The sequence below is a fragment of the Acinetobacter sp. AS167 genome, assembly GCF_037152175.1.
Classification (GTDB): Bacteria; Pseudomonadota; Gammaproteobacteria; order Pseudomonadales; family Moraxellaceae; genus Acinetobacter.
In genome coordinates, this window is sequence record NZ_JBBCMP010000004.1 from 173,014 (window position 1) to 230,684 (window position 57,671).

A 57,671-nucleotide genomic window follows, 5' to 3' on the forward strand; every position below is an offset into this window, starting at 1 on the left:
ATGTTGCCCGTGTAGAACTAGGCTCAGATAACTATCAATTTGATTCTAAATTTAATGGTAAGCCTGCTGGCGGTGTAGCAATTAAACTGGCAACAGGTGCAAATGCACTTGATACAGCGGCTGCTGTAGAAAAACGTCTTACTGAGCTACGTAAAAACTACCCAGATGGTCTAAAAGATAAGCTTGCTTATGACACTACACCATTTATCAAGCTTTCAATTGAAAGTGTGGTACATACCTTAATTGAGGCAATCGTTCTTGTATTCTTCGTGATGTTCTTATTCTTACAGAACTGGCGTGCAACGATTATCCCAACAATGGCTGTTCCTGTGGTTGTACTGGGTACATTTGCAGTTATTAATATTTTTGGCTTCTCAATCAACACCTTAACTATGTTCGCCATGGTGCTCGCGATTGGTCTCTTGGTCGATGATGCAATTGTTGTAGTTGAGAACGTCGAACGTGTGATGCAAGAAGAACATACAGGTCCAGTTGAAGCCACTGAAAAGTCGATGAAACAAATTTCAGGTGCTTTGGTAGGTATTACCAGTGTATTGACTGCTGTATTTGTGCCAATGGCATTCTTCGGTGGTACTACAGGTGTAATTTACCGTCAGTTCTCGATCACGCTGGTTACAGCGATGGTTTTATCATTAATCGTTGCTTTAACCTTTACCCCTGCTCTTTGTGCGACATTGTTAAAACAGCATGATCCAAATAAAGAACCAAGCAATAACATTTTTGCGCGTTTCTTCCGTTGGTTTAACCGTAGCTTTGATAAAGTAGCTGAGAAATATCAAGGTGGTGTCAATCGTATGACCCATCATAAGATCTTCTCTGGTGTGATCTACGTTGCTGTGATTGTTGCCTTAGTCGGACTGTATAAAATGCTCCCCTCTTCTTTCCTACCAGAAGAAGACCAAGGTATGGTTATGACGCTTGTTCAATTACCACCAAGCGCCAGCCTTGAACGGACAGATAAAGTCATCACCACCATGACCAATTACTTCTTAAATGAGGAAAAAGCCAATGTAGATACTATCTTTACAGTTTCTGGCTTCTCATTTACTGGTGTCGGGCAAAATGCTGGTTTAGCATTTATGAAACTGAAAGACTGGAGTGAACGTACAACACCTGAATCACAAATTGGTGCCATTATTCAACGTGGTATGGCACTAAATATGATTGTCAAAGATGCATCGTACATCATGCCATTGCAATTACCAGCAATGCCAGAATTAGGTGTTTCATCAGGTTTTGATATTCAGTTAAAAGATGCAAGTGGTCAAGGTCACGAGAAGCTAGTTGCTGCACGTAATGCTGTTTTAGGCATGGCTGCACAAGACAAACGTCTTGCTGGTGTTCGTCCAAATGGACAAGAAGATACACCTCAATATCAAATCAACGTTGACCAAGCGCAAGCGGGTGCAATGGGGGTTAGTATTGCGGATATTAATTCGACCATGAGCATGGCTTGGGGTGGTTCTTATATCAATGACTTCGTAGACCGTGGTCGTGTGAAAAAAGTCTATGTTCAAGGCGAATCAAGTGCTCGCATGATGCCTGAAGACTTAAACAAATGGTATGTACGTAATAATAGCGGCACTATGGTTCCATTCTCTGCATTTGCAACAGGCCAATGGACTTATGGTTCACCTCGTTTAGAACGTTATAACGGTGTAGCTTCTGCAAACATTCAAGGTACACCAGCACCGGGCGTAAGTTCGGGAGATGCCATGATGGCTATGGAAGAAATTATTGGTAAGTTACCATCTATGGGCTTAACAGGTTTCGACTATGAGTGGACTGGTCTATCTTTAGAGGAACGTGAATCTGGTAGCCAAACTGTTCCGCTTTTGATTCTTTCTCTGCTTATTGTATTCCTTTGCCTTTCAGCTTTATATGAAAGTTGGTCAATCCCTGTTTCAGTATTATTAGTAGTACCTTTAGGTGTTATTGGTGCATTTACTTTAACGTGGTTGGGAATGGTCATCAAAGGTGATCCTAACTTATCATTTAACATCTATTTCCAAGTCGCGATCGTTGCAGTCATCGGTTTGTCTGCAAAAAATGCGATTTTGATTGTAGAGTTTGCAAAAGAGTTGCAAGAACAAGGCGAAGAATTGTTTGAAGCGACATTGCATGCTGCAAAAATGCGTTTACGTCCAATTATCATGACGACTTTAGCGTTCGGTTTCGGTGTATTGCCACTTGCTTTATCAAGCGGTGCAGGTGCCGGTAGCCAACACTCAGTTGGTTATGGTGTATTGGGTGGTGTAATTAGCTCAACACTTTTAGGTATCTTCTTTATTCCTGTGTTCTTCGTATGGATTCGTAGTATCTTTAAGTACAAACCTAAAAATCAAAATATTCAGGAGCATAAATCGTGATGCAGAAAGTATGGTCTATTTCAGGTCGTAGCATTGCGGTATCTGCACTTGCGCTTGCTTTGACAGCTTGTCAAAGCATGCGTGGCCCAGAACCCGTAGCTCAAGCAAACATACCAACAGGTTATATTCAAAATAACACTGGTACATCTATTGCTGAACAAGGTTATAAAGAGTTTTTTGCAGATCAACGCTTACTTCAAGTAATTGATCTTGCTTTAGCCAATAACCGTGATTTACGTACAGCAACATTGAACATTCAACGTGCTCAACAAGCTTATCAAATCACTGAAAACAATCAGTTACCAACGATTGGTGCAAGTGGTGGTCTTTTACGTCAAGATCAAGGTGTTGGTGCTCAAACACGTTATAATGTTGGTCTCGGTGTAACTGCTTATGAGTTAGACTTCTGGGGCCGTGTAAAAAGTTTAAAAGACAATGCTCTTGATACTTATTTATCGACCGCGAGTGCCCGTGATGCAACGCAAATCAGCTTAATTGGTCAAGTTGCTCAAGCTTGGTTAAATTATTCATTTGCCAATGCGCAACTTAAACTTGCTGACCAAACATTAAAAGCTCAACTTGATTCTTATAACCTCAACAAAAAACGTTTTGATGTTGGGATCGACAGTGAAGTTCCTGTTCGTCAGGCTCAAATTTCTGTTGAAACCGCACGTAATGATGTTGCCAATTATAAGACTCAAATTGCCCAAGCTCAGAACTTATTGAATCTACTTGTTGGACAATCAGTTCCTGACAATTTATTGCCTACACAACGTGTGACGCGTATTACCTCGAATGCTGTGTTTGCATCAGGATTACCAAGTGATTTGCTCAACAATCGCCCAGACGTAAAAGCAGCTGAATATCAGCTTTCTGCTGCTGGCGCGAATATTGGTGCTGCGAAAGCACGCTTGTTCCCAACAATCAGTTTGACGGGTTCTGCGGGTTATGCATCTACTGATTTAAGTGATTTATTTAAATCAGGTGCATTCGTTTGGTCTTTAGGCCCTAGTCTTGATATTCCTTTATGGGATTGGGGTACACGTAGAGCAAATATTAAAATTTCAGAAACAGATCAACAAATTGCATTATCTGACTATGAAAAATCAATTCAATCTGCTTTCCGTGAAGTTAATGATGCATTAGCGACTCGCCAAAATATTGGTGATCGTCTTTCTGCTCAAAAACGTTTAGTTGATGCGACCAATACAACGTATAAACTTTCAAATGCTCGCTTCCGTGCAGGTATTGATAGTTTCTTATCTGTATTAGATGCACAACGTACCTCTTACTCTGCTGAACAAGGTTTATTGCTATTAGAGCAAGCGAACTTAAACAATCAGGTAGAAGTCTATAAAACACTGGGTGGTGGTTTAAAAGCCAACACTGCGGATCAAATTGCACAACCGGCCTCTTCATCTGAATTGAAATATCATTCAAAAGATAAAAAAGTCAGTTAATATCAATTTGATAATCTAAGCTCACTTCGGTGGGCTTTTTTTATTGCTTTTTAGTGGATAATTTCCTATGTTTAAAGTAAGACATCATCAATGAATATTTAAAATGAAACTCAGTAATTTAGAAACTATTCCAGCCCATGTAATAAAGCAACAGCTTGATGTCGTTTATGGAAGCACAGTCCGCAGCAAACATGTCGGACGTGACTTTATGGCTGGTCTAAAAAATATTGTCGGTGGTGAACTCAAAGGCTATACCGAATTATTAGAAGAATCGCGTCAAGAAGCCATGAATCGTATGATTGAAAAAGCACGTGGTTTAGGTGCCAATGCAATTGTCGGTATCCGTTTTTCTACCTCTAATATTGCGCAAGGTGCTTCAGAACTTTTTGTCTATGGTACTGCAGTCATTGTTGAACCGACCACGACACAACTTCCTGATCCATTTTCAAAATAGGCGAAACAGATGGATGGTTTAATTTTTAAAATTGGGCTCACACTGGTTCTGTTTTTTATTGGCTGGGGGTTTGGACGTTTTATCGAACAAAAGCATTTAAAAGAATTGGCAGACAATGAACAACGGCTTGCTCATATTCGGATTGATACCAATAAGTTCCAAGTCTCTGAAAAGCATGGACAACTCATCAGTAGTAATGTGGTCATTTCACATGATTATTTTAAATATATTATCGCGCAAATTCAGAACTTCTTTGGTGGTCGTTTAACCACCTATGAGAGTGTCGTCGATCGCGCACGTCGAGAAGCAATTGTTAGATTAAAACAGGAAGCTGAAAATATTGGAGCAACGCATATTATGGGCTTACGTTTAAGTACCACTGAACTCGGTATGCAAGGTGGAATGGTTGAAGTCTTTGCCTATGGAACAGCAACTTAATCTCACTCCTCTTTTTTAAATAATCATCATGATTTTTTCATCAGAATACATAATCGCTGTTGGACTGTCTGGTTTTGTATTCTGGTGATGTAAAGATCTGGGAATATCTAAACCATAACAAAAATGAAAAAATCTTAACTTCATGAACAGGTTAGACATCATGAAAGCTTTAGCACTTAAAATTAAGTATTGGATTACTGTCTATGCTTCCATTCACAATAAATGCAGAATTGATTGTATTGGCTTCGCCACAAAGTCAAGATAAGTACTATGCAGAAAAAATCGATGATATCTTTGATTTCCACGTCGATTATGCAAAGAAAATTATTCAAAATGGTGACAATGTGATGATCTTAACCGATCAACAACTTTACCCTGATTATGTTAACGCACTCGGTAAACAGCATGTCACTATTGCGCCTATGCAAGATATTTGGATGCGTGATTTTAGTAGTGCCAATCCCAATCAACCTGTTCTTTTTCGTTATACCGCAGCAGGACAAGGTGGAACCAAAAAGGCTCAAGCCATCTCTGATGATGTTCAATCAGACTTTAAAGCCTATAGTCAAAAGGCTGGCTTAAAATTTACCCAGACCCAACTGCTCAATGATGGTGGTAATTGGGTTGAAGATGGCTATGGCAATGCTGTGTTAAGCACCAAGTTCTTAGCTGACAATCATTTAACCGAAACCCAAGCAAGAGCACAGCTGATCCGTTTGACAGGTGCTAAACATATTGCATTTATTGAAGCGGATGAACAAGGTGGCTTAGAACATGCGGATGGCGTGGTGAGCTTTATAGATCAGAATACGTTAGTGATTAACACTTATCCTGAAGATCCCGAATACGCCAAACAGTTAAAAATTGATTTAAAACGCGGTATTCCAAATATCAAAATTCATGAAATCACCACACCTTATGATGGCAGTGAGATCTATGATGAAAAATTTGGTTCAGCTTGTGGTTTATATACCAATATGCTGGTTACGCCTGAGCGTATTTATTTTCCGCAATTTGGTATTAAACAAGATGCACTGGCATTACAGCAAATTCGTCGTCTAACCAAACGAACAGTCATCCCAATTCACTCTGCACAGGTGTGCCATATGGGGGGTGGAGTGCGCTGTATGTCATGGCAATTAAGAGGCAAAAATGCTGAATTATTATTAAACTACTTCAATAAAATACATTAAGCATTCGATTTTTACCCTTTCAAATATCCTGTTATTCTAAAAGCATTCATCTTTTAGCTCACTGCTATTTTTTCGCTAACGAGAAGATGGATGTTGAATAATCAGCATTACGCTGCAATGACTTAATTTTATTGATACTCTTGTACTGTACTGCCTATCGGTACTGATATTCATCTTTAAAACTTTTAGGAAATTGATATTTTTTCCTATCAAATTTTAAAACAAACCGTTGTTGCGATGAGTGATGATTAACTTCTTGGCAATCCTCGTTTATCACTTGCGTCTGGTAGCGTTTAATTTTGCTATTGACCAAAATATCCGTATATTTCTTGGTTTGGGTTGACTGCATGACTAAGGTAGAAGCGCGTTCTTCAATATCTGCATTACAATGCATATCTACTTCTGCCCGATTACGTGTCACAATCAAACTGTCCAGAATTTGTTGTTTATTTTTAAGGTCATATAAATTTAAAAGTTGCATAGAAAAAGGAAAGGGCTGTGAGTGACCTGAGTAATTTAATCTTAGACCCAAAGCTCTATTTGAATCAGTGACTTTATAATTTGCAGTATCCAGCTCAATAGAATTTAAGCTAATTGCGTCCGAAACCATGCGTTCAGCAACAGCATAGTGATAAATCACCTTTAAATTTTTTGGATTAAACTTAAATAAGTCTAAAGCATAATCCCTTTCTTCTGCATTTCCTTTTACAGGAATCCATTGGGCATAGGCCATGATCATATTTGAATTATCGACCGGATCGAGTTTACAGTCGATTAAAGACTGTTCAACCTTTACAATTTTAGCCTGCTTCAATATTTGTGCGACAACTTGAGTATCATCACAAATATTTGCATAAACCGCACTGATCAATATGAATTGTAGACTGATGATTTTAAATATTATTTTCATTAGGTTTAACATGGATTTTGTGCTTATAGATAGAGACGGAACATATTAAGAAAAAGCGCTTATACAATGTATAAACGCCATCAATACACATAAAATTTATGAATTTTCAATCACTTTACTTTCATTTTGCGAATCATTTTATAAAGTGTCGATGGTGATAGACGAGAAACCAACACACCCAATTTCTCTTTACGCCCACCCACGACAATATATTCTTGACCTTTTAATAAAGCAGAAACTGTTTTCTGCGCAAAATCATCAGCTTCTAATCCATTTTCAATGGCTTCATCCTGATGTGCCTGTGCTTTTCCTGCACCATTTAAGGCATTGAAAGATACATTGGTTTTTACAAAACCAGGGAAAATAACAGAAACATTAACACCATCTTGTGCCACTTCTGCGCGTAAACTGTTTGCCCACATATGAATCGCTGCTTTTGCTGCAGAGTAAGATGCCCGATATTGCGTCCCCAATAAGCCCGCAACGCTAGAAATATACGCAATTCGCCCAGATTTTTGAGCTAAAAAGGTTGGTAAAACCAATTTGGTCAAAAACACTTGAGAGAAGTAATCAATTTCCATAATCGCACGTTCAGTTTGCATTGTGGTATCAGCAATCAGTGCCCTTTGGCTTAAACCCGCATTGTTGATCAACCAATCAATACGCCCTTTCTCATCTAAGACTTGTTCATATGCATGGCGTACTTGTGCTTCATCGGTAATATCCATTGCCACAGAAATATGATGATCTGGGTTAAGAAGACTTATACGAACTTTTTCAAGTTCTTCTAAACGTCTTGCACTTAAAACCACTTGTGCACCTTGTAAAGCACATTCAGCAGCCAAGGCTTTACCAATCCCTGAAGATGCGCCTGTAATCCAAACCACCTTTCCTTCTAAGCTTTCCATTTTATTATGCTCTTGAATATGGTGAATAAATATTAGACCACGTGACCCACCAAATCAATCAAGTGATTTGCTTTTAAAAACTAACCTTCAACTAAAAACTTTTTAAAATGTTCTGCATAATGTTGCGCCTTTTCTACATTGCGAGGATTGTATTCATCGCCAACTTTTTCTAAGCGTTTATAGCCAGTACTGGTGATCATATTAATCACACCATTTAAGGTTTTATCGACCACAAAGTTAAATTTTAACAAAGTCTTAGGGTCACGGATAAATTCTGATACACCGAGGTCAATAATTTTAACCAAATTTTTTAGTGTCACAGGCAAAGCACTGGTATCCCCTTGAATGACCTTTTGAATATTGCTGGTCGCTTCTTGCCCTAAGCTACGGTCTAATTGGTAATACATCACCACTTCAGTTGCATCTGAATCTTCAAACTTTTTAAGAATATGGTTTGCCACAGGCTTTAGACGATCATTACTAAAAAAGGAAATTGACCACGGCATATATTTTTTTAATGCCCCTTCAATCTGATCAAAAATCTGTTCAGCTTCTTTGAGCTTTTTCTTCCCTGTTGCATCTAGTGCATCATTTTTACGTTGTTCATCAAGTAAGGTTCCAAAAACCTGATCCAGCACTTGGCATGACATTTCCGTAAAGACATTACCTAATTGTTTTGCTAGATCTCTTTTTTCACCATGATTCAAACTTTGGGTAATGCTTTTTAACTCTTGGTACGTTTGCTGTTTAATCAATAAATCGATTTTATACTGCATTGTTATGTGTCCTTTTGTTGTTTTGTCCTATTCAATTTTGATCTTAGCAAAACTTGAAATATCTTGCATTGTCTTTAACCACTGCTATTTGTTGAATATCAATCACAAATACTCTCAACAAATCAAATATCTAAAACACGCATTTGTAAATATGACTCAGTTAAAACCCCACAATATCCAACATTTGTCATATTTAAGATCGATAAAAACCACAAATGCATCTTGTATTCTCATGTTTTGATTGCTGCATTCAATTCAAGATAAATATGCCATAACAGGAATCAACATTCCTAATGAATATTTGCTACAATGAATGCAATTTTTTACTTACTTTTGATCTGTTTTTACTATGACTGATTCAGCGCAAAATATTGCTACAACCTACGATCCTACCGAGATCGAGAAAAAATGGTACAAGACTTGGGAAGAGAAAGGTTATTTCCAACCGTCTCGTAAAGGCGATTCATTCTGTATCATGATTCCGCCACCGAACGTCACAGGTAGCTTGCACATGGGTCATGGTTTTAACAATGCCATCATGGATGCCTTGACACGTTACAACCGAATGTCAGGCAAAAATACTTTATGGCAACCGGGTACTGACCATGCGGGTATTGCAACTCAAATGGTGGTTGAGCGTCAATTGGCAGCTCAAGATATTAGTCGTCATGACTTAGGCCGTGAAAAGTTCATCGACAAAATTTGGGAATGGAAAGAACAATCTGGCGGTACAATTACCCGTCAAATTCGTCGTCTTGGCTCATCTGTAGATTGGTCACGTGAACGTTTCACCATGGATGATGGCCTGTCAAATGCTGTTAAGGAAGTATTTGTAAAACTGCATGAACAAGGTTTGATTTACCGTGGCAAACGCTTGGTAAACTGGGATCCTAAACTACAAACTGCACTTTCAGACCTAGAAGTTGAATCAGATAAAGAAGAACAAGGTTCATTGTGGCACTTCAAATACTTCTTTGAAGATAAGTCTCTACGTACTCAAGACGGTCACGATTATTTAGTGGTTGCAACAACCCGTCCAGAAACATTACTGGGTGATACTGCGGTTGCAGTTGCTCCAGATGACGAACGCTATGCACATCTTGTTGGTAAAAATATTATCTTACCAATTACGGGTCGTGCGGTTGCAATTGTTAAAGATGAATATGTTGATAAAGAATTCGGTACAGGCTGTGTAAAAATCACCCCTGCACATGACTTCAATGACTATGAAGTGGGCAAACGTTGTGAACTCGCAATCATCAACATTTTCAACAAAAATGCCGAAGTTTTAGCTGATTTTGAGTTTATCGCAAAAGCTGGCGAAGCGATTTCTAAAACCATCCCAGCACCAGCTGACTATATTGGTTTAGAGCGCTTTGCTGCACGCAAAAAATTGGTTGCACAAGCTGAAGCTGAAGGTTGGTTAGACCAAATTCAACCGTATACGCTGAAACCACCACGTGGTGACCGTTCAGGTGTGATCATTGAACCATTATTGACCGACCAATGGTATGTTAAAATTGCGCCTCTTGCAGAGCCTGCAATCAAAGCAGTAAAAGACGGCGATATCAAATTTGTGCCTGAACAATACAGCAATATGTATATGGCTTGGATGAACAACATTCAAGACTGGTGTATTTCTCGTCAATTGTGGTGGGGTCACCGTATCCCAGCTTGGTACGATGCAGAAGGCAACATTTATGTTGGTCGTTCTGAAGAAGAAGTTCGTGAAAAAAATAATATCGCTGCTGATATTGAATTAAACCAAGATGAAGATGTACTGGATACATGGTTCTCTTCAGGTCTTTGGACATTCTCTACACTGGGTTGGACCGGAGATGAAGCAAAAGATAAAGAAAACTATTTCTTAAATACATTCCATCCAACGGATGTATTGGTTACTGGTTTTGACATCATTTTCTTCTGGGTTGCCCGAATGATCATGATGACCATGCACTTCATGAAAAATGAAGATGGTACACCGCAAGTTCCATTTAAAACTGTGTATGTACATGGTTTGGTTCGTGACGGTGAAGGTCAAAAAATGTCTAAATCTAAAGGGAACGTACTCGACCCATTAGATTTGATTGATGGTGTAGATCTTGAAACCTTAGTACAAAAACGTACCACTGGTTTAATGAACCCTAAAGATGCACCAAAAATTGAGAAATCTACACGTAAAGAATTCCCTGAAGGTATTCAAGCTTACGGTACAGATGCGGTTCGTTTTACTTTCTGTGCACTTGCCAATACTGGACGTGACATTAAGTTCGATATGAAACGTGTTGAAGGCTATCGTAACTTTGCCAACAAAATCTGGAACGCAACCCGTTTCGTGATGATGAACTGTGAACAACAGCCAATTGGTCAGGAAATCCGTCAAGATCTTTGGGAACTTCCTGAACAATGGATTGTCAGCCGTTTACAAAAAGCGGAAGCTGCCGTTCAACAAGCGTTTGCAACCTACCGTTTAGATTTAGCTGCTCAAGCAATTTATGAGTTCATCTGGAATGAATACTGTGACTGGTATGTAGAACTGACCAAACCAGTACTAAATGATGAAAAAGTATCGACTGAGCGTAAAGCAGAAGTTCGTCGTGTCCTTCTTTCTGTAATGGAAGCGTCTTTACGTCTTGCACATCCAATCATGCCATTCTTAACTGAAGAAATTTGGCAGACCCTGGCACCAATGATTGGTATTGATGGTGAAACCATCATGCTTGCGCCGTACCCTGTTCCTAACCCTGAACGTGTCAATGAACAGGCTGAAGCAGATATGCTTGGGTTACAAGGCTTGATTGGTGCTGTACGTAATATTCGTGGTGAAATGGGCTTAGGTAATGCACGTTTATTGCCTGTATTGCTTCAAAACGCGACTGATGCTGAAAAAGCACAGATTGCACGTATTGAACCATTGTTTAAAGCATTGGCTAAAGTTGAAAGCATTACCTTCTTAACCGAAGCTGAGCAACCACCATTATCTTCATCTTCTGTTGTTGGTCATGTGTCTGTATTTGTACCAATGAAAGGCTTGATTGATCCAAAAGCAGAACTTGCTCGCTTGCAAAAAGACTTAGACAAGGTTCAAAAACAGCATGACCAAATTGCTTCTAAACTTGCAAATGAAGGCTTTGTGGCTAAAGCACCTGCTGCGGTTGTTGAAGGTGAAAAGGTTAAACTTGCTGAATTTGTAGATCAGTTAGCTAAGATTAAAGCCAATATGGAGCAGATTGCGGCGCTTTAAGCTAAGCTTGCAATTTTGCCTCTAAAGAAGGAAGCTTAATTATGCTTCCTTCTTTTTTTGAGTAAAATAATGAATATTATAGAAGAATTTAAAGAATATCTATTAAAGCAAAATTTAGAAATCAAAGAACCTGCAACCTTGATTGAGGTCGAACAATTTGAACAACAATATAAGCTCAAGCTTCCGCAAATTTTGAAAGCGTATTTTACACTTTGTAATGGTTCAGGTGAGATGAATTGTAATAATGAAGGATTTTCATTTTTTACTTTAGCTGAATTTAGACCTGTAAAAGATTTAAAAGGGATTGAAAACTTTCCTCATGCAAATTGCTTTGTATTCTCTGAGTTCTTACTCTGGATTACCGCGTATGCAGTAAAACTAGACGAATATGGCAATGAATTAGGCATTTATGAAATCTGTAATACGCATAATAAGGTTTGTAATAGTTTTGAAGAGTTTATTTTACTCATAATGAAAGATGATTTAGAAATACTTGATCGATGATGTTTTTCCGTACAGCATTCAACAATTTCATATCCATTTAACTTAAAGATTAGTTATCAAAATAAAGCGAATTGATACACTCTAATTTTTCAAAAATTACCCTCACCCTAGCCCTCTCCCACAGGGAGAGGGGACTTCCATTACTAATTTTATCGTTATTTGATACACAATAGGTTTCTCTCCTTTCAACAGAGAATTAAAGAGAAATGACTTAAAATATTTGCATAAACTCCACAACCTCAATCTTCCCAAAAATGTGGCAGAGACACTCTTTGAGAGTTTAATAATTATTCGATACACAATGAAGCTCCCTCTCCTTTCAGCAGCGGGTTAAAGAGAAGTAACTAAAAATGTGTGCATAAATTCCACAACCTCAATCTTCCCTAAAATGTGGAAGAAACACTCTTTGAGAATTGAATAGTTATTCGATACACAAAGAGGTTCCCTCTCTTTTCAGGAGAGGGTTAGGGAGAGGTGTCTTTCAACCCAATACAGATATTCCACAAATCCGCCAATACCACCTCACTGCGATTCAATACATCATCATTCCAATAACGAATAACTTTAAGCCCCAAAGCCTCTAAAAACTGAGTTCTTCCATTATCATAAGCTACGCCCACATCTGTATTATGTTGCCCACCATCCAACTCAACCACTAAGCTCAATTCATGACAGAAAAAATCGACGATATAAGGCTCAATCACATGCTGACGACGAAACTTTAAATTCATAAATCGTTGAGCTCGTAAAAGTTGCCACATAAGATGTTCCGCATTTGTGGCATCGTGTCACATAGATTTAGCGTATTTTAATAATTTGGGGTTTAGCTTCATTTTATTTTCCCTCACCCTAACCCTCTCCCACGGGGAGAGGGGACTTCCATTACTAATTTTATCGTTATTTGATACACGATAGGTTTCTCCCTCCTTTCAACAGAGGATTAAAGAGAGGCGACTAAAAATATTTGCATAAATTCCACCACCTCAATATTCCCCCAAAATGTGGAAGGAATACTCTTTGAGAATTGAATAGTTATTTGATACACAAAGAGGTTCCCTCTTCTTTCAGGAGAGGGTTAAGCAGAGGTCTGCTCTTTCAATATCTCTCCAGTAATGCATAACACTAAAACCACTATTCCTTAAGCTGATGCAAAGCTGTCCCCTCTACAGGATTTCTTTTCCAATAATAAGGTTGGAAAAATCGAAGCAACAAACGCCACGGTGTCATCCAGACAATACGCGCATTGCTCTTCTTATTCTTACTGATGCGTTGTGCCAAATAACCACACACTTGCTCAGGTGGGTCAATCACAAACATAAATAACCATTTCATTTTATGCCAGTTTTTAACTTCACCTTGTTGCCAAGAAGAAATCAATAAATCTGTTGCCACCATTCCGGGGCTGAGCGTTCCAATCAAAATATTACTATTTTTGGTTTCTTTATTTAAAGCATGATTTAGATAAGCAACTGCTCGTTTACTGGTTGCATAAGGCGTCATCCCCGCACTCCATTCACCACGACTACCCCAACCTTCCATATTAAAAATTTGCCCAAAACCTTGCTGCATCATTCCTTTTAAAGCCACTTGCGAACCCAACATCGAACCAAGCACATTAGTTTTGATTACACTTTTCAAGTCTGAGCTAGCAATCTCGGTAAATGCCCTTGCTGCATTACAGGTACCGGCATTGTTAATCCAAACATAGACCTGACCAAACCTTAAAACTGTTTCTTTCCATAAATTGTGTAAATCTTCATATTGAGCCACATCACAGGTCACCCCATAAATTCGATTTGGGGCATAGCGTTGCGCAAAATCTGCAACAACTTGATTTAACTGCGCTGCATTTCGTGCCGAAATCATCACAGACCAACCTAACTTTAAAAAAGCTTCTGCCAAAGCAAAACCAATTCCACGTGTGCCCCCTGTAATCACGACAGATAAAGCTTGATCAGAATTTGATGTGTTCAAAATATTCCCCCATTGTAGTGATGAAGATGAATCAGTATAAGACAGCAAACTGGCACATATAGAACACACGACTATATCTCCAATTTAGGACATTGAGCATCAAAAAATCAATTTTTAAGATAGAATCTTCAACATTCAAAATGATTGAATGATTCAAATTCTATGAAAAAGAAAATTTTATTATCCATCACCCTTATTTTTCTCATGGGATGTCATGAGAAAGCCGGCACTGAAACTAAACTAACCAAACAAGAAACTCCACAATAAGCATATACCAAAGTAGAATCCATTGAGATTCCTGCTCAGCCAGAGCCAGACCATCTCGTCAATAACCCAACACCACTCCCTCAAGGTTTTTCAGTTGATACGACACATCTTAAAAAGCCATTACTTATCGATTTTGATGGAGATGGAAAACGAGATGCTTTCCAAGTCTTAAAAAATCCCAATAAAAAGGGCATGAAATATCTGTTTGAATTTCGTATTTCGGACAGTGATAAAGTTTATTATTATCAAAATAATGAAGAAGTTGATGATTTAGATATTTTTGCTAAGTTCGAAGTCGCGCCTAAAACAAATATCTATGTCGATGAAGAATATCGCTTTGGAGAAAATGGCGATATTATTGCTAACGAACAGATTGACCCTAAACATTATTTAAAGTTTAAAGGGGATGGTGTTTCAGCCAATGTACTCGAAGAAACCTGTGCTGCATCTGCTTTCTTCTTAACAGATGACAAAATGAAACGGATTTATCTGTGTTAAATCTATTTTTCACCCGCAAAAATTGCATTTGCACCAATCACTTTAGAAATCTTTACTTGGCCTTGCTTTAATAAAGCATAGATTTTTGCTTTAAGTGTTTCACTGGTAAAAGTCCCATTTAAATTCAGCAAAATGGGTTCATCACTTAATGAACCTTTACCGTGATATTCTTGATTAATATCGTTGGTAGTTGCTTGATTGACCACCACAAAATGCCCCGCAATACCAGCCGCTTGACAACAAGCTAAACTTTGTGGTGACCAATCCCCTACTTTCATCTCAGGTGTTAAAGCATAGCCTTTGCTTGCTAATATTTTCTGCTGCTGTACTGTTGCCATGGGAAAATTCAGTATTCTTTGCTGACCTTTCCAGTTTACCGCTAATCGACTCGATAAACATGATGTTCGAAAAGAACCTGCACTACCTGACTCTGCACTGTCATTAGAATCATCACATTGAGAAATAACTTGAAAAGTTGCTTCTCCACACTGTAACAGTTTCGACTTATAGATTTTATATTGATTGGACTGCGCACTCACTGATTCAGCAAATAGACAGAGGCCAAAGAATGCTATTAAATACACTAAAAAATTGGAATATGTTTTAGACACCATCATTTTTATACACGTCATTAATTGTTTAATCGCAAATTGATTTTATCTTAAACATTTATTTTCAACTCAATAAAAGACCAACCATTTGAAATTTATAATAATATAACTAAGATATCCCCAAGATGTTGATTAAGCCAGAAGATGAATACAAAAGCTTGATAAAATACATATTTTAAAATACAGATAATTCAATCACAAAAAAATCGATATGATGATGAAAAATATAATAATATTCAACAGTAGTGTTCTATCACTATTTTTGGGCTCGCTTAATTATGCAGCGACTCCGCAAGTACTTGAGAAAACGGCCATACAAATTTTTTAAAATGCAAAGTTTCAAAAAACCAATCAATGGAACGGTCAAAAATTTCAAAGAAACCATTTCGAATACAGAAATCAAGCTTGCAGTGTGGGTGTATGCAAAAATTGGTCATTAAGTTATTTTTTAATTTTAACTCAATCATTTATCGGTTTGTTTTTAGATTCAAATTAGACAGGCTGGGTCTAAGGTGAAACACGATAAATAAAAATCAATAATTATCAGTATCTTAAAAAAAAACCAGAATATCTTATTGCATCAAGTTAGTGCATAAATTCCAATATAGTGCATGCTTTTGCTTTATATCGAGTCTTAATAATATTTTGAAATTGTTGATCTATTTTTTCATACAGCCAAACACTTCACGGATTCAAATCGTTGGTTATACTTGAACCAATTTGTGACAGATAGCACCAAAAAGAATCGTATATGCAAAACGTTGATCTACTCTTTCTCTTGCTTGGCGCAGTGCTTGTACTCGCTATGCATGCAGGCTTTGCTTTTTTAGAGCTGGGAACAGTTCGCCATAAAAATCAAGTCAATGCACTCAGTAAAATTATTACTGACTTTTCAATCTCAGCAATCGCCTACTTCTTTGTTGGTTATTACATTGCCTATGGCCAACATTTTTTTCATACAGGTACTACGCTTTCAACTGAGCATGGCTACAATTTGATGCGTTGTTTTTTTCTTTTGACCTTTGCTGCAGCAATCCCCGCCATTGTTTCTGGTGGCATTGCAGAACGTGCCAAAATGCGTTCTCAAGCCATTGCGACCCTGTTTATTGTGGCGCTGGTTTATCCTTTTTTTGAAGGGATCGCATGGAATGGTAATCTCGGCTTACAAAAGTGGTTAGCGGATACGTTTGGTGCTAGCTTCCATGATTTTGCCGGTTCTGTTGTGGTACATGCGATGGGTGGCTGGATTGCACTTGCAGCAGTGTTACTACTTGGTGCACGTCATGGGCGCTATAAAAAAGATGGTCGCGTTAGTGCACATCCCCCCTCTTCTATTCCTTTCTTAGCACTCGGTTCTTGGATCTTAATTGTTGGTTGGTTTGGCTTTAATGTCATGAGTGCTCAACGCTTAGATGCAATCTCAGGTTTAGTCGCTATGAACTCACTCATGGCAATGGTAGGCGGCACACTTTCTGCAAATTTCTTTGGAAAAGAAGATCCGGGGTTTTTACATAATGGCCCCTTAGCAGGCTTGGTGGCAATCTGTGCAGGTTCTGATGTGGTTCATCCAATTGGCGCTTTATTTATTGGTATCTGTGCCGGTTTTCTGTTTGTTAAACTGTTTACCTATACACAAAATAAACTCAAAGTTGATGATGTACTCGGTGTTTGGCCATTACATGGGGTTTGTGGTGCATTTGGTGGTATTGCTGTGGGTCTATTTGGTCAGCAGTGGTTGGGAGGGATCGGGGGAGTATCTTTGATGTCTCAGATAATAGGTACGCTACTTGCCATTTTACTGGCTTTAGCTGGTGGATTTGCTGTATATGGTATACTTAAAGCGACTATGGGTATTCGTTTAACACAAGAAGAAGAGTTTCGAGGTGCAGATTTATCAATTCATAAAATTTCTGCAAACTCTGAGGATGCAATGTTTTAATCGTTTATACCAGTAGGTTTTATTTTTTATAAATTTTGCGGCTGAAAAGCCGCTTTTTATAGCATCTAAATGACTATACAATAATTTAAAAATAAAATTTTTAAAATAAGCTTATTCATTCTCAAGAGCAGTTACTTACAAAAACCATCTTAAAATAATCGTTGATGTTTCTATTTATTAATAGATCAATTTATAAAATTCCAATTATATAATCATTAAGCTTAGTTTAAGTTTGTTTTTTTCTAATACACGCAGATTAAAATATTTAAATTGAGCAAAACAACACATGTCTTATTGCGACTCAAATAAATTTTTCCTAAGTAACAGTTTATTGTTAGGAATATTATTTTTAATATTGTTCTTTGTCTTTCCCGTGGGTGGCGCAATCGATATGTATTTTATCCAACCGTGGATAGATAGTACTGGTCATTTTCCACTCAAGAACAATTGGTTTCTTATTGAAGTTAATCACAAGTTGCTTAAACATATTATCATTGCCTTCTATATTACAGTATTCATTTCATGGATTGCTTCTTTTAAAGTTGCGAAATTAAAATCGTATCAATGGCAATTGGGCTATTTGTTCATTGTCAGTGTTTTATCCACAGCAGTAATTGGCATTTTCAAATCCCACTCAGCTCATGCCTGCCCTTGGTCTATGACTGAGCAAACCGCTCTAGGCTATGTTTGGGATTTTTCTGCAAGCCACGGAGGCTGCTTTCCTGGTGGGCATGCCAGCACAGGTTTTTCATTGCTTACAGGTTTTTTTGTATTTAGACGATCAAATTCTAAAATTGCTTATCTTTTCCTAGCCCTAGGTTTAACACTTGGCTTGATTACGGGGTGGGGGCAAATGATGCGTGGTGCGCATTTCCTTAGCCATAACCTTTGGACAGGTTGGATTATTTTTACTTTTAACTTAATTGTGTATCGTATATTTTATAAAAAATTTACCAGATAACGACTCTAAAATTATAAATGATATATCGCACAAAATTATTTTATTATAAATGCATCTCTAAAAATACATCAGATATTTAAAAGCGAATTACTGTTACTCTGGTTTATTTGATCGCTCATCTATTTTTATTTCAATCTAAAATGCCAAATCAAGTGATACTTAGCTATATTCATCACTAAAAGAATTACATTTTTGTCATAATTTAAATATTAAATTATTAAACCAATCTTAATTTTTACAAATTATTATATTTTGTTTATACTTGTGCCAATTTAGTAATCTTATACGTGCAAAATATGAGTAATTTTTCTAAATTTCTCCGCAATTCGCTTAAAATTCAAGACCAGAATATTCAGTCTTATCAGTTAGGTGATGGCAAAGTGTGGCTTAAAAAAGCCTCTGAACGCCACTCGGCTTGGATTTATATCCCATTAAAATGGGTTGCACGTATACTCAATATTGAAGCACTAACCCCTATTCCAAATTATGGTGGAAGCAAATCGATTTATTGTGAAGTACATCGTCTGACAGAATTAAATTCACTTGGTATTCCAACACCACAAATTTTAGCTAATTGTTCACAAGGTCTATTGATTGAAGATGCTGCTGATCACGGTGAAGATGTCATGCAACTTGATCAAGCATTGGCAAAAATGGAAGGAAATACTGCTAAAAAGCTTGAATTTTATCGTGAAGCAATTTTTGCTATTCAAGCTGTACACCAAAAAGACAGTTATTTGAGTGAGGCGTTTGCACGAAATATTTTAGTGAATAAGGACAAAGCATTTACTTTTATTGATTTTGAAACTGATCCTGGGGAAGTCCTCGAATTAGAAACCTGTCAAATTCGAGATTGGTTATGCTTTATTTTCTCCACAGCATTCCGTTTTAATGATGACGAGCTTGCACAAGCGTGCGATATCCTGATTGCAGAAATTTATCCAAGTAAATCAAAATACAACGAGATTTGCCGTATAGGAAATAAACTCAATTGGGTTGCAAATTTCAATTTGGGTAAACTTGGCAGTGATGGTCGTAGAATGCAAAAATGTTTAGAATTTTTTCAGTATATGAAGAAAAATGAGCCCCTTCCGCTAATGTAGAAATGGGATCATTTATTTTTTAAGTATTTTACTTTTCTGTTTTGATATGGCACTGAATTGGGATTTTGACCAAAACACTGAGTCCGCCCAATTCTTCACTACGTGATAAAGACAGTTCACCGCCTAAATGTTGAATGGCTTTATCCACGATCGACAATCCCAAACCACTCCCCACTTCCAAGTGATGATGTACACGATAAAAACGTTTTAAGACTTTGTCATACATATCAGGATCAATTCCAGAACCACTATCCTCAATTAAAACATAAGCAAAACCATGAATATCTTCAAATACTGAAATATTAATCATGCCTGAAACAGGTGTATATTTTATTGCGTTATCTATTAAATTAAAAATGATTGAATGAAGACTATGTTCTACACTTCTTAAAGTCACTATTTCATTACGTACAAAGCCAAGATCGATATCTTTTTCCATTGCAAGATTCATCAACTGTTCTACACAATTAAGTGCTACATCATTCAGCTTAAATTGAGTCACTTGAACTTCATGACTCAATGAGGAATCTTGCTTTGCCAAGGCAAGCAGTTGCGTTACTAGATGCTGCATCCGTGCTAAACCTTTACTTAAATTTTTCAGATTTTCCTCTTCAGGAAACTGGCTCATTAAAATTTTAGTTTGCAGATTCAAGGCAGTAATTGGTGTACGTAACTCATGTGCAGCATCTGCTACAAACTGTCGCTGTTCTTGCTGAGCAATAGAAATTCGCTCAAATAAATGATTCATTTCTTGAATTGTAGGCAATAATTCTTCTGGATAATGTTCATTTTGAATCGCAACCAATGAATTTGAATCACGTTTTGCGAGTTCAGATTTAAAGTCTTCAAGGGGCTTTAAACTACGGCGAATAATATAAACCAAACCGAGTAAGGCAAAAGGAATAATTAATAAATAGGGAAGAAACATACTTCCAGCCAGCTCTAAAGCCAAATGCTCTCTAACTTTTTCCTGTTGACTGATTTGAATTTGAAAATTAGTGGTAGGTAAGATATAGGTAATCCAAGTACCATGCGCTGTTTCTTGGCTATAAAAACCTGCTTTTTGCTTAGGTTCAACGATGACATGATGAGGCGTACTTTGGGTTTGACTTGGGTCAGCATATGCCCAAACATCAATAAATAAATCCTCTTCATGGTAACGTTTATGTATATCAAAATGACTTTGAATAGCACGTGGATTTAATTCCACTCGCTCTGCCAAATAGACCATTTGTGCATCTAAAATTTCATTAATCTCTTCTAAAGAAATTTTATAGGCTGAAAAAACCAACACGCAACCAAGTAAAATACTAAAAATAGATGTATAACGAATTAAACGTTTTCTTAAGGAAAATGCAGATTCCATGTTATTCCGCTTTTTGTGGTTGCCCCAAACGATAACCTAATCCACGAATTGTACGAATAATATCTTTACCCAATTTTGATCGGATATGATGTACATAGACTTCAATTGTATTACTGTTGATTTCACTATCAAAAGCATACAATTTATCCTCTAAATTAGATTTAGAAAATATTTTATTGGGATGGGTCATTAACGGAATGAGAATCGCCCATTCACGATTTGAAAGTTCCACTGTTTCACCTTTTAGAGTTGCAATATGCTGTTCAACATCTAAAACAATTTCACCATTTTTCAATAAATTTGATGCGTTTCCTATCACTTCTTTTGTTATATCACCTGTGCGACGTAATAAGGCATGGATACGAGCTACCAACTCATCAAACTCATAAGGCTTAATCAAATAATCATCCGCGCCTTGATTTAAACCTTCAACACGATTTTGTAATTGATCACGTGCTGAAATAATCAGTACAGGTAAACTTGAACGTTGACGAATTTGCTTTAAGACCTGCATCCCATCCATCATGGGCAAGCCTAAATCAAGTAAGACCAAATCAAATTGTTTCTCAGAAATAAGCTTGAGGCCATCTAAACCATTATTCACCCATTCCACATCAAAGCCCTGATATTTCAATAATGTTTTAGATGATTCTGCAATCATAAAATCATCTTCTATCATCAAAATTTTGGTCATGGTTTATATCCTTTCAATCAGCTTTGTACAGCACACTGGTGCAACATATTATTTTTTTGATCTATGACTTGAGTTTGGACATTTAACAAACTCAAAAGACTTGGAAATAAATTATCTTGACTCAATGTTGCCTGTTTTTGTTGATTTAAACAATTGATTTGTTTTGTTGCTACAGATTTCCAAGCATCTGAAAACCACATCACCATTGGTACATGGGTTTGTTGAGTAGGCGCAATCGCATAAGGTGCACCATGCAAATACATACCACGTTCACCTGTAGACTCACCATGGTCAGATAAATACCAAAAACCTGTGCGATAGTTTTGTTGCTGTTTTAAAGTTTCAATCATTTGATTTAGAATATGATCTGTATAGACAATCGAATTATCATAAGTATTAATCAATTCAGTCGATGAACAACCTTGTATCGCATTGGTTTCACAAGTCGGTTTGAATTTTTTGAATTCATTTGGTGCACGTTTATAATAAGCGGGTCCATGACTTCCCATTTGATGTAATACAATCAAATGCGCTTGCTTATCATCTTTTGGCAATTGACTTAAATATAGGTTTAAGCTATCGACTAAAATTCCATCTTGACATTCGCCATCTTTACACCATTTTTTCTCTAAATTTTGAGGAATTACAAACTTCTCAACGCGATCACAAGCACCTTTACATCCTGAATTATTATCAATCCACGTTACCTTGTAACCTGCGCGTTGCGCGATATCAAGCAGTCCCTCTCGATGACTTGCCAGTTGCTCATCATAGCTTTTACGAGGCATACCTGAAAACATACAAGGCACTGAAACTGCTGTTGCTGTACCACAAGAACTGACTTGAGAAAAATTAATTAGGCCCGTCTGCTTGGACAATTCAGGATTAGTGTTCTTTGCATAACCATTTAAAGAAAAACTCTCTGCACGTGCGGTTTCACCAACTACCAAAACCATCAATTTAGGTTTATGTTGTAAAGCAACATCGTCGACTAAATGTGCATCTTCACCATAACGAATCAAAGGTAGATTTTTTTTCGGTGCTTTTTTATGAAAATAAGAAAGTGTTGAAGCTACTGCATTTTGCGGAGAAATCATGCCTTTTAAATCACGATGCTCGCGAAAAATAGCAGCATAATCCACATAGAAAACAAATAATAATGCTGCAATTACAGCGAAAGAGCCCGCAATATTTATGCTTTTAAATAATAATATTTTGCCAATTTTTTCTGGTTTAATTTTTACCCAAAAAATAATGATGATGGGTAAAACAACAAATCCCAGTGTCCAAACCAAAAATTGCAAAGAAAGTAAGTCTGACACTTCACTAGGATCTGTTTGTACCATATTTTGAATTTGATCAGGCGAAATGACTACACCCAATGAGTTGACAAAATAAGCACTAAATCCACCAATGAAGACCAAGACAATTGCAAAAAATTTTGCTGTCCATTTCCAGTCTAAAATTTGTAATAATAGATTATATAAAGCAACCAGCACAAAACCTGTCGCGATCAGAAACAGCTGTGCTTTAATCCCCTGATAAGGCGTTAGAGACTGAACCTTATTTAAAAAACTAAAATTCAGGCACAAGCCTAACCACACTGCGACAATAAAATTAAAAGCAGTTAGTGAAATTGAGACTTCACGTCGTTTTATACGCTGTATTAAGTTAGACATTACTTTGGCAATACTCTTTTCAATGGGGTTAAGTTAAAAAATGAAGCTTAAACTGAACTTAAAAAGCACTTTCCCAAGCATATTGCACCACTGATCTTAATTGTAACTACCTTTACATTTCTCACGATCTGAGAAAATTAAAATCAAATAAAGCATCTACAAAAAAAATGAGTATTATTTTATAGCCCGTAGATTATAATACTGCTTATTCCATTCACAATAATTCATTTAAAGTTAATATTTTTGAGATAAAGTTATTTTAAATCCAAAAAAGTAATAATACACGAATTGATTTCTACATATTTTAAAATGGCGAAAAAGTAATTTTCTATTTTTCAAGCAATGCAAAACACATCAATATTTAATTAAAAAATAAAGACAAAACCACATTAAATCAAAGACATTTATACATAAATTAAACTTTATTAACCATACAATGTATTTTACTTTTATAATACATTGTGGGCTTATTTATTCCCAAGAAAAATTATTTAATTCAATCAAAACCTGACTAACCATAACACTACATATTAAATATTGATCATAGCTATTATCAAAATTTAAGTTCATAATATTATGAATGACGTATCTTTTTGATCCAATATATTATAGGGATTTGACAAAAAATGCCTATCACTAAAATCAAACTTAAATAATTAAAATATCCCAATTGATCGCCAATCATGCCACTTAAGGTATACAACAACCCACTGATTGTTGCCATAATCGAGACCTGAAAGGTAAAATCTGTACCTGCATATTCTTGACGGCTATATTGCATCACTAATGTTAAAATTATGACTAAAAGCATTGCAGCAAACAGATCTTCTAAAGCATTAATCAAATAAATTAACCACGGTGCTACAAAATGAGATTGTTCATATTGAGCTGCTAACCACACAAACCCTGCTAAACTGATCAATTTCAAAATAGAAAATAGGATTAAGGCTTGCTGACGCTTTAGATTTTTTAACATTAAACTGGCCAAGCCTGCACCCAATAATGCAGAAAATGCCCCTAACATTGTGATATAAATGCCGATTTGAGAAAGGCTCAGCTGTAGATCAACCAACAAAGGTTTAGTTATTGGACCTGTAAAGCCATCGGTTATTTTGATGCTACAAAGCACAAAGAACCATGCTCTTAGTTTTTTATTGACAAAGAAATAAGTTAAATAACTTTTAAGTTTTTCAATAAAGTGCTGTGTAGCGTCATCGTGTAAATGTGTTAAAGCAGTCTTTTTCAAGTGTTTGGGTTCGTGGTAAAAGCAAATAGGGATTGTATTTAAAGCCACAATTCCTGCTAAAATCAAAAACGTACTTTGCCAACTTAACCAGTCCATTGCCCATAAGATTGCCCCGCCCCCAACAATAAATCCTAAACGAGAGCCAATGACTTGAATCATATTCCCGATATGTTGCTGATCCCCTTTTAAAATACTAACGGCTAAGCCATCCGTTGCAATATCTTGGGTTGCACCAACACTGTTCATACAGAGCAAAGCCATAAAAAACAATAATAAATAGATCGGTTCATTCAGGGATTGGATCGGTAAAAAAGATAAAATGGTCAAGATAGCAATGGTTAAAAGTTGGGTTGGAATAATCCAACTGCGATAATGCCCTTTGGAATCATGTCCAAAACTGTCCACAAAGGGCGCCCACAAAATCTTAATTGCCCAAGGGGCCATGAGTAATCCAAAGCCACCGATATGTGCCAATGACACGCCTTGTGATCGCAAAATTACTGGTAAAGCATGCGTCATAAATCCTACAGGTAAACCCTGTGCCCAATACAATGAAAATAACAACAAATAGGTGTGTCGCATGCAATCTAAACTCGAATGATGTCAATATAAATGGGCGTAACTTGATTCTGTATGTATTGCTTTTATCTACGAATTTTGTAATATTTACATTTTGCAGATCGTTACTATTAAGCAAAAACCAAAATCAATGCAAGAGTAATCATATAAAAATACAATGTCACAAAATTTTCCAATGATACCTGATCAAGTACCTCAGCGTGGTACAAACACCAGTCGTAATATTTTTAAAAACCTTTACTTAGTTCAAGGCTGGGGATTTGAAGGTGAATTTCCCAATTTACCTAAAGCGGTGGTATTTATTGCGCCACACACCTCTAATTATGATGGTTTATATGCCTTCCTCGCGATGTTAGGTATTGGTGTTAAAGTCACAATTTTTGGAAAAGATAGCCTGTTTAAAACGCCACTTAAAGTACTTTTTGAATGGATGGGTGTCATTCCTGTTCATCGTGATTCACCACATGGACTCACCCAACAGATTGTTAAAATCATACAAGAGCAAGATAAAATTTGGATTGCGATTGCACCTGAAGGTACCCGGAAAAAAGCTGAAAAAATTAAAAGTGGTTTTTATCATATTGCTATGGGAGCCAAAATACCGATTGCAATTTTCTCATTCGATTATGAGAAAAAGCAAATTCACTGCTTAGGAACATTGCAACCTACAGGAGATTATGAGCAAGATTTAGCAGAAATTTTAGCGCGTTTTAAAGGTAATTTTTCACCTAAACGGCCTAATTTTTTATCAATTCCTTTACAAAAACTTTTGAAAAATAACTAGAAAAAACAGAGACAATCTGTTCAGATGTGCAACATACATTTTGATCAAAAGTAATACTCCATGCGTTTTAAACAACTTGGTTTTATAGGCTTATTGGGTCTAGCCCTTGTTGGCTGTGACAAAACTACCAAAACTCCAACACAGACCACTGCAATTAAAGCACGTGAGCCTGTTATCGCGATTGCTTTAGGTGGCGGTGGAGCAAAAGGTTTCGCTCATATTGGCGTGCTCAAAGTTTTAGAATCACATGGGATCAAACCTAAAATTGTGACTGGAACCAGTGCCGGAAGTTTTGTTGGCAGTATTTATGCCAGTGGTAAAACACCATTTCAAATGCAGCAAATTGCACAACAATTGAAAGAATCCGATTTGCGTGATTTAACTATAAATAGCCAAGGTATTGTTCTTGGTCAAAAACTACAAGATTATATCAATCGGAATGTTGCGAATAAACCTATTGAGCAATTTCCAATCCGTTTTGCAGCAGTTGCCACTCGCTTAGACAATGGTAAAAAAGCTGAATTTATTAAAGGAAATGCAGGACAAGCAGTCCGAGCTTCTTGCAGTATTCCGAATGTTTTTGTACCAGCCACGATTGGTCATACAAAATATGTTGATGGTGGTTTAGTTAGCCCAATTCCTGTCCAGACTGCGCGTGATATGGGAGCTGATATCGTGATTGCAGTTGATATTTCTGCTCGTCCAAGTGGCAGCCAACCCATGAATATGTGGGGCTTATTGGATCAAACCATTAACATCATGGGACAACAAAGTATTAACAATGAGTTGGCTCAAGCAAATATTGTTATTCAGCCTAAAGTTGGACACTTAGGTACACTTGATCTTAAGTCGAGTAACCAAGCCATATTAGAAGGTGAAAAAGCAGCCCAAGGCAAAATCATTGCGATTCAAGCTGCAATTAATAACTTTAAAAAAACACCTGCTGCATTAAAACCTGCACCACGGGCAAAATTTTAATACCGCAATAACGGTCATATAATCAATAATGCTTTAAAACGAGAATAATCACGTTTTTATATGCAGCACTAAAATGATCTGCTACATTGATATAGATGATCCGTCATCTATATCAATGATAATCACTCGAGTAGATGTATGAACTTTATTTTTGAACCGTGGCATTGGTTTGTACTTGGCATATTGCTGATCTTATCTGAACTTCTACTACCAGCATTTGCGGCTTTGTGGTTTGGTATCGCTGCAGTTATAGTCAGCATTTTATTGTGGTTATTCCCAAGTATGAGTTTCACCTTGCAAGTCGTTTGCTGGATTATCTTATCTATCATTTGTACTGTGGCTTGGTTTAAATTCATTAAACCTTTATCTGTAGATAAAACTAAAGCTGGGCTTTCTCGTGAAGCAACCATTGGTCAAACGGGTATGGTCATTCAAACTGGGCTTAGCCATGATCAAATTCGTGTCCGCTTTCCAATGCCTGTTTTGGGTTCTGATGAATGGAATTGCCGTACGTTATCGCCTGTACAAGTAGGTGACCGTGTACGAGTGACTGATATTTTAGGTAATGATCTAGTTGTACAACTACATTCATCATCTTAATAATGAAGAATAAAGAGGAAAATTAAATGGGTTTTGGTTCTATTGTTGTTTTAGTCTTATTTCTATTTGTGGCTGTGACCATTTTCAAAGGTGTCCGTATTGTTCCTCAAGGTTATAAATGGATCGTACAACGCTTAGGTAAATATCACATCACACTGAGTCCTGGTTTAAACTTCGTCATTCCATATGTGGATGAAGTTGCTTATAAAGTAACCACAAAAGATATTGTTCTAGATATCCCATCACAAGAAGTAATCACACGTGATAACGCTGTATTAGTGATGAATGCCGTGGCCTATATCAATTTAACCACACCAGAAAAAGCCGTGTACGGTATCGAAAACTACACTTGGGCAATTCAAAACTTGGTGCAGACTTCCCTACGTTCAATCGTTGGTGAAATGGACCTAGATGATGCATTGTCATCACGTGATCATATCAAAGCGAAATTAAAAGCAGCAATCTCTGATGATATCTCCGACTGGGGCATCACACTAAAAACTGTGGAAATTCAAGACATTCAACCATCACACACGATGCAATCAGCGATGGAAGCCCAAGCAGCAGCCGAACGTCAACGTCGTGCAACTGTAACCAAAGCAGATGGTGAAAAACAGGCCGCTATTTTAGAAGCTGATGGACGTTTAGAAGCTTCTCGTCGCGATGCTGAAGCTCAAGTTGTATTGGCTGAATCTTCACAGCGTGCTATTGAAATGGTGACCTCTGCTGTAGGTGATAAAGAAATACCTGTTGCCTACTTATTGGGTGAGCAATATGTCAAAGCTATGCAAGACATGGCCAAATCCAATAATGCCAAAACGGTTGTGTTACCTGCGGATATTATGAATACGATTCGCGGTGTGATGGGCAGAAATTAATTCTGAAATTTAAAAAATTGCTCAAAATAGGCAACCGATGTGTTGCCTATTTTTATCTTGAAATAGTTTTTTGCATTAACATGCCCATAAGGTCTGATTCAGTAATATAATTCGCGATTGAATAAGCCCAAACTTCACACATAGCACACCCTCAATTGGTCTTGTTTCAACCGAGCTCTATTCCAACGTGGAAATATCTCCACTTAGTTTGGTTCTAATACAAAGTGGTATGCCTAATCGGAGCGGTAAACAAGGTAGCAATCAAACCTATTCAGATGCGACTATTCAATCTTTCAATCTTATTTGATGATTAAATCCTTATTCTAATTGTCTTTAAGTATGGGCACAGGCTTTGTTTAAAGCTTGATTAAATTATGAGGGCTTGATTAAACAGCTTTAGATTTTTTCACTATTTTTAGAAGACAAAAGTATATTGAGATTACGATTCGCTATTAAAAAGTCATTGTATACTTCACCTACTTTTAAACATGAGATGCCAGCTTCACAAGATTTAAAATTTTCGTTGATCAAATAAGGTGAATGGAAGCCTAAGCAACAATAAGCTGGATATCGCCCCCAATGGCATAAGCTCCATAGAGGTATCGATGCTAAAACACTACAAATAATATTAGTGATTTACTCTATCAGACTCCACCAAGTGAACAACTCAATTCCATCTATACTGATGGAGCTTATGATACTAAAAGCTGCTAACGGGTGATTTCAGACAAATTGGCACATATGGTGATCCCTAAGAAAAAATGTCAAGCCTTGAAAAAATACAAAAACTTGCTCATTAGAATGCAATGAGCTGCTTCGAACAGCCAAACATTTAGGTAGGATACTATGGAAAAATGGTCAGGTTACCCTCAGAGAAGTTTAGTAAATACCAAGATGCGCTGCATAAAATTATTTGGCGACAAACTAAGCACAAGGAACTTTCAAAGTCAGGTCGTTGAAATCTATGTACCTTGCGCATTAATAATGCTCGTGTATTAAACAGATTCAGTGAATTAGATAGAACTCGCACCCGAATTGTGGTCTAAACTTGACTTATGCAAAGGAATTTAGACTTTCGAATCTTTGTGCAACAAAGCCTATTCAATTGATTACCCCACATTGAGGGGGATTCATCAAATTTAAATGATTCAAAAATATTTCTTTAGTGCTGAGAGATAAATAAATCACCGCATTACATTAAGTTTAAATTGTAACCTCATAAATTTTTTGTACTGTCGCTTGGATTGAGCGTTTAAATCAATTTTGCAAGTAATGTTCTACTTTCATATATGAAATTAACAAAAATCCTTTTTGCTAAGGTGACAAACCTGTACTTAAAACAATCTTAGTACTCATGTCTCCATTCATAGCGATATCATGTCGAATTAAACTATGAAAAAACAGTGTTAATCTATCTTATCTAAGTACTCTATTTAAGTACTACTGATGAGCATTACTTTATTGAAAATCTGATTTAGCTTTTTCTTGCCAATAAAAATTGAGAAATTTGATTCAATTCCTGAGCATCCTCACCAAAATATTCTAAGGCTTTAAATGCTTGGTCATGTAATTGTTGTGCATAAATTTTGGCATTGTCTAATCCCATTAAAGCAGGATATGTCGACTTATCTACTTGTTGATCTTTACCTGCAGTTTTTCCCAAAGATTCAGTATCAGAAACCACATCTAAAATATCATCTTGCACTTGAAATGCTAATCCAATCGCTTGACCATATTGACGCAATTGGGGAATAGCCTGATCTGTACCTACAAAAATTGTCACAGCAGACATCATAATTGCAGCTTGGATTAAAGCCCCAGTTTTATTAAGATGGATACTTTCTAAATGCGCTTGATCAACATGCTTACCTTCAGCCTGTAAATCTAAAACCTGACCACACACCATTTTTGAACTGGCTGTTGCTAAAATTTGCATTTGCTTAAGAATAATGCTATGTTCAACGGCTTGACCTTGATCAAATAGACGACTCCCTAACACTTCAAATGCCATTGATTGCAGAATGTCTCCTGCTAAAAGCGCTGTATCTTCACCAAAAGCCACATGACAAGTTGGCTGCCCTCGACGTAACAAGTCATTGTCCATACATGGCAAGTCATCATGTGCCAAGGAGTAACAATGAATAAACTCAATCGCAACCGCAGCTCTACGCACAGCTGCAAAATTTGGATTATTTGCTTTTAAATGTGCTGTTGCGTAACTTAAAGCAGGTCTAACTCGTTTTCCACCTAACATCACCGTATGATGCACAGCCGATTTTAATGGCTCTGGCAATGAAAAGGCATCTAAAGCAACTTGTAAATCTTGCTGAATTTGTACTTGCGCTCGTTTTAAAATTTCTGCATTTACATTGGGAATAGAAGTCACATCTGCCTCGGTTTGTACGAATCTCTAAAACTAAAAAATCAGAAGTTTTAGATGAATTGGTAAATTTGATGAGTCAGAACATTCTACTATGAGTTACTATAATTCTCATCTCTTAATTCCAATAGAATCATTTGAATAAGTTCAAGATATTTACAACTCATTTTTTAATAGAAACAGCGAGTTTTTTCCCTTTTCTTTAGCAGCTCGTACTGCAAATTCTAATTTTTGTAAAACATCAATCTCAATCTGTTTTTTTTGTAGATCTAAATGATAAATTCCTATAGACGCAGTAAGGTATTCGTTATTATTGCCAAATAATATCTTTTCATTAGTAACTGCAAATTTAAGCCTTTCAGCAAGTGTTACAACAGCCCACTCTGTCAGGTGTTCAATCACAATAACAAAACTTGCTGAATTTAAGCGAAAAATTTCGGCTTCTTCAGTTTGAGCAATCGCTTCATTTAATACAGAACCTAACTGTATTAAGACCTCATCACCTGCCGTATAACTATTCAATTGATTAAATCGTTTGAAGTTATCTAAATCAATTTTCAGGAATGATAGATACGTTTCATGGCTTTTTTGCCAAACTCTATTTAAATAATGCTCAAAAGCAAAAGCATTTTGTAAACCTGTGACAAAGTCTAAATAGAGATGATCATGCAATTTTTTATTATTTTGCAAAAGTACATTTTCACGACGCTTCAAACGCGTTATATCTGAGCAAACCACCACAACTCGTTCAATCTCATCATATTGATTACGTATTGCTTTAAAATAAGAAAGATAAAATTTTCCTTTTACATAGAATTCTTGTTCAAAATAGTTATTTTTCTTTGCAAAATAACGCATTGCTTCATGAAAATGTGTATAGACTACAGTTGAAAATGTATTCAGTAACTTGTCAAATAGATAAAGTGCGTCACTTTCATAAATATCTGCAAACTTTTGATTTACCCCCAAAAATCGTGCTTCTTGATCAAATAATGCAATAGGCAAAGGAATTTGTGAAATAAAAGAAACCAGATGTAATTTATCGATGTCTTGTAAATATTCAAAAACTTTGATGTCTTCAAGGCTATCTCGTAGTTTTTTAGACTCTTGTTCCATACGCCACCTCGAAGCCAATAAATTTTAATCTATTGAAATCAGCATTTAATGTATTAATTTTTTACAACAGCAAATAATCAAAATTGCTATCTCATAAAGTAAGTATGATAAAATACTGCAAACATTTTGCCACACACAATACAAAATTAGTACTTTTATTGATATAAATCACAAAAAATAAACCTTGCGAGCGCAAGGTTATTAAAATTTCAACGTAAAAATTACTTAAGTAGAAATTAGAACGTATATAAATCTATCAAAAACTATCTGCTGGCACCCGAACCCAGCCCTCCATCAATACACGTGCACTACGACTCATCATTGCTTTCTTGACAATCCATTGCCCTTTTTCGTTCAAAGCCTGTGCCCCTACACGAAGTGTTCCAGATGGATGTCCAAAGCGTACCGCCTCACGCTCACCACCTCCTGCAGCTAAATTCACTAAGGTATTTGGGATTGCTGCTGCCGTACCAATTGCGACTGCAGCTGTTCCCATCATGGCATGATGTAATTTACCCATTGATAATGCACGTACCAATAAATCTGTGTCCGTTTCACTCACTTGTTTACCACTCGAAGAGGTATAGCTTTTAGCTTTGGATACAAATGCAACTTTAGGAGTATGCTGACGATTTATCGCCTCACTGATGTCTTTGATTAAACCCATTTTTACAGCACCATACGCACGGATTTTTTCAAAACGTGCTAATGCAGCGACATCACTATTGATATCTTCTTGTAGTTCAGTTCCGTTGTAGCCAATCTCTTCAGCATTTAAGAAAATTGTAGGAATACCCGCATTGATCAAAGTTGCTTTAAATGTACCAATTTCAGGCACATCTAAGTTGTCAACGACATTACCTGTAGGGAACATGGCTCCACCATCTTCACCATCATCGGCGGGATCTAAAAATTCAATTTGAACTTCTGCAGCAGGGAAAGTGACACCATCCAATTCAAAATCACCCGTCTCTTGAACTAGACCCTGTGTAATAGGAACATGAGCAATAATTGTCTTATGAATATTGGCTTGCCAAATCCGAACCGTACAAATGCCATTCTCTGGAATGCGATCAGTAGCAACAAGACCATTACTAATTGCAAATGAACCAACAGCTGCAGTTAAATTACCGCAATTACCACTCCAATCTACAAACGCTTTATCAATAGACACTTGCCCAAAAAGATAGTCAACATCATGATTAGGTTGCGAACTTTTAGCCAAAATAACTGTTTTACTGGTACTTGAGGTTGCCCCACCCATCCCATCAATTTGCTTTCCATAAGGATCTGGACTACCTATGACTCTAAGTAATAACTGATCACGTGATTGCCCTGCTATTTGTGCACGTTCAGGTAAGTCATCAAGCTTAAAAAAGACACCTTTACTAGTACCACCACGCATATAGGTTGCTGGGATTTTGATTTGTGGTGCAGAACTCATTTTTTCGTATTCCTTTAAATTCTCTTTGTTGTATCAAATAATGAATCATCATTCAGTTTTATAGTACCCTTTTTGGAATGAAAATACTGATAAATTAACTCAAATATTCAATAAATCTTGGCACAAAGATTAAAAGTTAAACAGTTTAAATATGGTGTGAAAATTATTACTTATGATTATTTTATTGAAAATTAACAAAAAAATTAAAAATCCTATTTTTTGACTTCACAGTTCCTTCCCATACATCCATCGTATACTAGGCTAAAAGTAACCAATCTATTACAATAATTAAATTCGCATAAATAGAGTTGTACACATTGAGCAACGAGTCTACACAATTACAGCGTGGACTTAAGAATCGTCATATCCAATTGATTGCCATGGGTGGCGCAATTGGTACAGGATTGTTCTTAGGTTCAGCACATGTGATCGAAAAAGCTGGGCCATCCATTATTTTGGGATATGCCATTGGTGGTTTGATCGTTTTTTTAATTATGCGTCAGCTTGGAGAAATGATTGTACATGAACCAGTAGCTGGTTCTTTTAGCCATTTCGCCAATAAATATTGGGGTAAATTTCCTGGGTTTTTAACAGGTTGGAACTATTGGATGCTTTACGTCCTAGTTGCAATGACTGAATTAACTGCTGTTGGCAAATACATCAATTATTGGTGGCCTGAAATTCCCAATTGGATATCTGTACTGTTCTTCTTTGTTGTGATTACACTGGTAAATCTAGGAAATGTAAAGTTTTACGGTGAATCAGAATTTTGGTTATCCATTATTAAAGTCACTGCGATTGTTGCAATGATTGTATTTGGTATCTATTTAGTTCTGACCGCAGATGTAAGTTCAGGTATTGCTTTTTCAAACTTATGGTCACATGGCGGTTTTTTTCCAAATGGATTTGACGGCTTATTTTATATGCTGGCTTTCCTTATGTTTGGTTTTGGTGGTATTGAATTAGTTGGTATGGCTGCTGCCGAAGCCAAAGACCCAGAAAAAACGATTCCTAAAGCAATTAATCAAGTCGTTCCTCGTATTCTCATCTTCTACGTAGGCTCAATGATTATTCTTTTGTCTTTAGTTCCATGGAACCAATTGAATTTTGGTGGTTTAGATAAAAGCCCATTCGTTATGGTCTTTAGTATGATTGGGATTGCATGGGCAGCTCATCTGGTTAACTTTATTATCTTAACTGCGGCACTATCTGTTTATAACAGTGGTATGTATGCCAATAGCCGTATGCTTTATGGTTTAGCAAAACAAGGCAATGCACCTAAAATCTTTACTAAAACCAATAAACATGGTGTTCCAATTCCATCGGTATTACTTTCTGCATTTTTAATTTTGGGTTGTGTACCTTTAAATTATTATTTACCAGAAGATGCCTTAAGTCATTTGATGTATGTGGTCGTTGGTGCTTTAGTTTTAAACTGGCTTATGATTACACTCACCCATTTGAAGTTTAAGCGCGCTCTACGTTTGACCAATCAAACCAGTAAATACCCCGCACTTTGGGCACCTGTTAGTAATTTCGTTGTAATTATTTTTATTGGTATCGTTTTATATATCATGTGGGATCAAGGATTTAAAGAGTCAGTATTGATGATTCCCGTATGGATTACACTGATGTTAGTCTTGTTTGATATTTTAAATCCAAATGAAATAAAGACTGAAGAAAAATAAATCCAACGTAAAGCTATTATTTAGATAATAGCTTTTTTTTCATATGTATATACGGTAAATTATTGACTTATTGTGCCCTTAGCTTAACTGGATAGAGCAGTTGCCTCCTAAGTGACAGACGTGGGTTCAAGTCCCGCAGGGCGCACTATTGAAAAAGCAAGAAGTGAAGGTCTCTTTTTTATAAAAATTTAATATAAAGCGATTTATATAACCTGATAAATTTATATTTCACTTCAATTAATTGTTTAAATTTCACTCAATCCATCAATTACTTAAATATCTAAATTTTATTGTTTTATATCTATAAATTTGTAATATCCCTCTAAATAATCACATCTTTATATATTTTTCTATATTCTCGCAAATCAAAAAAAACTACATAGTTCATTTTTTTTTTACTAATTCACCCTCTAGAGTATTTACTCTTATTTTTTATATGCTATTTTGTAAATAGAAGTAACTTTGAGTTGATTATTTAAGTATCAAAATTATTTCTCATTCAAAACTTAAGTACTTCAAAGTATTCATTTTATTATATTAGGGAAAAATTAAAATGAAATTAAAAAATTTATCAATCGCGATAATTGCTGCAAGTTTGCCAATGACTGGTGTTTTTGCCGCAGCAATGGATCGCTCAGGCCAATCTATTTCGGCATTCCTTCAACCTAATAATTATTTTGAAGCTGGTATTTCAGTTTTAGACCCGACTGTTGAAGGCCGAGAAGCTGGCGATACACCTAAACCATATCGTGAAATTGATGATATGGGTGGGGATTATTACTTTCCATCTGCCGCTATTAAATTACAACTCACTGATCAAGTATCATTCGGTCTATTGTATGACCAACCATTTGGCGCGGATGCAAAATACTCTGGTGAAAATGCATTTGTCTCTTCTAATGGCGATACGGTATTACCTCAAGATAGATTGACAGCGCTTCGTGCTAGTACTATTGCTAAAAATGTAAATTCACAAGTTGTTGACCGAGCAACACAGCAAGCAATTGCGATGACTGGTTCTCCAACACCACCTCAAGCTGTAATTGATCAAATTGCAACGCAAATTCGAGGAAATGCAAATGCAATGGCTTTGATCACAACAGGCGTAACACAAGCTGTAGATAAAGGTATTGCAGGGGCTAATAGTACACTGGGTAAAGGCAGTACTGAAGTTAAAGTTGACACCCAAAATATTTCAATGATTTTTGGTTTTCAACCTATAGCTAACTTGAACTTCTTTGGTGGTGGTGTATACCAAACCATTAAAGGAAATGTAAGCCTTCGTGGTCAAGCATATAGTTTATACAATGGCTATGATGCTAACATCAAAGAAACTGGCGGTGTGGGTTGGTTAGCAGGTGCTGCTTATCAAATTCCAGATATTGCCTTAAAAGCATCGGTAACTTACCGCTCTGAAATCGATCATGATGTCAATATTAATGAATCGATTCCTACGCTTGGAGCATTAGCATTACTCGGTGATAGCGGAGCTGCTGCTGCACAAGCAATTGCCGCTTCAAATGGTAAAACGACAATTACGACACCACAGTCGGTCAACATTGATTTACAATCAGGGATCATGGCAAATACAGTTGCATTTGCAAATCTTCGTTGGGTGAACTGGAAAGACTTTTCAATCCGCCCATTAAAGTTTGGTCAAGTTTCTGAAGCAGTTGGTCCAATTGTTGGTCGTCCAAACGGATTTAACCTCGTTGAATATTCTGATGATCAATATACAGTGACAGCTGGTCTCGGTCGTAAAATTAATGACCAATGGGCAGGTAATGTCTCAGTGGGTTGGGACTCAGGTGCTGGTAACCCAGTTTCAACTTTAGGCCCAACAGAAGGTTATTGGAATGTAGGTTTAGGAGTTCAATATAGCCCTACACCTGCGACTTTCATTGCGGGTGGTGTTAAATACTTCTGGTTAGGCGATGCTAAAGCACAAACGGGTGCTCAAGCAGGTAGTGATGCCTATGTTGCAGAATTTAAAGATAACAATGCAATCGCTTATGGTTTAAAAATGGGTTATAGATTCTAAGAATCTATACTGATAAAAAATCCCACTCTAAGTGGGATTTTTTATCTTAGAAATTTAAATTTTTAAAAATCATAAAAAGAAACTTCACCTGTTTCTAGAGAATATTCAGCACCAACGACTTTCAATTTACCTTTTGCAATTAAGTTTTCTAAAACAGCTGAACCATGGCGCAATTGATTAACAGAGGCAAAAACATTTGATTTCACTGCATGCATAGATAACTTTTCTAAATCATCTTTCAATTCAGTTTGCATTAAAATTTCAACTGACGGACGTACACGATTCACAATTGACATGAGATTTGCAGAAGGAGGTGTGTTGGGATTCTTAAGTGCTTCAATCGTTGAATGAATCGCACCACAATGGCTATGCCCTAAAACAACAACCAATGGACAACCAAAACTATCTGCGGCAAATTCCACACTCCCCACTTGCGATGGCGCAACAATATTACCTGCAACACGAATCACAAATAAATCGCCAAAACCTTGGTCAAAAACCATTTCTGCTGGGACACGTGAATCCGAACAGCCTAAAATAATTGCAAATGGCTCTTGATTGTCCATCATTTCAGATCGTTGCTGATGCGTCAAAAATTTAGTCAGATTTGTTTCACCATGTGCAAAACGTTCATTACCCTGTTTTAATCGTTCTAAAGCTTCTTGAGCGGTTAGCATGTCTTCGTTCCATTGTGTGGAGATTTGCATTATTTTAATGCCGTAAAATTTGAAAGTCACTGACTAAAAATAAACTCTGTTACAATTTTTGTTATGCATGGTTTATCTACCAAAACTTAAACAATATGTAGACATAACTCACATTTTCAATAAAATTATTTAACCAAACTACAAAATAATCTTTATATTAGTTGAGTTAGAAGCTTAAAGTATGGCAAAAAACTTACAAATAAGACTTTCTCGGCAAATGTTGAAAAAATTATGATCATGAATAATATTTTTACTTTATATAATGCCTAGTCTTTTACTCGGAACCCTATGCATGTCTGAACTGTCCCATAAAAAAACTCTTCATTTTTTAAACAGCATATTGTTAAGTTTGACTGCGATCGGTGTATTGTTTTTAACTAGCCACAATGCAACCGCTAGTACACCAGAATATGTGGATTATTTAAAAATTGTACAAGAAGAACGTGCTTGGGCAGGCTTAAGTTCTAAAACATTGCGTGTAGGTGATGTTATTTGGTCTTATAGTGAAGGTGGGTCTAAAGATAAACCTACTGTTTTACTGATTCATGGCTTAGCCAGCAGCCGTGATACATGGAATGATATTGCGCAGTCATTAACCCCTTATTATCATGTCATTATTCCAGACTTACCTTCTGCTGGAACTACCCAAGTCCCAGCCAATTTTGATTTATCTGTGCCGAATGTAACAGAGCAACTTAGACGCTTTATTGAAGCCGCACATATTCAAGATAATTTAAATATTGCAGGACACTCATTGGGTGGAACCATTGCAATGTTTTATGCTTCACAGTACCCTTTTGATACTAAAAGCTTATTCTTGATGAGTACTGGCGGTATTTTTAAGTCGACAAACACCAATTATCTAAGAAATCCTATCTATCTAAAACAGTTATTGATCACCCAAAAAGGCGATTTGGATTTTGTAATGAAAAAGGTGATGTTTAATCCACCTTTTACTGCCCGTGTAATTAAAGATGAACAAGAAAAGTTATTTATTGCTAAATCTCAAGACACTGCCAAAATTATCAATCAAATTGATGCCCTCAATCGACTATATACCCCTGCAACCTTTACCACAATGTTAAAAAACATTGAGGCACCCACCATGATTCTTTGGGGTGAACAAGATCAGATTGTAAATGCAGATGTTGCAAATGAATTAAAGTCGGTATTAAAACGTGCTGAAACACCGATTATTCTAAAACATGTTGGACACATGCCCCTACTCGAAGCACCTGAACGAGTTGCAGATCAGTATTTAAGCTTTTTAAATAAGGTACAGCCCTTGCAAAATCCATTGTCTGATCAAACACATGGACAAATTGAGCTCAAAAAATGAAAAATCAACTTATTGAACAATTGATCGAAGCCCAACTTGGCTTTTTAGACCAAGAGTTTTCACAGATAGATACGATTAAAATTGAGTTTACTGAATTTTATCACTGGTTTAGAAAACAGCCTTTAAAACAAATTTGGTCTTTTGCACAAATCCATGATTTATTGTTAAAGCAAATTTTAGCAACGCCTGCAAATAACTTTCTCATTGAGCAAATCGCTGAACATATTCGTTTTGCATTGATTCATCCAAGTAACGATGAAACCTTAATTGAAGATATTATTCCAGTCACCACAATTGATAAAATTGCCCAATATGTCGCAAGTAAATCACGTCATCGTCAAGCCTTGATCAAACGTGTTGTCAATAATCCAGCCTTTTCAAGTATGTTAACCCAACTGATTCATCACTCTATCCAGGATTATATTGATAATTCGGTCATGAATAAAAAAGTCCCGGGGGTGGGACGTTTTATGAAGATGGGGAAATCAGTTTTAGAATCGGTTACCGACACTAATTTAGATGATACGGTTAAGCATTATCTGCAAAAAAATATTATTAAAATTAGCCAGTTGAGTGAACAAGTCATTAATCAACAATTTGATGACAATAAACTTTATCATTTTCAAGCCAATTTATGGCATAAAATTAAAAAAGTACCGATTGCTGTATTGCGTAATTATGTTGAAATTAACGACTTACCTAAAACTGTGGGTATGGGGCATGAGATATGGGAACATATTCGCCAAACAGATTATTTAAAGAAACAAGTACATGATGGTGTACTGACTTGGTATGTACGTAATGAAGAGCGACCTTTTGATTTAATTTTAAGTGATATCAACATTGATGAAGCATTGATTCAAAATCAATTACAACAGTTACTTGAACCTGTTATTCAACAGATGCTTGCTTCTCAACACTTAAAAAGTCGTGCACGGATCTATTTGGAAAAATTTTATTATTCCGATGAAACTTTAAAGATTCTAAATATTGAAAAAGGCGTATAAAGCGCCTTTTTCATAACTAAACAGATTTAATGCAATTTAATCTAGCTTTAGAACTTATAAATTAAACCCAAATTGTAACGGCGGCCATCCAGTACATAATTATAAGTCGCTGTATCTATGCTTTTATCAAATAAGTTATAAATACCAGCATTAAACTGTAAGGCATTAGAAGGTTTATAGTTTAGACCAACATCAATCATTGCATACGCTGGTCTACCATCCCCCATAGATGTGCGACTTAAATAGTCAGAAGTTTTACTTCTTACATTTAAGCGGCTCCACATCCCAACTTGATCATTTGTTTGCCAATCTAATGTGGTATTAAACATATGTTTCGGCATTTCATTTAATGGCTTACCTTTAAATGCACCACTCTTTTGTTCGGTATCTGTAAATGTATAATTTGTTGCCCAACGAACATCTGGCGTGATTGCCCAACCCAGAGTTGCCTCTATACCACGCATATTTGCTTTATCGACATTAATACGTTGACTGATAAAGTCAAAGTTTTGACCTAACCAAGAACATCCCATAGTTCCAGAGTCTCCTTGACAGGTACGAATTTCAGTAATTTTATCTTTAAATTCACTATTAAATACGGTAAAACCTGCATCTAAATTGTCATTATTATCCCAGTTAATTGATGCTTCATAATTAATACTTGTTTCTGGTTTTAAATCTGGATTACCTACAATCATACCACTCGACTGACCACCACCTGTTGCTTGTCCCCACCCTGCAACAGTGGCACGTAAGGCCGGAGTTTTATAACCTGTTGATACCCCACCTTTGACAATCCAATTATCATTTAAGGTCCAAACACCATAGACTTTCGGGCTAAAATGATCACCAAAATTTTCATCTTTGTCATAGCGTAATGAAGCCGTTACCGTGAATGGCTCTACAATATTCCACGCATCCTCAGCAAATAATGCCCAGCTATAGCGGTCTAAATTGGTTAATTTTGAGCCACCAATGACTAACTGATTGCCAAAATCCTCAAGCTCTTCTTTTAAATAACTTCCCCCAAAGCTTAAAGCATGGGAACCCAGATTGATTTGGTTCAAAGTATTAAATGTTGTATTGATTGCTTCCATGCTACGTGATGGATTTTCATTTTCCTCACGTTGAATATAAGAATGTGTCTTTAAATCGCCAATTTCACCACGATGAGTCAAACTATATTCGGTACGATAATAATCTGTATATGAGTCTGTTGGGAGCTTACCATTTCGCCCTGGTACATTTGCAATTGTTTTACCTACAGTTTGATCACGGTTTTGAATTGATCGCTGATATTCGAGGTCAATGGTATGCTCAGTACTTGGCGTCAAACTCAGTGTTGCGCCACCTGCACGTATACGTTGCTTATTATAGCCACCAATGATGTCATCTTCATTGCGTTGTGAGAATGTTCCATTCGCCTTTAAACCAAGTAAATTACGGATTAAAGGACCAGAAACATACAGATTTGCTTGATAGATATCCCCAGAATCTCTATTTTCTTGTAGTGTCGTATCTAACTTAACCGAACTTGTCCAAGTATCTGCGACTTTTTTGGTAATAATATTAATCACACCGCCCATGGCATCTGAACCATATAAACCAGACATCGGGCCACGGATCACTTCAATACGTTCAATACTTTCAATACTGGGCATCCAACCTTGCTCAATACCCGAGTTATCACTATTTGGTCGAACTGAACGTGTATTGACCTTTTTACCATCAATCAAAAAAACCGTATAAGCACTTCCCATACCACGAATACTGATATCACTTGAACTGCCACCACCTGTTACGACAACCCCAGGAACGTCTTTGAGTGCATCAGTTATATCTCTATACGCTTTTTTATTAATGTCTTCTTGAGTCAATACAGAAATAGATGCGGCAGCTTGTTTCACCTCTTGCTCAAAACCACTTGCTGTCACAACAATTGTTTCTAATTTAGTTGACTCTGTAGACTGAGAATTAGTTTTATTAGAAGGTTCTTGTGAATCTGCTGCATAGGCAGTACCCATCATAACGGTGATAATGGAGAGAGATAACGCAGATTGGATGATACGGTTAGTAGACATAAGGTATTCCAAAGAGGCTCAGCAATGAATAGACAATGAAGATTTAGATACAATGTGTAATAAAACACCACAGCATTATAAACAATATTAATAACTATTCTCATTTTTATTAACCATTCGGTTAATATTTGGACGTTTATGAGTATATCTTTAAGTTTTTATTCTATTTTTTAAGATTCATTTAAGCTTATCAATATTTAAAAATACAAAAATAAAATTTAGCTATGTGACAACCATAAAAAAACCTCCGAAATCCGGAGGTTTTGAACAACAGTAAAATATCTACATTGATATACAGACTATTTGAAATAAGCACCTTCTGCTTGACTGTGATCAGTCTGATCGACCACACGACCTAGTTCAGGAATATGCTCTTTAAGCGTAGTTTCTACACCTTGTTTTAACGTTACATCAATCGCAGAACAGCCTTGACAACCCCCACCGAATTTTAATACCGCAGTTAAACCATGTTCTTCATCTTCTACTACTTCTACTAGTGCACAGTTTCCGCCATGCCCTGCCAATCCAGGATTAATCTCTGCCTGAAGAATATAGGTAATTCGTTCTTCCATAGAGGCATCTGGACCAACACGTGGTACTTTCGAGTTAGGTGCTCGGAAAGTGAGCTGCCCACCGAAACGGTCTTTGTTGTAATCAATTACAGCATCTTTCAGATATGGAATCGACGGTGTATCAATAAATGCTGGGAAATCAGGATAATCTTGTTTGTAATCTGTTGGAGCAATTTCATCAGGTGCACTGTATGCCATACAACATTCAGCACGTGGGGTACCTGGATTTTCAACAAATACACGAACGCCAATTCCTGGAGTATTTTGCTTCTCCAAAAGATCTTTTAAATACTCTTGCGCATTGGGAGTAATCAATAAATTTGGAATTTCTTCTGCAACCGCAGTATTGGTGTTCTCAGTCGACATAACTCTATCCTCAAGCTGAAGTCGGTATTTTAACTGAAGATGAGGCTGAATGAGTGAAAATCAACTAAAATTGTCGGAATTAACTTAAAAAGATGTAAAAAATATAATCTACGCAAATTTCAACATAACATATACACATAATAAATGGATATAAATCATACACAAATAGATATTTACTGCATTTTAGCTTATCAACAAATTGAGCTTTAAAACGAACAAAATGACAATAATGAAACTTTCTATAAATGAAATACTAAGCTTAATTTTAGATATTTTTATCACTGATTTATTTAATTTATACGACCAATTTATCTGAATTTTGTCAGAAAATGCCACCCAAGTATTGAATATGGCATGGATAATGTATACATCTGTATATTAATGATGAAATAAAACGAGATATTTTGCATGTCCAGTTCAATTGATGGTTTACAGTTTCCAGTTCATCCAAAGACTCAAAAAAGTAGCAGCTCGCAAGTCGGTAAAGAAATCGTTGCAGAAGCACTGTCCTTGGTTGATCATCTCAGTGCACAGCAAGCTTTAGATGAAAAAAATTGGCGTAAAAATTATCCAGTTTATTTTAAGGCATTGGTCGAACATGGGATTCGTTCAAGTCAAAACGCCATCACTATAGCCAAGCAAGGCTTACACAAAGCCCAACATAGTTTTGATTTCTTTAGAGATGGACAACGCTATTCTTTAAAAGATATTGGTATAGTTCCAGTACTAGACAAGATTCAAAGCGTTAGTTTTAAAGGTCAGTCAGATGCTGAGGTAGAGTGGTATGTGCCCTATCATGGGCAAAAACTGCAAGGCGAAGCGCTATATCAGCAAATTCAAAAGTGGCAAGAAACTGGCATTATTGAAGCCAGTCATGCAGAAGCACTGAGAGAAGTGATTGCTCATCCCGAATGGTTTGATTTATCGGATCGTACCTTAGTTTTATTTGGCGCAGCCTCAGAGGCAGGCCCATTAACATGGTTATCGAAATGGAAAGCCAATATTGTTGCCGTTGATCTGCCCAATGAACGCGTTTGGGAAAGAATTCTTAAAATCATTGAAAATGGCAATGCTACACTGCACGCACCAAGTTTTCAAAAAATCGCCAACACCCATAATATTGAAGAATTAAAAAGTAAACTTGGGGCAAATTTACTAACCCAAATTCCAGAAATTACACAATGGCTTTGTGATAATCCACACAAATTAGATTTGGCCTCAATTGCTTATTTAGATGGTGAAAAACATGTCCGTGTATCGATGGCAATGGACACGATTATGAGCCATGTCAGTGAACACAAGAATGATTCATCATTGATGTATATGTGTACGCCTACAGATGTTTATGCAGTACCTGAAGAAGTGATTGAATGTTCAAACAAAAAGTTCAAACATAGATCAAAATTTGAAACCGTATTCAGCAAAGGGATTGCAATTCTCTCCTTAAAACAATTCTTTAAGCACAATGATCAACAACTGATTGCCTCTGACAATGGTAAATTCTATGGGATTGCTGATTGTCTTGTGGTTGAACAAGGCCCTAATTATGCCTTGGCAAAACGCATTCAACAGTGGCGTGCAACTTTAGCACGACATCAAGGGCAACATGTCAGTATCAATATTGCACCATCCACGACGACACATTCGGTCACCAAGAATCCTTTGCTTAAAGCAGCGTTTAACGGTGCAAGTTTGTTTGATGTAGAAGCATTCCGCCCTGAAACAACCAATTCAATTATGGCAGCACTTTGGATCCATGACTTAAGAAATCCGAAGTCTGTTGCAAATCCAGAAACTAAGATGGGACATCCATTAGAATTGATGATGGAGGGTGCCAATCATGGTGGTTTATGGCGTGTCGCCTATCTTGCTCGCACAGCCTTACCTTTTGCTGCAATTTATGGGTATGCAAGTGATAAATTGCCGATCCAAAAGCTTTTAACCAAGTTTAAAAAGTAATCCTTCAGGTTTAAATCTCTTTAAATTAAATGCCTAGTGATAAATTTAGCTAGGCATTTAAGCTTATGAGCAGATTTTTATGTCTAGTTAAATTTCTTATAAAAACTATAGGTACTCCCCCCAAAGCCGCCAAATAACATACACAATGCATCGATCCTTCAACGCCTTAAATAGGCTATACCGATGTAAACGGTTTAGTCACTCTAAAATCATTGACAGTTTTCTAACGATCGTTTAAAAACTTATAAAACAACCAATGAGAGAATAACAAATGTCAAATCTACAAGGAAAAGTCAGTCGTGAAATCCGTGGTCATATTTTTTTAGTTGGCCTAGACCGTGCAGATAAACGCAATGCTTTTGATAGTCATATGATTCACGACCTATCACTGGCTTTAACTGAATATGAAAATAATCCAGAACTACGCTGTGCGGTGGTCTTTGCCCATGGGGATCATTTTACTGCAGGATTGGACTTGGTTGAGTTACAACCAAAATTAGCCGATGGTGTTTTTAATTTTAGCAATGATATTGTGAACCCTTGGGGAACTGTTGGGCGTCAAAGAACAAAGCCATTGGTAACCGCGGTACAAGGTTATTGTTATACCGCTGGTATAGAATTAATGTTGAATTGTGACATTGTTATTGCCAACAAAAATACTCAATTTACCCAAATTGAGGTACAGCGCGGTATTTTACCTTTTGGTGGTGCAACGGTACGTTTCATCCAAGCTGCTGGCTGGGTAAAAGCTATGAAATATGTGTTAACTGGTGATTTATTTTATGCACAAACAGCCTATGAAATGAATTTAGTGACTGAAGTTGTTGAGGATAACCAACAGTTAACGCGTGCCATAGAATTGGCTGAACGTATTGCCAATGCTGCACCACTTGCCGTCAAAGCGGCACTGCATTCGGCTCATCAAGCCTTTTTACAAAGTCCTGAAGTCGCATTTGCAAACCTACAAAATCTACTTAGCCCTTTACTTGCCTCTGAGGATGCGCAAGAAGGTGTAAGAGCAATGATTGAACGTCGAGCACCACAGTTTAAAGGTAAGTAAACCAATCATAGCAATATACTGCGATAATCTAATAACTGTGGGAACAATCATGCAAAATTTAAAGTACTCAACTGAGGTCCAACACTTGAATGGCAATAGTTTTACCAGTCAGGCCATTAGTTTTAAGGCACTGGATGGTTATGTACTGGCTGGCATACTTTACACGCCAGTCAATACAATCAAAGCAAAAATTGTTGTTTCCAGTGCAACAGGAGTCCCTCAAGCATTTTATCGCCGCTTCTCTGAATATGCTGCACAATTGGGCTATCAGGTACTCACTTTTGATTATCGTGGGGTGGCCAACTCTGCTCCACGGCAATTAAAAGGTTTTAAAATGTCATACCTCGATTGGGGAAAATTAGATTTAGCAGGTGCAATTGACTACAGTTTTAAACAAGACATGCCCCTATTTTTAGTTGGACATTCTTACGGTGGACAAGCTTTAGGGCTAACACCGAATCATACCAAAGTAAGCGCAATGTATTGTTTTGGCACAGGTGCTGGCTGGCATGGCTATATGCCATTGAAAGAAAAAATTAAAGTTCAGGTAGTTTGGAATATTATCTTTCCACCTATGGTGGCGATTACAGGTTACTTGCCTTGGAGTAAACTCAATATGGGTGCAGATTTACCTAAAGGGGTCTATCAACAATGGCGTAGATGGTGTAAAAATCCCACTTATTTTTTTGCAGATCCTGAGCAAAAAAATTTGCATGAGCAATATGCCCAAATTAAAACGCCAATTTATGCAGTAGCTGCTTTAGATGATGATTGGGCATTGCCAAATTCTCGTTATGCTTTTATGCAACATTATAAAAATGCGCCCATGCACTATATCAACATATCAGCTGATGAGTTTGGTTTAAAACAGATTGGACATATGGGATATTTTCGTCAAGGCTCAGAGCCAATTTGGGATAAAATGTTAAATATTTTTGAGACATTCATCCACAATTAATTTTAAGCCCATAAGCAGCAAGGTCATCTATGCGCCCACAAAAACTTACACCTGAACACATGTTAAATACCTGTGCTTTGCAATTTAAAGCACATGGTTATGCAGGGACAAGTATGGAGATGTTGGCAAAAGCATGTGGACTCAGTAAAGCATCGTTTTATTATTATTATCCCAACAAACAAGCCTTATTGATGCAGATCTTAGCGCACACTCATCTTTATTTAAATCAATCGTTGTTTAAACTCGAAGATTTTGCTGTAGTGGATGCAAATCAACAATTTCAAATCATCCATGATAAAGCTGTTCATTTTTTTAGTTATGAAATAAAAGGCTGTTTAGTTGGGATGCTGTCCTTAGAGGCCAGCCATATTTCTTTAGAAGTCTTGGAAAAAATCCGTGAAATTTTCCAAGATTGGCAAAATGCCTTGTATCAATTATTTCAACAAAAAATGAATCAAACCGATGCACAAATTTTGGCAAAAATAAGCGTGGCCGATTATGAGGGTGCTATTTTAATGTATCGACTGAACGATGACTTGTTCTATTTAAATCAAGTGAAGCAACGAATTTCTCAACTACTCTCTATATAATACTCGACTGATTTGCAACTTCTTGGTGAAAATTAAATGATAAAAAAGATCAAATATAGTTTTTTAGCTTTGCTTTTTATAAGCCTATTCAATACAGCTCATGCGCAATGTAATCAACAAGATCAACAACAAGCTTATCAATGTATGCAACAGCAATTAAAAACAGATAAAGCGAAAATGATAGGGTCTGTTGACAATTCGTCTACGTTTGCGACTACGAGTGTTTTTTAGGCGATACTAGGCACGAAATATGAAATTTAGTCATTCTAAATGATGAGAAACATCGTTTCGCAAGGTAACACGTAGCGACAAAAAACACGTTAGTCCCCCGCTGCGCCTTGCGCTGCAAACAAAGCACTGCTTTGTTCTTGCTCAGGGTTGTGGCTAAAATTATCACAGCCTACGTTATGAAACTCGAAAATAGTCTCGCTATTCTCTTCGTTTCATGCCTTGCCTGCTCAATTTTAACCTACAACGCAAGCCGTTTATGAAATGCCAACAGACCCTGAGTTATATCAACGCATTTATCTGCAATACGATGATAAAAACAAGTTATTACTGGAAAAATCACAAAAGGCTTGGCTTAATTATCGTGATGCTCAATGTAATGAACTTACGGGAAGTCTTACTTATGGCGCTTTGGGATTAGCTTCAGGATTTGCACATTTAGATTGTGAAATCAATTCCACAATATTTCGACTAAAAGAGTTAAGCAGCCTAATAGAAAATCAATAACGATCTTTAAATTCGGCTTTATGTTCTATACCTTGATGATCAACATGCGCATAGAATACCCCATAACGTCCGACATAGTATTCAAGTGATTGTTCATGATAGCTCCAAAAAATAGACCATTCACCAAAATCAAAAGAACCAATCTGACTTTGTGTATTCATAGGCATTTTACTGAGTACATCATGTTGAATATGCCCTGCTTGAGAAAAGTCTTTGGTCTGTAAAGCTTGTTCAAAAAAAAGTTGCGCAGCTGAATCAAATAAACGTTGGTCTTCATCAGTGATCTGCTTGGCGAGTGCATATTGGTCTTCGACTAAACTCTGCTGCTCTACTTGAACTGTAGCGCTTAATGCCTCTTTTACTTGGGTTAAACCCGCCTTTTGTCGCTCTTCTGCAATCATCTGTTTAATCAGTTTGGTTTTTTCGGGTAGATCATGCTCTTCTTGAGGATTCTGAACCAATTCAGATAACGCTTGTCGTTGTTCTTCAAAAGCTGCATTAATTTTTTGTTTAGCAACCCATCGCCATAACACATATAACGTGATCAAAAATAACACGACTAGGATAAATTTCAACATAGCGTAATCTCAAGCATATAATACGCCCCAGTTCAGACTCATGAGCTAAGTTTAAAGCTGAGTATTTTGATTGTTTTTTTAATAGTTTACCCTATAAATTGTATAACTATCTCACTAGAGATACCCAGCTTAAACGTAACAATTGTTTTCTCTATATCGATAAACTAGATCTCTTATTTTAATTTTGTAATGCTTTTAGATCACCTGAAGCAAATACGATCCCTTTGCCTGGCACCTTTTTGAATATTATGGGTTTTCCTATATTTTCATATATCGGCTGATCATCTTTAAGCGCTTTTAAATCAATTTTTTGAATAAAATCTGATTATTTTTACTATACAACTTTACCGCGCCTTCATCTGAAGCCATATAATGAACTTTCACATGATAGATATTTTGTAAATCTTGCATCTACATAATCACTAAATCGCCGCCACGTTCATACATACTGTCAAACACAATGGTATCTGCATCTACTTGCTCTAATTTAACACTAACATAACCACTTGCATCCGCCAGTTGATCGACTAAATATAATGATTTTTTAGCACCCAGCTGTATCCCATACGCTGAAAAATATTGCTCTCGAACTTGCTTTTTACCAATACAGGAATAAGTTTTTAATACGACTTTTATCGAGCCCAATTGATAGTTTTGAGGTGAAAATATGTCTTCGTCATCTTTATGGCATTGTTTTGCAAGCTTCGTTTGAGTATTGAGTTGTTGAAATTCTTGTGCATATATAGATGAAGTGAGCACGACACTACAAATGAATAATAACTGTTTGAAATATTGTATTTTCAATATTTTAGTATAAGCCGTTATCTGTTATATATCATTCAAAATAAATGATCAGTTTTACCTGAATTATAGCAATATTTAAAATAAAACACGCCATATAATACATAAAGCATGTTTTATTTTAAATTAATTATTGCAATGTTTTAAACTGCGCTAAGCGTTGTTGCTGTTGTAATTCTTGTTCAAATTCAACTCTCCCCTTTGCTACATAATTTTGTAAACCCGTCTGATCAATAAATGCTTTTTTATTACCCACATTCAATTTGGCTAATTTCTGCTTCATATAGAAACGATCAGCTTTATTGGCAAGGAAAATATCTGCATGGATTGCATCCAAAGTTTTAAATGTATGTCGTATGTCTGAAACTAGATTTGGATAGTTGATATTGTTTACCAAATAATAACCGCCAGTAAATAAACTGTCGGCATAGATGACTTTATAGTTTTTAAAGTAGTAACGGATATCTGTCGTCCAAGAGGTTGCGCCTGGTAAATGGCCGGGCGTCGCATGTGCTGTAAAGATTTGACGACCGAGCTTTAATTGTTCCCCATCTTTAATGATGATATCTACAGCTACAGAAGGAAAAGGCAATTGCTTACCTAGAGCAAAATCAGTCACGCCCCCATTTTCTAGCATTTCGGCATTTGCAGCACTTGCGACCAATTGAGCACCACTCCATTGTTTTAACTTAGCAAAACCACCAGCTTGATCTAAACGGGCATGACTATTGAGTAGATATTTTACATCTGTAATTTTAAAACCTAATTTTTCAATATTGGCTTTAATCTGCACTGCCGATTGATCAATCCCACTATCAATTAAAACCAAACCATCACCCGTATCAAACAGTACTGAAGATAAATTTTCAGTACCAACATAATAGACATGATTAAAAATTTTAAAGGGCTCAATGGGTGTATTCCACGATTCAAATAAACTCATTGGCGGTGCATCGGTCAGTGCTTGCTGAGCATTTAATGGTGCTGCTTGAGCAAATTGAAGACTCATTGCAATCAATGAAATAACAATGGATTTGAACAGATGCATATAAGCGATCCATGCTAAAAATGAGTCGCCCATACTTGATTAAATCACGATATTTATCAATTTTTTAATGTCTAAAAAACAACTCAATACATCTTAAATTGTAAACAATATTTGCAAATTGTATCCGAGTCTTGAAGTACTAATTTAAAACCTTGTCGGCAATTTTATTACTGACCTTAATAGCGAACTGATCGACATAATCACTATAAAAATTTGCAGCAATCAAAGTGACTGCAATCGCAGTTAATCCTGAGCAGATTACAGCGAAAGAATAACTCCAATGCCAACTTAAAAATAAGTTAAATAGCGGAATACAGATTAAATACAACATCATTAGATGTAATAGATAAATGGAAAAAGATAACTTTCCTAACCAGACTAAAATCGGGTGGTCTAAGCCTTTAGACAATAATGGACTCATCAAAACACTGTAAACAATTAAAATCCCAGCAATGAAATTACTATAATCATAAGTATTCTCCCCTAAAATATGATGCACCCACCTATAGGCTGCGCTGGTATTATGTGCACCCGCTAAATATAGGCCAATCAATAACATAGGAATGGCTACAACATTCGAAAGTGGTTTGGCATACAGATAGATATAGATACCAATAATAAAGCTGGAAATCCCAAAGCTGAAACCTTGCCCACGCCAAAGAAATGCAAAACAAGGGATTAAAAGTGAACCTAGCCAAAAGGCACTATGTTTATAATGATACAAATAGAGTAGAAAAAATAATGCAAATGAGCCCATAAGCTCAATCGTCATCGTCCATAACACCCAGTTTATATCACTTTCCGAGAATAAAAATGCACCTATAGTTCCTTCATATAATGCATGTTTAAAACTAAAATCTTGTATCGTAAATGCATGTAACCAAGCACCCACATGACTACTATCAATATGAATGACTTTAAAGACCAACCAAATGATGACGCATGAAGTCAGCGCTGGGATCATTAAACGTGGATAGCGTTTAATCATCATATTGTTAATTTTTGCATGAAATTTTTGAGGGCTTTTTAAGATCGCATAACTGAGTACAAAGCCACTTAAGACAAAGAATACAAAAACAGCCGCATCACCTGAGTAGAGAAAACCAAAAGGCAAATGATGTATGGCATACACCCAAGCCAAGTCTGTTTTCTCATTGGGATCAAAATGATGTAAATATGGAAAAAAACTCATTGCAAGATGAGAAAATACGACAGCTAAACAAGCTAAACCTCGAATACTTTCTGCCGAGTTTATTTTTGCGGACATCTAAGTTTCCCTTTGAAAACAAAAGCCCCAACCTGTGGGACTTTTGCCGACTAAACCATTAGTCAATATATGTGATTCGACCATCAGCATCATGATGAACTGTAGCGATTTTTTGCTGACGAGAATGTAAAAGATCATCCATATCCAAATTGAAATGATCAGCATATTCTTGTGTAGATTTAGCTTCTGCTTCCTTTTTGGTCTTTGCTGGAACAAAGTTACTCCATAGCCACAAAGAAATTGCACAAGCAATCAACGCAAACAATCCGCTTTCTAATGCTTTTGCAAAAGCATTAAAAAAGTAATGTACTAGTTGTGGTTTCTCAAGTGAAAGATATCCCACCAAGATAACAATAGGTCTCCAAAGCAACAACCAAAATGCCCATAGCATTGCCGTCATTGTCGTGGAGAAATAACGACGATGCCACGGTAACTGCTTACGTAAATCAATAATCAAAGAATTTGTTTTCATATTCGTATCTCAAAACTTATTTTGACTAACATCTTAGTCATCATGTCGCATACCACGATCGGGACTGACCCAACGTGCCCTTTTACTTTCTCCACGTAAAAGAACTTTTGGAAATGCAACAATACTTGCCGTTACTGTAATCAACCAAAATACAAAGGGATACCAAATCATCCAATAATAGTTTTTCACTAAACTCGATTCGTAACGACTATCCATCCACTTACTGATTGCGAACTGCAGTAAACAAGTTGTACCGAGTAAAATACCTGTTCCCATAGGTAATAATGGAGAACTCATTGCAGGGAATCCCGCATAAGGTAACACCAAATGCAAAATCCAGAAAATCACCATAATCAGCATTAAATATGACCAAACTAAGGTGAGGATCAGCTCAATAATCAAAGGCCATAGAAAATTAAGTTTCGGTTTAAATAATACATCAAAATTCTTAATTAAAACTTGAGCGCCACCCATGGCCCAACGTAAGCGCTGCTTCCATAGACCATCAAAGGTTTCTGGCATTAAAATCCACACCAAGGCATTGGGTTCAAACTTTACATCCCAACCCGCACGATGTAATTTCCATGTAATATCAATATCTTCTGTTAACATGTTCGGTGACCAATAGCCTACCTCATGTACAGCACTTTTACGAAAAGCAGTAATTACACCAGAAACTGTAAATAAACGCCCGAAAGTACGTTGTGCGCGTTTAATCATACCAACAATTGATGAAAATTCACCAACTTGAATCCGTCCAAGTAAAGTAGAACGGGTACGAATACGTGGATTTCCTGTCACAGCTGCAACTGTAGGATTATTGAGAAAATGACGAATCATCCACTGTGCAGCATATGGATCAAGTAACGCATCGCCATCAATACCAATTAAAAATTCAGCATCGGTAAGCAGACTACCTGCTTGTAAAGCCATGGCTTTACCCTGATTTTCAGCCAAGTGTACGACGCGCAGCTTGTCATACTTCAAAGCCAACTCATTTAAGATTTCTGCGGTATTGTCAGAACTCCCATCATTAATCGCAATGACTTCAAAGTTTGGATAATTCAACTTTAATGCATGACTAATGGTCTCATCCGCATTATCTTGCTCATTGAAACATGGCACAAGCACAGCAACTAAAGGATATTCTTCCAATGTTGGCGGTTGAGTATATGGGGGCTCTTTACGTTCTTTCCAATAGAAAATTAAAGCACCTATCATCCATAAATACGACATAAATAATGGATAATAGAAGATAAAGTTTAATACTGATTGCCACAGGTGTTGAAATGCGCTCATATCAGACCTTAAGGAACCAATCGTTGTGGTTTAGAATCAAATACTTTACGCATTTCAGCAGTATTTGGGTGATCCTCAATTGGATCGTCGGGGTAGTACCCCACATGCATCACACCTTGTTGGTATAAAGACTGGATCGTTTGAGCAATTTCTGATGTTGGAATCTTTTGATTATTACGCCAGTTCACTGCTTGTAATTCAAAAATCGTCTTTTTAATCCCATTTGGTTGTTTCTTCACGTTTTGTACTAAATCTTTATAAAACTTAGTTGCATCTGGTGCCTGTTCCATATACGGCATTGCCATAATTGCAGTAAAGTCATAATTTTTAATCGATTGCTCTAAAGACTGGGCATACCAGTTTTCCGAATATGCTGAAAGTGCAACTTGGGCATATAAGTTACGTGCAGTCAGTAAGAATGGTTGGTAATAACGCGCCTTTTGCGCTAAATCCATTGCAAAGTTATCAATGGTCTTGGTTTTAAAATCAGTCCATTTTTGCAATTTTGCATCATCATTACGAATTTCTTCTAAATCCGCTGGTAAACCAATTTTTTGATAAGCTTTAATCGCTTCTGGACTAGCATCTTCATAATCTGAAAGTGTTGCATCATCATGGAACAAGATGCCATCAAACGTCGTCGATTTTGCTAAATCCTGATATAAACCTTCAATTACTTTACGTGCTTCTGGTGAATATGGACTTAAACGATGATATCCCATATTTAAATGATCACTGTCTTTGGCTTGCTGAGTCACCACCACATCTTTAGACGCAGGATTTGAAGTTGGTAAGTCCCAAGCCAATAAAGGCATCCACGCATATAAACGACTCACATGGGTCCGAGTTTGAATCTGCCATGCAACACGGTTAAACAAATCTGCACGCATTGGTAGATAACGATTTGGGAAATACACCATATCAGCTGACCCATTCGCATCTGGATCAGCGAATGCCTGTAAAAATACCGTAGTGACATTCATTTCACGAATACGGTCTAACAGATGTCCTAAGTTTTTCTCTTGCTGCGCTTCATCTGGATCATAGATATAGTCTAAATCCACATGCATGACTTTTTGTGGACGGTTATTGTCAGTAAAATTCATCTGACGACTTTGGATTTCTTGTGCTAGAGAATCCGTAGTCATATTGCCTTCGACAAGAATGCGGTTCAAATGGCCTAACGATTTCTCAATATGGTCTGGACCATCATCTAAGCTAATGGTGATGGGCATACCCACCTTTTTAGCCAAAGCAACCGCTTCCATATTATAACGACCATATGGCCACACCATCACACGTGGTGCTTTTAAACCATGTGATTGCAATAATTTATTATTTTTTTTCAAATCACTAAAAATACGATCTGCATAGACTTTATCAGATTCATAGGTTTTACTTTTTGGATCGTATTCGCGTGTGACGGCGGCAGGCTCAGAATTGCCCTGAGGATTGCCTAAAATACCACGATGTAAATTATAACTGTGGCTACCAATTTCTACATAGCCACTTTTTTGCATGGTTTTAAGTTCATCCCAAGTCAAAAGTTTTTTACGTGCTAATTTTTCATCACCAAATTGAACCATTTCATTGGCTTTAGGTTCTAACCATGAGCCAACGACAGCGAGTACAACAGGAATTTTACGTTGTTTAATGACAGGATATGCATATTGATAAAAAGATTGATAACCATCATCTACAGTCAACAATACAGGTTTGGTGGGTAGTTTATATTTACCTTCGTTGGCTTTAATAATTTGGTCGACATTGACAAAATTATAGCCATTTTTTTGCAGCCAATCTAAATGCAGCTCAAACTGTTTCGTGGTGACAGCATAATCTGGAATCACTGCATCATGGTTCGGCGTAATTTCATGATAACCAATAATAGTCAGCGTATTTAAATCAATTTTAGGTAATTCGTGCTCTATTGGAGTTTCAGTAGCAACTTGGTCTACTTCTGCCATTGCACTATTATAAAAGGACGAAAACAATAGTGTTACGCATATCATCGCTGAAGGAGAAAAGTAACGGCTTAGCATATATTTAAATACTCGATCATCATTGTTTTTAAATCTGAATCCGTCCGTAGTACATCAATATTGAAATACTAAAATCCTTTTTCAAGACGAATTAAGCCAGAGGTTTTACAACGATGATTTAAAAGAATAAAACTGAAACGAACCTTAAAAAATAACTCTGAGCAGAATTATTTATTTGTGATATTTAAACACTTTTAAGACAAAAGTATTGTAGATGATTGTTAAGCATTGAGCAAATAATAAACAAAAAAATAAAACTATTGTGTTTAAAATCACACTATTAGATAAATAATAAACTTATAAAGTCGAATTCGGGTTATATTTTATCTGAGTAAAATATACAGAAGTCAAAAAGCCCCTCTCAACATTGTTAGTACAACATCGTGTAGTCAATAGATGCTGCATTAAACATAAAAAATAGAGATCAATTGACCTCTATTTTTATGTTTGAAGAGTGATGGCTGAGTCAATCCAGACATTTAGCAGATTTAATCACGCGTTTTGACATCAAACAGTTCAATTTCAAAAATCAGATTAGAATTTGCTGGAATAATTTTGCCCATTTTACGCTCTCCATAAGCCAAGTGTGCAGGAACGATCAATTTACGTTTACCGCCCACTTTCATTCCCATAATACCTTGATCCCAGCCCTTGATTACACGCCCTGTTCCAATCACTGTTTCAAAGTAATTGCCGCGATCAATTGAAGAATCGAATTTGGTTCCGTCTTCCAACCAGCCAGTATAATGGGTTGTAATCAAAGCACCTTTTACTGCTTCTTTACCTTCACCAACTTTTAAGTCAATAATTTCTAATTCATTTGACATACATTATTCCTATTCATCATTCGGGTTTATGCAAAGCTTTACTCATCACTGTCTTTTGTTCATTACGATATTCAGCATAACTTTTACAAAAACTTTGATAATCTTGCTCAACTTGTTGGGCGTAATTATACGTGTATTTCAACAACTGCGTTTTCCAAAGTTCTGCTTGTTCTGCAAAATTGATTAATTCATCTGCTGTTGAAGAACCTTTACGCCCTGTTGAACGTAATTGAGCATAAGCAATTAATCGAGCCATGTTATAACAGGCATCGGTAAATTTTTTAGGTTTATCTACACATTGTTTAAAATCAATTTTATCTTGTTCAGGTTGTAATGCTTTGACAATATACGCTTGTCCTTGAAAGTCTAGCCGTGATAACTGAGCCGGTATTTGATACTGCATGAGTTTTTGAATGAATTGAATGCGTTGCGCATGATCATCCCATTTTGGTTGTTGTATTTTTAGAAATGGAGACAAGCTCAAAGAGGAAGCTTGAGCCTGTTTCATATCGAATAAAGTATGGGTTTTATTTTCACTATCATAGACTAAGAATACATAGCGATTTAAGCCAATACTTCCTGTCCCCGCAATACGGAATGCGACATCTAATACTTGAAAATTTGATTGATTTTTCGCCTTGAGTGTTTTTAAATCCTCAGAAAATGTTTTTATCAGTGCTGTATATAAGCTTTTGGACTCTATTTTAAAATATTTTTTCTGATCAATCACCAAATAACGCCGCTCACTTGTTTTATCTAAAGAACAACGCGATTCAATAAATGCCACAGGATCACGCTCAGAAACTGTTGTAATATATTTCTTTAAAATACCATCGACGGTTTCTTTTTCTACTGCATAA

At 36.6% G+C, this 57,671-nt stretch carries 47 protein-coding genes, 1 tRNA gene and 3 pseudogenes (2 of these 51 only partly in view); 26 read left to right on the forward strand and 25 right to left on the reverse strand.

Annotated elements, in window-relative coordinates; genetic code table 11:
* The 5 genes and pseudogenes from adeJ to WFN33_RS09575 form a co-directional block, all read left to right on the forward strand.
* Positions 1–2,390: the 3' portion of a multidrug efflux RND transporter permease subunit AdeJ gene (adeJ, locus tag WFN33_RS09555; RefSeq protein ID WP_336952795.1), read on the forward strand. It extends 790 nt beyond the left edge of the window; the window shows 2,390 of its 3,180 coding nt (coding positions 791–3,180); the start codon falls outside the window, past its left edge; the stop codon is at positions 2,388–2,390.
* Positions 2,390–3,850, forward strand: a complete 1,461-nt coding sequence (gene adeK, locus WFN33_RS09560; RefSeq protein WP_336952986.1) for a multidrug efflux RND transporter AdeIJK outer membrane channel subunit AdeK — start codon at positions 2,390–2,392, stop codon at positions 3,848–3,850. The genes adeJ and adeK overlap by 1 nt, the downstream gene beginning before the upstream one ends.
* 103 nt (positions 3,851–3,953) lie before the next feature.
* Complete coding sequence (locus WFN33_RS09565; protein WP_336952796.1) at positions 3,954–4,304, forward strand: YbjQ family protein; 351 nt, start codon at positions 3,954–3,956, stop codon at positions 4,302–4,304.
* 9 nt (positions 4,305–4,313) lie between these two features.
* Entirely contained in the window at positions 4,314–4,742 is a 429-nt protein-coding gene (locus WFN33_RS09570; RefSeq protein WP_056514420.1) for a YbjQ family protein, read from the forward strand.
* A 160-nt stretch (positions 4,743–4,902) separates the two neighbouring features.
* Positions 4,903–5,935 (forward strand): annotated as a pseudogene (locus WFN33_RS09575) (agmatine deiminase family protein).
* A 154-nt stretch (positions 5,936–6,089) separates the two neighbouring features.
* On the opposite strand, the gene WFN33_RS09580 reads toward WFN33_RS09575, so the two are convergent.
* The 3 genes from WFN33_RS09580 to WFN33_RS09590 all read right to left on the reverse strand — a co-directional run bounded on the left by WFN33_RS09580 (position 6,090) and on the right by WFN33_RS09590 (position 8,529).
* Positions 6,090–6,857 (reverse strand): hypothetical protein, encoded by a 768-nt coding sequence (locus WFN33_RS09580; RefSeq protein WP_336952799.1) that lies wholly within the window; start codon positions 6,855–6,857, stop codon positions 6,090–6,092.
* A gap of 98 nt (positions 6,858–6,955) precedes the next feature.
* The gene (locus WFN33_RS09585; protein ID WP_004722584.1) at positions 6,956–7,753 is read right to left on the reverse strand and encodes an SDR family NAD(P)-dependent oxidoreductase; all 798 of its coding nucleotides are present in this window, start codon (positions 7,751–7,753) and stop codon (positions 6,956–6,958) included.
* Positions 7,754–7,833: 80 nt separating this feature from the next.
* A complete protein-coding gene (locus WFN33_RS09590; protein ID WP_004722586.1) occupies positions 7,834–8,529 on the reverse strand; it encodes a hypothetical protein in 696 nt (231 codons plus the stop codon).
* Between the two features lie 349 nt (positions 8,530–8,878).
* Between WFN33_RS09590 and WFN33_RS09595 the strand changes: the two genes are divergently transcribed.
* Positions 8,879–11,773 carry a valine--tRNA ligase gene (locus WFN33_RS09595; RefSeq protein ID WP_336952800.1) on the forward strand — a complete coding sequence of 965 codons (2,895 nt, stop codon included), beginning with the start codon at positions 8,879–8,881 and terminating at the stop codon, positions 11,771–11,773.
* 69 nt (positions 11,774–11,842) lie between these two features.
* Entirely contained in the window at positions 11,843–12,277 is a 435-nt protein-coding gene (locus WFN33_RS09600) for an SMI1/KNR4 family protein (RefSeq protein ID WP_336952801.1), read from the forward strand.
* Positions 12,278–12,741: 464 nt separating this feature from the next.
* On the opposite strand, the pseudogene WFN33_RS09605 reads toward WFN33_RS09600, so the two are convergent.
* Together WFN33_RS09605 and WFN33_RS09610 are read right to left on the reverse strand one after the other, a co-directional pair.
* A pseudogene (locus WFN33_RS09605) lies at positions 12,742–13,110 on the reverse strand (endonuclease domain-containing protein).
* A gap of 298 nt (positions 13,111–13,408) precedes the next feature.
* The gene (locus WFN33_RS09610; RefSeq protein ID WP_336952802.1) at positions 13,409–14,251 is read right to left on the reverse strand and encodes an SDR family NAD(P)-dependent oxidoreductase; all 843 of its coding nucleotides are present in this window, start codon (positions 14,249–14,251) and stop codon (positions 13,409–13,411) included.
* Positions 14,252–14,710: 459 nt separating this feature from the next.
* On the opposite strand from WFN33_RS09610, the gene WFN33_RS09615 reads away from it, so the two are divergent.
* Positions 14,711–15,016: a hypothetical protein gene (locus WFN33_RS09615; protein WP_336952803.1), complete on the forward strand. Its 306-nt coding sequence runs from the start codon at positions 14,711–14,713 to the stop codon at positions 15,014–15,016.
* A 2-nt stretch (positions 15,017–15,018) separates the two neighbouring features.
* Here the strand turns inward: WFN33_RS09615 and WFN33_RS09620 are convergent, their stop codons facing one another.
* Positions 15,019–15,633, reverse strand: coding sequence for a hypothetical protein (locus tag WFN33_RS09620; RefSeq protein ID WP_336952804.1), 615 nt, complete (start codon positions 15,631–15,633; stop codon positions 15,019–15,021).
* Positions 15,634–16,378: 745 nt separating this feature from the next.
* Here WFN33_RS09620 and WFN33_RS09625 point away from each other — a divergent pair.
* From WFN33_RS09625 to WFN33_RS09635, 3 genes are all read left to right on the forward strand, one after another.
* Positions 16,379–17,566, forward strand: coding sequence for an ammonium transporter (locus WFN33_RS09625; protein WP_336952805.1), 1,188 nt, complete (start codon positions 16,379–16,381; stop codon positions 17,564–17,566).
* A 286-nt stretch (positions 17,567–17,852) separates the two neighbouring features.
* Positions 17,853–18,527, forward strand: coding sequence for a phosphatase PAP2 family protein (locus WFN33_RS09630; protein WP_336952807.1), 675 nt, complete (start codon positions 17,853–17,855; stop codon positions 18,525–18,527).
* Between the two features lie 296 nt (positions 18,528–18,823).
* Entirely contained in the window at positions 18,824–19,630 is an 807-nt protein-coding gene (locus WFN33_RS09635; protein WP_336952808.1) for a serine/threonine protein kinase, read from the forward strand.
* 28 nt (positions 19,631–19,658) lie between these two features.
* Here WFN33_RS09635 and WFN33_RS09640 read toward each other — a convergent pair whose 3' ends face one another.
* The 4 genes from WFN33_RS09640 to WFN33_RS09655 form a co-directional block, all read right to left on the reverse strand.
* Entirely contained in the window at positions 19,659–20,996 is a 1,338-nt protein-coding gene (locus WFN33_RS09640; RefSeq protein ID WP_336952810.1) for an ATP-binding protein, read from the reverse strand.
* Between the two features lies 1 nt (position 20,997).
* On the reverse strand, positions 20,998–21,690 hold the full coding sequence (locus WFN33_RS09645; protein WP_336952811.1) for a response regulator transcription factor: 693 nt from the start codon (positions 21,688–21,690) through the stop codon (positions 20,998–21,000).
* A gap of 17 nt (positions 21,691–21,707) precedes the next feature.
* Positions 21,708–23,369 carry a phosphoethanolamine transferase gene (locus WFN33_RS09650; protein WP_336952813.1) on the reverse strand — a complete coding sequence of 554 codons (1,662 nt, stop codon included), beginning with the start codon at positions 23,367–23,369 and terminating at the stop codon, positions 21,708–21,710.
* Positions 23,370–23,943: 574 nt separating this feature from the next.
* Positions 23,944–25,197, reverse strand: a complete 1,254-nt coding sequence (locus WFN33_RS09655) for an MFS transporter (RefSeq protein WP_336952815.1) — start codon at positions 25,195–25,197, stop codon at positions 23,944–23,946.
* 154 nt (positions 25,198–25,351) lie between these two features.
* On the opposite strand from WFN33_RS09655, the gene WFN33_RS09660 reads away from it, so the two are divergent.
* The 5 genes and pseudogenes from WFN33_RS09660 (at position 25,352) to WFN33_RS09680 (ending at position 29,480) form a co-directional block, all read left to right on the forward strand.
* Positions 25,352–25,978, forward strand: a complete 627-nt coding sequence (locus WFN33_RS09660) for a lysophospholipid acyltransferase family protein (RefSeq protein ID WP_336952817.1) — start codon at positions 25,352–25,354, stop codon at positions 25,976–25,978.
* 60 nt (positions 25,979–26,038) lie between these two features.
* On the forward strand, positions 26,039–26,956 hold the full coding sequence (locus WFN33_RS09665) for a patatin-like phospholipase family protein (protein ID WP_336952819.1): 918 nt from the start codon (positions 26,039–26,041) through the stop codon (positions 26,954–26,956).
* Between the two features lie 138 nt (positions 26,957–27,094).
* Positions 27,095–27,556 (forward strand): NfeD family protein, encoded by a 462-nt coding sequence (locus tag WFN33_RS09670; RefSeq protein ID WP_336952821.1) that lies wholly within the window; start codon positions 27,095–27,097, stop codon positions 27,554–27,556.
* 26 nt (positions 27,557–27,582) lie between these two features.
* A complete protein-coding gene (locus WFN33_RS09675) occupies positions 27,583–28,434 on the forward strand; it encodes an SPFH domain-containing protein (RefSeq protein WP_336952823.1) in 852 nt (283 codons plus the stop codon).
* Positions 28,435–28,551: 117 nt separating this feature from the next.
* Positions 28,552–29,480, forward strand: a pseudogene (locus tag WFN33_RS09680) (IS5 family transposase).
* Between the two features lie 428 nt (positions 29,481–29,908).
* On the opposite strand, the gene WFN33_RS09685 reads toward WFN33_RS09680, so the two are convergent.
* The 3 genes from WFN33_RS09685 to prpF all read right to left on the reverse strand — a co-directional run bounded on the left by WFN33_RS09685 (position 29,909) and on the right by prpF (position 33,374).
* The gene (locus WFN33_RS09685) at positions 29,909–30,820 is read right to left on the reverse strand and encodes a polyprenyl synthetase family protein (protein ID WP_336952825.1); all 912 of its coding nucleotides are present in this window, start codon (positions 30,818–30,820) and stop codon (positions 29,909–29,911) included.
* Positions 30,821–30,970: 150 nt separating this feature from the next.
* A complete protein-coding gene (locus WFN33_RS09690; protein WP_336952827.1) occupies positions 30,971–31,930 on the reverse strand; it encodes a sensor domain-containing diguanylate cyclase in 960 nt (319 codons plus the stop codon).
* Positions 31,931–32,186: 256 nt separating this feature from the next.
* On the reverse strand, positions 32,187–33,374 hold the full coding sequence (gene prpF, locus WFN33_RS09695) for a 2-methylaconitate cis-trans isomerase PrpF (RefSeq protein WP_336952829.1): 1,188 nt from the start codon (positions 33,372–33,374) through the stop codon (positions 32,187–32,189).
* A gap of 317 nt (positions 33,375–33,691) precedes the next feature.
* Between prpF and WFN33_RS09700 the strand changes: the two genes are divergently transcribed.
* The 3 genes from WFN33_RS09700 (at position 33,692) to WFN33_RS09710 (ending at position 37,103) form a co-directional block, all read left to right on the forward strand.
* Positions 33,692–35,062: an amino acid permease gene (locus WFN33_RS09700; protein WP_336952831.1), complete on the forward strand. Its 1,371-nt coding sequence runs from the start codon at positions 33,692–33,694 to the stop codon at positions 35,060–35,062.
* A 72-nt stretch (positions 35,063–35,134) separates the two neighbouring features.
* Positions 35,135–35,207: transfer RNA gene (locus tag WFN33_RS09705), tRNA-Arg, on the forward strand.
* 408 nt (positions 35,208–35,615) lie between these two features.
* Positions 35,616–37,103 (forward strand): long-chain fatty acid transporter, encoded by a 1,488-nt coding sequence (locus WFN33_RS09710; RefSeq protein ID WP_336952833.1) that lies wholly within the window; start codon positions 35,616–35,618, stop codon positions 37,101–37,103.
* 62 nt (positions 37,104–37,165) lie between these two features.
* Here WFN33_RS09710 and WFN33_RS09715 read toward each other — a convergent pair whose 3' ends face one another.
* Positions 37,166–37,780, reverse strand: coding sequence for a carbonic anhydrase (locus WFN33_RS09715; RefSeq protein WP_336952987.1), 615 nt, complete (start codon positions 37,778–37,780; stop codon positions 37,166–37,168).
* 322 nt (positions 37,781–38,102) lie between these two features.
* Between WFN33_RS09715 and WFN33_RS09720 the strand changes: the two genes are divergently transcribed.
* Both WFN33_RS09720 and WFN33_RS09725 read left to right on the forward strand, forming a co-directional pair.
* Complete coding sequence (locus tag WFN33_RS09720) at positions 38,103–39,149, forward strand: alpha/beta fold hydrolase (protein ID WP_336952835.1); 1,047 nt, start codon at positions 38,103–38,105, stop codon at positions 39,147–39,149.
* Complete coding sequence (locus WFN33_RS09725) at positions 39,146–40,156, forward strand: hypothetical protein (RefSeq protein WP_336952837.1); 1,011 nt, start codon at positions 39,146–39,148, stop codon at positions 40,154–40,156. The genes WFN33_RS09720 and WFN33_RS09725 overlap by 4 nt, the downstream gene beginning before the upstream one ends.
* A 47-nt stretch (positions 40,157–40,203) precedes the next feature.
* Here WFN33_RS09725 and WFN33_RS09730 read toward each other — a convergent pair whose 3' ends face one another.
* Positions 40,204–42,237, reverse strand: a complete 2,034-nt coding sequence (locus tag WFN33_RS09730) for a ligand-gated channel protein (protein WP_336952839.1) — start codon at positions 42,235–42,237, stop codon at positions 40,204–40,206.
* Between the two features lie 299 nt (positions 42,238–42,536).
* On the reverse strand, positions 42,537–43,175 hold the full coding sequence (gene nfuA, locus WFN33_RS09735) for a Fe-S biogenesis protein NfuA (protein ID WP_004819478.1): 639 nt from the start codon (positions 43,173–43,175) through the stop codon (positions 42,537–42,539).
* Positions 43,176–43,583: 408 nt separating this feature from the next.
* Between nfuA and WFN33_RS09740 the strand changes: the two genes are divergently transcribed.
* The 5 genes from WFN33_RS09740 (at position 43,584) to WFN33_RS09760 (ending at position 48,477) form a co-directional block, all read left to right on the forward strand.
* Positions 43,584–45,134, forward strand: a complete 1,551-nt coding sequence (locus WFN33_RS09740; RefSeq protein ID WP_336952841.1) for a hypothetical protein — start codon at positions 43,584–43,586, stop codon at positions 45,132–45,134.
* Positions 45,135–45,405: 271 nt separating this feature from the next.
* Complete coding sequence (locus tag WFN33_RS09745; RefSeq protein WP_336952843.1) at positions 45,406–46,194, forward strand: crotonase/enoyl-CoA hydratase family protein; 789 nt, start codon at positions 45,406–45,408, stop codon at positions 46,192–46,194.
* A gap of 49 nt (positions 46,195–46,243) precedes the next feature.
* Entirely contained in the window at positions 46,244–47,152 is a 909-nt protein-coding gene (locus WFN33_RS09750; protein WP_336952845.1) for an alpha/beta hydrolase family protein, read from the forward strand.
* Positions 47,153–47,181: 29 nt separating this feature from the next.
* Positions 47,182–47,742 carry a TetR/AcrR family transcriptional regulator gene (locus tag WFN33_RS09755; protein WP_336952847.1) on the forward strand — a complete coding sequence of 187 codons (561 nt, stop codon included), beginning with the start codon at positions 47,182–47,184 and terminating at the stop codon, positions 47,740–47,742.
* Between the two features lie 492 nt (positions 47,743–48,234).
* On the forward strand, positions 48,235–48,477 hold the full coding sequence (locus WFN33_RS09760) for a lysozyme inhibitor LprI family protein (protein ID WP_336952849.1): 243 nt from the start codon (positions 48,235–48,237) through the stop codon (positions 48,475–48,477).
* Here the strand turns inward: WFN33_RS09760 and WFN33_RS09765 are convergent.
* From WFN33_RS09765 to WFN33_RS09805, 9 genes are all read right to left on the reverse strand, one after another.
* The gene (locus WFN33_RS09765) at positions 48,471–49,055 is read right to left on the reverse strand and encodes a hypothetical protein (protein ID WP_336952851.1); all 585 of its coding nucleotides are present in this window, start codon (positions 49,053–49,055) and stop codon (positions 48,471–48,473) included. The genes WFN33_RS09760 and WFN33_RS09765 overlap by 7 nt on opposite strands.
* A 411-nt stretch (positions 49,056–49,466) precedes the next feature.
* Positions 49,467–49,814, reverse strand: coding sequence for a hypothetical protein (locus tag WFN33_RS09770; RefSeq protein ID WP_336952853.1), 348 nt, complete (start codon positions 49,812–49,814; stop codon positions 49,467–49,469).
* 172 nt (positions 49,815–49,986) lie between these two features.
* Positions 49,987–50,904 carry an HARLDQ motif MBL-fold protein gene (locus tag WFN33_RS09775; protein ID WP_336952855.1) on the reverse strand — a complete coding sequence of 306 codons (918 nt, stop codon included), beginning with the start codon at positions 50,902–50,904 and terminating at the stop codon, positions 49,987–49,989.
* A 139-nt stretch (positions 50,905–51,043) separates the two neighbouring features.
* A complete protein-coding gene (locus WFN33_RS09780) occupies positions 51,044–52,171 on the reverse strand; it encodes an acyltransferase family protein (protein WP_336952857.1) in 1,128 nt (375 codons plus the stop codon).
* 58 nt (positions 52,172–52,229) lie between these two features.
* Positions 52,230–52,643 (reverse strand): poly-beta-1,6-N-acetyl-D-glucosamine biosynthesis protein PgaD, encoded by a 414-nt coding sequence (gene pgaD, locus WFN33_RS09785; RefSeq protein ID WP_336952859.1) that lies wholly within the window; start codon positions 52,641–52,643, stop codon positions 52,230–52,232.
* 33 nt (positions 52,644–52,676) lie between these two features.
* Complete coding sequence (pgaC, locus tag WFN33_RS09790; RefSeq protein ID WP_336952860.1) at positions 52,677–53,942, reverse strand: poly-beta-1,6-N-acetyl-D-glucosamine synthase; 1,266 nt, start codon at positions 53,940–53,942, stop codon at positions 52,677–52,679.
* Positions 53,943–53,950: 8 nt separating this feature from the next.
* Entirely contained in the window at positions 53,951–55,984 is a 2,034-nt protein-coding gene (gene pgaB, locus WFN33_RS09795; protein WP_419361185.1) for a poly-beta-1,6-N-acetyl-D-glucosamine N-deacetylase PgaB, read from the reverse strand.
* A 488-nt stretch (positions 55,985–56,472) separates the two neighbouring features.
* Positions 56,473–56,811, reverse strand: a complete 339-nt coding sequence (locus WFN33_RS09800) for an FKBP-type peptidyl-prolyl cis-trans isomerase (RefSeq protein ID WP_004722677.1) — start codon at positions 56,809–56,811, stop codon at positions 56,473–56,475.
* Positions 56,812–56,827: 16 nt separating this feature from the next.
* A protein-coding gene (locus WFN33_RS09805) for a DUF2252 domain-containing protein (RefSeq protein WP_336952864.1) crosses the window boundary here: on the reverse strand, positions 56,828–57,671 show its 3' portion. The gene runs 416 nt beyond the window's last position; the window shows 844 of its 1,260 coding nt (coding positions 417–1,260); its start codon lies off the right edge, out of view — the gene reads right to left on this strand; its stop codon occupies positions 56,828–56,830.

What these genes read in the sequence shown, in the direction of transcription:
- prpF (WP_336952829.1), bottom strand. Translation starts at nt 33,374, where the DNA reads ATGAGTTCTGCACCACAAATCAAAATCCCAGCAACCTATATGCGTGGT.
- WFN33_RS09620 (WP_336952804.1), bottom strand. Translation starts at nt 15,633, where the DNA reads ATGATGGTGTCTAAAACATATTCCAATTTTTTAGTGTATTTAATAGCA.
- WFN33_RS09780 (WP_336952857.1), bottom strand. Translation starts at nt 52,171, where the DNA reads ATGTCCGCAAAAATAAACTCGGCAGAAAGTATTCGAGGTTTAGCTTGT.
- adeK (WP_336952986.1), top strand. Translation starts at nt 2,390, where the DNA reads ATGCAGAAAGTATGGTCTATTTCAGGTCGTAGCATTGCGGTATCTGCA.
- WFN33_RS09565 (WP_336952796.1), top strand. Translation starts at nt 3,954, where the DNA reads ATGAAACTCAGTAATTTAGAAACTATTCCAGCCCATGTAATAAAGCAA.
- WFN33_RS09645 (WP_336952811.1), bottom strand. Translation starts at nt 21,690, where the DNA reads ATGACCAAAATTTTGATGATAGAAGATGATTTTATGATTGCAGAATCA.
- nfuA (WP_004819478.1), bottom strand. Translation starts at nt 43,175, where the DNA reads ATGTCGACTGAGAACACCAATACTGCGGTTGCAGAAGAAATTCCAAAT.
- WFN33_RS09590 (WP_004722586.1), bottom strand. Translation starts at nt 8,529, where the DNA reads ATGCAGTATAAAATCGATTTATTGATTAAACAGCAAACGTACCAAGAG.
- WFN33_RS09715 (WP_336952987.1), bottom strand. Translation starts at nt 37,780, where the DNA reads ATGCTAACCGCTCAAGAAGCTTTAGAACGATTAAAACAGGGTAATGAA.
- WFN33_RS09760 (WP_336952849.1), top strand. Translation starts at nt 48,235, where the DNA reads ATGCCAACAGACCCTGAGTTATATCAACGCATTTATCTGCAATACGAT.
- WFN33_RS09730 (WP_336952839.1), bottom strand. Translation starts at nt 42,237, where the DNA reads ATGTCTACTAACCGTATCATCCAATCTGCGTTATCTCTCTCCATTATC.
- WFN33_RS09650 (WP_336952813.1), bottom strand. Translation starts at nt 23,369, where the DNA reads ATGTCTAACTTAATACAGCGTATAAAACGACGTGAAGTCTCAATTTCA.
- WFN33_RS09720 (WP_336952835.1), top strand. Translation starts at nt 38,103, where the DNA reads ATGTCTGAACTGTCCCATAAAAAAACTCTTCATTTTTTAAACAGCATA.
- WFN33_RS09570 (WP_056514420.1), top strand. Translation starts at nt 4,314, where the DNA reads ATGGATGGTTTAATTTTTAAAATTGGGCTCACACTGGTTCTGTTTTTT.
- WFN33_RS09625 (WP_336952805.1), top strand. Translation starts at nt 16,379, where the DNA reads ATGCAAAACGTTGATCTACTCTTTCTCTTGCTTGGCGCAGTGCTTGTA.
- WFN33_RS09660 (WP_336952817.1), top strand. Translation starts at nt 25,352, where the DNA reads ATGTCACAAAATTTTCCAATGATACCTGATCAAGTACCTCAGCGTGGT.
- pgaC (WP_336952860.1), bottom strand. Translation starts at nt 53,942, where the DNA reads ATGAGCGCATTTCAACACCTGTGGCAATCAGTATTAAACTTTATCTTC.
- WFN33_RS09690 (WP_336952827.1), bottom strand. Translation starts at nt 31,930, where the DNA reads ATGGAACAAGAGTCTAAAAAACTACGAGATAGCCTTGAAGACATCAAA.
- WFN33_RS09745 (WP_336952843.1), top strand. Translation starts at nt 45,406, where the DNA reads ATGTCAAATCTACAAGGAAAAGTCAGTCGTGAAATCCGTGGTCATATT.
- WFN33_RS09595 (WP_336952800.1), top strand. Translation starts at nt 8,879, where the DNA reads ATGACTGATTCAGCGCAAAATATTGCTACAACCTACGATCCTACCGAG.
- WFN33_RS09655 (WP_336952815.1), bottom strand. Translation starts at nt 25,197, where the DNA reads ATGCGACACACCTATTTGTTGTTATTTTCATTGTATTGGGCACAGGGT.
- WFN33_RS09755 (WP_336952847.1), top strand. Translation starts at nt 47,182, where the DNA reads ATGCGCCCACAAAAACTTACACCTGAACACATGTTAAATACCTGTGCT.
- WFN33_RS09665 (WP_336952819.1), top strand. Translation starts at nt 26,039, where the DNA reads ATGCGTTTTAAACAACTTGGTTTTATAGGCTTATTGGGTCTAGCCCTT.
- WFN33_RS09750 (WP_336952845.1), top strand. Translation starts at nt 46,244, where the DNA reads ATGCAAAATTTAAAGTACTCAACTGAGGTCCAACACTTGAATGGCAAT.
- WFN33_RS09670 (WP_336952821.1), top strand. Translation starts at nt 27,095, where the DNA reads ATGAACTTTATTTTTGAACCGTGGCATTGGTTTGTACTTGGCATATTG.
- WFN33_RS09585 (WP_004722584.1), bottom strand. Translation starts at nt 7,753, where the DNA reads ATGGAAAGCTTAGAAGGAAAGGTGGTTTGGATTACAGGCGCATCTTCA.
- WFN33_RS09615 (WP_336952803.1), top strand. Translation starts at nt 14,711, where the DNA reads ATGAAATATCTGTTTGAATTTCGTATTTCGGACAGTGATAAAGTTTAT.
- WFN33_RS09710 (WP_336952833.1), top strand. Translation starts at nt 35,616, where the DNA reads ATGAAATTAAAAAATTTATCAATCGCGATAATTGCTGCAAGTTTGCCA.
- WFN33_RS09635 (WP_336952808.1), top strand. Translation starts at nt 18,824, where the DNA reads ATGAGTAATTTTTCTAAATTTCTCCGCAATTCGCTTAAAATTCAAGAC.
- pgaD (WP_336952859.1), bottom strand. Translation starts at nt 52,643, where the DNA reads ATGAAAACAAATTCTTTGATTATTGATTTACGTAAGCAGTTACCGTGG.
- WFN33_RS09740 (WP_336952841.1), top strand. Translation starts at nt 43,584, where the DNA reads ATGTCCAGTTCAATTGATGGTTTACAGTTTCCAGTTCATCCAAAGACT.
- WFN33_RS09630 (WP_336952807.1), top strand. Translation starts at nt 17,853, where the DNA reads ATGTCTTATTGCGACTCAAATAAATTTTTCCTAAGTAACAGTTTATTG.
- WFN33_RS09765 (WP_336952851.1), bottom strand. Translation starts at nt 49,055, where the DNA reads ATGTTGAAATTTATCCTAGTCGTGTTATTTTTGATCACGTTATATGTG.
- WFN33_RS09800 (WP_004722677.1), bottom strand. Translation starts at nt 56,811, where the DNA reads ATGTCAAATGAATTAGAAATTATTGACTTAAAAGTTGGTGAAGGTAAA.
- WFN33_RS09640 (WP_336952810.1), bottom strand. Translation starts at nt 20,996, where the DNA reads ATGGAATCTGCATTTTCCTTAAGAAAACGTTTAATTCGTTATACATCT.
- WFN33_RS09725 (WP_336952837.1), top strand. Translation starts at nt 39,146, where the DNA reads ATGAAAAATCAACTTATTGAACAATTGATCGAAGCCCAACTTGGCTTT.
- pgaB (WP_419361185.1), bottom strand. Translation starts at nt 55,984, where the DNA reads ATGCTAAGCCGTTACTTTTCTCCTTCAGCGATGATATGCGTAACACTA.
- WFN33_RS09580 (WP_336952799.1), bottom strand. Translation starts at nt 6,857, where the DNA reads ATGTTAAACCTAATGAAAATAATATTTAAAATCATCAGTCTACAATTC.
- WFN33_RS09600 (WP_336952801.1), top strand. Translation starts at nt 11,843, where the DNA reads ATGAATATTATAGAAGAATTTAAAGAATATCTATTAAAGCAAAATTTA.
- WFN33_RS09675 (WP_336952823.1), top strand. Translation starts at nt 27,583, where the DNA reads ATGGGTTTTGGTTCTATTGTTGTTTTAGTCTTATTTCTATTTGTGGCT.
- WFN33_RS09775 (WP_336952855.1), bottom strand. Translation starts at nt 50,904, where the DNA reads ATGCATCTGTTCAAATCCATTGTTATTTCATTGATTGCAATGAGTCTT.